Below are 55,728 nucleotides of genomic sequence, written 5' to 3' on the forward strand. Positions count from 1 at the left end.
GGACTGATCGCCATGGAGGATGTCGATGTTCTGGCGACGCCGCCGCACAAGATCGTCAGTCTCGGCATCGCGCATGTGCCCGAGAACCGGCGCCTGTTTCCGCAGCTCTCGGTCGATGACAATCTGAAGATGGGCGCCTTCATGAAGCAGGCTCGCGCCCATTATGCCGAGCGGCTCGAGGTCGTGTTCGACCTGTTTCCACGCCTGAAGGAGCGCCGCCAGCAGATGGCCGGCACCATGTCTGGCGGCGAGCAGCAGATGTGCGCGATCGGCCGTGCGCTGATGTCGAACCCAAGGCTCCTGCTGCTCGACGAGCCCTCGGCGGGGCTGGCACCGGTCGTGGTGCAGCAGGTGTTCGAGCTCGTGAAGCGAATCCGCGCCAGCGGGCTGACGGTGCTGATCGTCGAGCAGAACGTGCAGCAGGTGCTGCGCGTGGTCGACCGGGCCTATCTGATCGAGGCCGGCACGATCCGCGCCTCTGGCACCTCGGCCGAGATGCTGGCGAGCAGCACGGTCAAGGAAGCGTATCTCGGGGTATGAGGCAGTTATGCAGGCGTTCCTGGACATTTTCGACATCTACCTGCTCGAGGCGGTCATCAACGGCATCCTGCTCGGGGGCGTACTGGCGCTGCTCGCACTCGGGCTGAACCTGATTTTCGGCGTCATCGACGTGACCTGGATCTGCTACGCCGAACTCGTGATGATCGGCATGTACGCAATGTATTTCCTGGTCCAGTACTACGGCATCAGCTATTTCATCGCCGCGCCGCTGACCATCCTGCTGGTCGCGATCCTCGGCGCATTGCTGCACTACCTCGTGATCGCGCCGCTGCTCACCGCGCCGCCGATCAACCAGCTGCTCGCAACCGGCGGTGTGCTGTTCGTGCTGCAAAGCTTTGCCACCATTGCCTTCGGTATCGACTTCCGCAATCTCGGCATCCGCCTGCCGGTGCTTGCTTTCGGCGACATGAATTTCAGCTACGCACGCCTTCTGTCGTTCCTGGCGGCGCTGGTCGGCATGGTCGCGGTCTATCTGTTCATGACGCGCACCTTCACCGGCACCGCGATCCGCGCCATTTCGCAGGACCGGCAGATCATGGCGCTGATGGGCGTCGACACCAGGCGCATCTATCTCATCACCTCCGCGATCGGCGGCGGGCTGGCCGGGCTCGCGGCCTGTCTGCTGGTGCTGCAATATGACGTGCACCCCTTCGTCGGCCTGTCATTTGGGCCGATCACCTTCCTGATCTGCGTGCTCGGAGGCTTGGGCAATTTCATCGGCGGCTTCATCGCCGCCTTCGTATTCGCCGAGATCATCTCGCTCGGCGGCCTGTTTTCGGATCTGGAATGGGGCTACGTGCTCGCCTTCGCCTTCTTCATCGTGATGATGTTCATCCGGCCCGCGGGCCTGCTCGCGAGGCGACGATGACGGGCCGGCTTGTCGCGTGGGGGACAGGACTGATCGCTCTAGTCGCGCTGCCTTTCGTCTACCGCGATCCCTACCACCTGCACATTCTGGTGCTGATCCTGATCTGGTCGTTCGCCTATACGTCGTGGTCGATGATGGGACGGTTCGGTCTGGTCTCGCTTGGCCATGGCGGCTTCATGGGAATCGGCGCCTATGTCACCGCGCTGTCGTGGAATCATCTGGGCTGGTCGCCCTGGATCGGAATTCCCCTCAGCATGATCGCGGCCGGCGTGCTGGCGCTCATCATCGGCTATCCCTGTTTCCGCTTCCGCATCACGGGGCACTATTTCGTGCTGGTGACGCTCGCGCTGTCAGGCATCGTGCTCCAGGTCATCACTGCGACGCGCGACTATACCGGCGGCTCGCTCGGCTACACGCCGAACCGCGCCTCCGGCAACAAGCTCCTGGCGCTGCAATTCGACGACAAGACCAGCTGGTATCTGGTCGCGCTTGCGGTGTGGTTCAGCGGCATCATCGTCTGGCATGTGATCGACCGCAGCATGAGCCGCTATGCGCTCGAGGCGATCTCGGAGGACGAGGATGCCGCGGCGGCCGCCGGTGTCAATGTCAGCGCGGAGAAACTCAAGATCACGCTGATCAGCGCTGTCATGACGGCGCTGGCGGGGGCCGTCTATTGCCAGTACCAGATGTTCATCACGCCCGACACCGTCTCCGGCATCGCGGTGTCGCTCCAGATGGTGTTCGCGGCGATCGTCGGCGGCTTGTTCGTCTCGCTCGGTCCGACGGTCGGAGCGGTCATCACCATCCTGCTCGCGGAAACCTTGCGCATCGGCTTCGGCACCAAGGCGGTGGGCTGGGACAACCTCGTCTATGGCGTGGTGCTGGTGCTTTTCATCATATTCCTTCCGAAGGGCATCCTTGGTAGCGTGCTTGACCGATTGAAGCCGCAACGCAAGGTGCCCCGCGCTCATGAGCAAAAAGCCGTCCAAATCGCTCGCCCAGGAACTTGATCGCTACATCACGCCATTCCGGCATGACGGGTCTGGCAAGTTCCACCTCAAGGACTACAAGACCGACGAGAAGGGCGATCTGGACAAGGAGCAGGGGCAGGAGATTCTGGATGCCAACAAGAAGCGGCTGATCGCGTTTCAGGAGAAGCTCTATGCCCAGGACCGCTGGTCGGTGCTGATCGTGCTCCAGGCCATGGACGCAGGCGGCAAGGATTCCGCCATCAAGGCGATCTTCGAGGGCATCAATCCACAGGGTTGCGAGGTTACCGCTTTCAAGCAGCCGAGCAAGAATGAGCTCGACCACGATTTCCTCTGGCGTCACGTCGTGGCGCTGCCCGAGCGCGGTCATATCGGCATCTTCAACCGCTCGCACTACGAGGAATGCCTGGTGACGCGCGTTCACCCGGAGATCCTCGCCAATGAGAAGCTGCCCTCGAAGCTCGTGACCAAGAACATCTGGAAGGAGCGGTTCGAGGACATCTCCGCCTGGGAGCGCTACCTGGCGCGCAATGGCACCCTGGTGCTGAAATTCTTCCTCAATCTCTCCAAGGACGAACAGCGCGAGCGCTTCCTCGACCGGCTGGAGGAGCCGGCCAAGCAATGGAAATTCTCGATGGACGACATCAAGGAGCGCGCCCTATGGCCGCGCTACCAGGCCGTCTATCAGGATATCGTGCGCCACACGGCGACGCCCCATGCGCCCTGGTATGTCGTCCCCGCCGACCACAAATGGTTCGCCCGCGTCGTGATCGGCTCGGTCATCGTGGCGGAGCTGGAAGGGCTCGACCTGCGCTTTCCCCGCGCCGACAAGGCTTCGCGGGCGGAGTTCGACAACGTGCGCAAGGCGCTGGAGCAGGAGGAGAAGGGGGCCAAGAAGCGGACGAAACGAAAACTGCGAAAACAACCTCATGCACAGTAGGGCACGGCGCTAACGCGCGCCTTTGCCCACGCCGCGAGTTCGACGCGATCAATACCCCCGGCCCCACCAATAGCAGAAGCGCTCGACATTGGCGGGCAGGCTCGCCTCGTAGTTCGCCCACTTCTCGTATTTCGGCAGCTTCACCTCCTTCATCGCGGTGTCGATGCATTTGCCGGCATCGGCCGCTTTCTTCACCTCGGCTGAGAGATCCTCCATGTAGGCGATGTCGTCCTCGACATCCTTCTTGGTGCCGAGCCGGCCGCCGGCATTGGGATGGCCGGGGATCATGCGCTCCCAGTCGAGCGACGCCAATTTCTTCAGCGAGGCGATGTATTCCAGCGGCGAGGCATTGTCGGGAATGTTGCGGAACTGGACGGATTCGATCGGCGCGAAGTCGACCACGAAGACGAGTTTCTCCTTCGGCAGCCGCATCACCAGCGAATTGTCGGAATGGTTGCGGCCGACATAGTCGAGCTCCAGCGTGGTGCCGCCGAGCGTGAGGGTCTTCTTATCGTCGACCACCTGGTCAGGCATCACGATGTCTGCCAGCAGCGCGTTCTGCTTCTTGAGCTCGAGCAGCCGCTCTCTGGTGCGGCGATGCGCGATGAAGGTTGCGCCAAGGTCCTTGAACGGCTGGCCGCCGGCAATGTGATCGTAATGGTGGTGGCTGTAGATGACGTATTTGATCGGCTTGTCGGTGACGGCCTTGATCGCATCGATATAGGGCTTTGCCGGACGCAAATAGGAGATCGGATCGGTTGCGATCACGCCCTTTGGTGTCACCACGAACATCGACTGATGACCGCCGTAGCGGAAGATGTAGACGTTGTCGGTGCCGTCGACTTTCGTTGTGGAAGTCTGCGGCGCGGTCTGCGCGAACGCGTAGCCGCTGACGAGGGCTGCGAGCAAGGCGATGCAAGATAATGATTTCATCTGCGGCTTTCCGAAAAGGGATGGGCAATGCGGCGGATATGTCTCTCACACAAACGCTGCGAAGAGGGATTTATTCCGCTCCCTTCGCTCGACCGCTCCGATCGCGGAACAGGCCCGCAAATGTGATCCTGACCGCCCCCAATCCCGCTTGACAGTTTTATGTCACGGGAGGAGCATGTCGGCGGTCGCAAGCAAGCGACGCGTAAAGTCCACACCATGAGCAAGGGGAGGTCTATGACGCCACCTCCGCAAATCCAGCCGCGTTAAGTGCGATGGAGCTCGTTCGGACTATCGCATAGCGGCGTAAACCGCGAACGGCACGCCGGGTACAGGTTTAGTGGGCTGCATCAGTAAGGCAAAGCCCCTACCTGCCCGGCGCTGTGCGTTTCAAGCTTCCTGCAATGCAGCAAATGCCAAGACATTGTCGTCTCCTTGACCTACTTCCGACACACGACGGAGGCGAATAGCGCCGTTCCGACATGACGCAGTGCTTCGCGCGGTCACGATTCCGCCGGCGCGTTTCATTCACTTTGGGGAATCCGCGTGTCGCAGAAGCTTGCCTCGGCGCTTTTCGTCGCCTTCTTTCTCTCCATCACATCGCTGTCTCCAAGCCGCGCAGAGCCGCCTGCTCCGGTCGCCAGCGGCGCGCCTGCGCTGTCGCCCGACGAGGCCAGGCGGGCGCTGGACACGCTCCAGGACGACAAGAAGCGCGCGCAAATGATCGATACGCTGCGCGCGATCGCCAATGCATCGGGCCAGCAGCAGGCAGCGGCGCCGGAGTCGAAATCACCGATCCCGCTGTCGGCCGACGGTCTCGGCGCGCAGCTTCTGCTCACGGTGTCCGAAGAGATCGGCGAGATCTCGCGCGATGTCGCCGATATGGCGCGGACGCTCACGCATTTCTGGGCTTTCTATTACTGGATTGTGCGGACTGCCAATGATCCTGATGCCTATAATCTCCTGATCGAAATCGCCTGGAAGCTGGCGCTGGTGTTCAGTGGCGCGCTTGCGGCCGAATGGGTCGGTGTCCGCCTGATCCGGCGTCCGGTCGCCTTCCTCGAAGCGCGCGTGCCGCAGACCGCGCGCCTGCCGGCGCAGGCGCTGCCCATTGCCGATCCGCCGTCGTCGGTCGCAGATGTCACTCCGGCGCCCGATCTGCACAGGCGCCGGCACAGTCTCGCGCGTGTCTGGCAGGTGTTGCTGCGGCTGCCCTTCGTGGTGGGACGATTGGTGCTCGAATTGCTCCCGGTGGTCGTTTTCGTGAGCCTTGCGACCGCACTGCTCGGAACGGAGATCGGCGAGCCCGCCACCGTGCGCCTTGTGATCCTCGCCGTCGTCAACGCCTACGCGTTTTCGCGCGGGCTCATCTGTCTCGTCCGCGCGCTGGCTGGGCCGTTCGGTCTGTTTCCGGCGCGCGCCGAAACCGCGGCCTATATCGAGATCTGGGCGCGCCGCATCGTCGGCGTCGCGGTATCGGGCATCGCCTTTGCCAATGTGGCGCTGCTGCTCGGCCTGCATCGCGCCGGCTACGCCGCGCTCATCCGCATGGTGATGCTGGTCGTTCATCTGTTCATCGTGGTCATCATCCTGCAATGCCGCCGCCAGGTCGCCGACGCCATCCGTGCGCCGGCGGACCGGCAGGGGATCGCGGCGCGGCTGCGCAATCGCATCGCCGGCGGCTGGCATTATCTCGCCATTGCGCTCGACCTGGCGCTGTGGGCGGTCTGGGCGCTGAACATCCGCAATGGCTATTCGCTGCTGCTGCAATATTTCGTCGGCACCGTCGCGGTGGTGCTGATCACGCGAGTCGCCACCGTGGTGACGCTGAGCCTGATCGACCGCGGCTTTCGCATCCAGCCTGAGATACTCCAGCGGTTTCCGGGGCTGGAGATCCGCGCCAACCGCTATCTGCCGCTGTTGCGCAAGATCGTCTCCGGCGTGATCGCCTTCATCGGCTTGGTTGCCGTGCTCGAAGTCTGGGGCGTCGATGCCATCGTCTGGTTCTATGGCGGCCAGATCGGTAGCCGGCTGATTTCGGCGGTGGCGACGATCGGCATCGCCGTCGCCATCGCGGCGGCGATCTGGGAGGCCAGCAATGCGCTGCTGGACCGGCAGATCAATACGCTGTCGCGCGATGGACATTATGCTCGTGCGGCGCGTCTGCGCACCTTCCAGCCGATGTTGCGCACGGCGCTGTTGTGCCTGATCGCCACCGTCGTCGGCCTGACGGCGCTGAGCGAAATCGGCGTCAATGTCGCGCCGCTGCTCGCAGGCGCCGGCATCGTCGGCATTGCCATCGGTTTCGGCTCGCAGAAGCTGGTGCAGGATCTCATCACCGGCCTGTTCCTGCTGCTGGAGAACACGGTCCAGGTCGGCGACACCGTCAGCGTGTCGGGGCTATCGGGGGTGGTCGAGAACGTTTCGATCCGTACCATTCGCTTGCGCGCCGGCGATGGCGCCGTGCACATCGTGCCGTTCAGCGCGGTGACGACCATCACCAACGCCAGCCGTGGCGCCGGCAATGCCTCGGTCAGCGTCAATGTCGCCTACAAGGAGGACACCGATCGCGCCGGCCAGATCCTCAAGGACATCGTCGAGGAGATGCGCCGCGAGCCGGACTTCCGCCCGCTGATCCGCGGCGATCTCGAGCTCTGGGGCATCGACAAGGTCGACGGCGCGATGGTGTCGATCGTCGGACAGATCCGCTGCACCGAGGCCGGGCGCTGGCCCGTCCAGCGCGAGTTCAACCGCCGCATGAAGCAGCGTTTCCAGCAGAACGGCATCGAGGTGGCTTCGGCCACCCAGACCATTCTGATGCACGTCGGGTCGCCCGCCGAAATGGCCACGAACCTGACGCCGCGGCGGGCCGCGGGATAGTTTCCGGCTTGCCTTCGCGCTTTCGCGGCGGCGGCCCCGCCATGATCGATCTCGTGGCAGACCAGATCGACATCACGTTCGACGAGGCTTCGAACTCGCTCGCGGTAACCTTTGCGTCGTGCGCAACCGGGATTATCAGCGAAAATCTCGCTGCGGTGCGAGATCACAATCGATGCAAGGCTCGGACGGTCCTTGATCTCGCTTGAGCACTGGCCGACAATGATCCCCCTTCAATAAGAAACTCCCTGGGGGATTTCGTGAATAGACCTGATCGGGTCAGCGCCCAACCGACATCATCCGAAGCCATGCAAGGCATGGCGCTGCTGCGCGATCCCTTGCTCAACAAGGGCACGGCCTTCACCGAGGCGGAGCGCACCGCGCTCGGTCTGCGCGGCCTGCTGCCGCCGTGCGTGCTGACGATGGAGACGCAGGCGGAGCGGGTGCTGACCAATCTGCGCACGCTGCCGACCGATCTGGAAAAATACGTCGCGCTGAATGCGCTGCATGACCGCAACGAATCGCTGTTCTTCCGCGTGGTCGTCGACAACATCGACGAGATCCAGCCGATCATCTACACGCCGACGGTCGGGCTTGCCTGCCAGAAATACGGCCTGATCTTCCAGCGGCCGCGCGGGATGTTCATCTCCTCGCGCGATCGCGGCCAGATTGCCGAGATTCTGAAGAACTGGCCCTATCCAGCCAAGCTGATCGTCGTCACCGACGGCGAGCGCATCCTCGGCCTCGGCGATCTCGGCGCCAACGGCATGGGCATTCCGGTCGGAAAGCTGTCGCTCTATTCGGCCTGCGCAGGCGTGCATCCCGAGCAATGCCTGCCTGTCGTGCTCGACGTCGGCACCAACAACGAAGAGCTTCTCAACGATCCCTATTATCTCGGCCTGCGCGAGCGGCGGCTCACCGGCGAAGCCTATGACAGCTTCGTCGACGAGTTCATGACAGCCGCGCAAAAAACCTTTCCGGGCGTGCTGATCCAGTTCGAGGATTTCGCCAATCATTCCGCGTTCAAGCTGCTGCACAAATACCGGGACGAAGCCTGCGTCTTCAATGACGACATCCAGGGCACCGCGGCAGTCGCGCTCGCCGGCCTGTTCTCGGCGCTGAAGGTGAGCGGCGGCAAGCTCCGGGATCAGCGTATCCTGTTCCTCGGGGCGGGCGAGGCGGCGACCGGCATTGCCGATCTGGTCGTCTCCGCCATGATGGCGGAGGGCGCAACCGAAGCGGAGGCGCTGCGGCGCAACTGGCTGGTGGATTCCCGCGGCCTCGTCGTCAGCGGCCGCGCCGGCCTCTCCGGCCACAAGCTCCGCTATGCCCATACCGACCAGGCGCCGATCGCCGACTTCCTCACCGCGATCAAGACGCTCAAGCCGACGGCGATCATCGGCGTCGCTGCGGTCGGCGGCGCGTTCACCCCTGATGTGCTGAAGGCGATGGCCGAGCTCAACGCGCAGCCGATCGTGTTCGCACTGTCGAATCCGACCTCGAAGGCGGAGTGCTCGGCGGAGGATGCCTACCGCTACACGGAAGGGCGTGCGCTGTTTGCCTGCGGCAGTCCCTATGATTCGGTCAAGCTCAATGGCCGCACCTTCGTGCCGCGCCAGGGCAACAACTCCTACATCTTCCCCGGCGTCGGCCTCGGCGTTATCGCCAGCCGCTCGCGGCTCGTGACCGACGAGATGTTCATGGCGGCCGCCCATACGCTTGCGAATTGCGTCGGCAAGGAGGATCTGGATCAAGGCAGCCTCTATCCGGCGCTGCCGCGCATCCGCGAGGTCTCGGCCCGCATTGCGGTTGCCGTCGCGGACGTCGCCTTTCAGCGCGGGCTTGCCGACGGACCCCCGCCCAACGACGTGAAGGGCCTGGTCCAGTCGCAGATGTACGAGCCGAAATACTGAGGCTCACAATTCAAGTCGAGCCTGCGGAGGTGGCCCCTCATCCCTCCCTCTCCCCGTGAGAACGGGGAGAGGGAGCGAGCGAGAGTACCTCCTTAACCTCTCCCCAAGCTTCAGCGGGAAGAGGTCGGAATGCATCGGGAGATGCAATGCGGGCTGATCTTGCGCGCTTCTGTGTCTAAACGGGACATGTGACTGTGGTGAATTCGTCACAGCTGGCGCGAAACGGCCCCTGGCCTCAGGCCTGCTTTTCTTCAGACAAGGTTCTGCCCTCATTGCCCGCCGAAACTTGGGCGTGTTCGGAGGGCGCAATATGTCTCGCTTTGCACGTGCCGAAACGACCCTGACTTCGCTGGCAATGTCGCCCCGCTTGCTGCTCGGCATCGTGGGTGCCGCATCGCTCGCCGCATGCGCGCAATCACCGGTTGGTCGCCAGAAGGCCGACCTTGCCACGACCAGCAGACAGGCGGCGATCGAGCATCCGCACCGTCTCGCAGCGCTGCATCCGCACCCGGTCAGCCGGCTGCGTGTCCACGATGAGACCGCGGACGCCAAGTCCACCGCTTCGCACGGTCTCGCCAGTTTCTATTCGGATACCGAGACCGCAAGCGGCGAGAGGTTCGACAAGAACGAGATGACCGCGGCTCATCCGACGCTGCCGTTCGGCACCAGGCTGCGCGTCACCGATGTCTCCTCGGGCCGCTTCGTCACCGTCAGGGTCAACGATCGCGGGCCGTTTGTCCGTGGACGCGTGGTCGACATCTCGCCGTCCGCGGCCGAGGCGCTCGGCATGGTCGACAAGGGCCTCGCCAATGTCCGGCTCGACGTGGTGCAATAGAGCATGATCCGGACCTTGCTTAACCGGCTGTTAGTCGCTCTCCCGCACGATGGATGTCCGGCAATTCGGGGCTTTGGGGGGAGACGGCGCTTGAACACGATCCAGTATCTCGAAGATCAGGCTGCGCGCGCCGAGCGACTTGCCAAACGGATCACGGATGCGCTGACGATCGAAAAGCTCCTGACCTTCGCCGGCGACCGCCGCCGCGAGATCGAGGTCATCGCCGGCCGGCGGCGCGGCTGACGCTATAACTCCCGCGATCCATGCTCTGCACGCATTCGTCCTCACCGCGGGCCGCGGAACTTCCTCCCGTCTCCGACGTCATGTCTGCATGACCATGGAGGAGGAAATCATGGGCTTTGGACGAGGTGCTTTGCTCTGGTTGCTTGGCGTACCGCTGCCGATCATCCTGCTGCTGGCAATATTCTGGCACCACTAGGATTGTGATATCGACACACGAAAAGCGCCGCGGAAGCGGCGCTTTTTTGTTGCCTGCGATTTGAGGCGGGTATCGCGAAGAGCTCAGCTGTGGCTCTCGACGAAATCACTGAGATAATCCGGCAGCGTCACGCCATCGATATCGCACCGCGCCTGGATCTCGTCGGCGACGTCGGTCGAGATGTCCTTCATCCAGTGCTCGAGCGTGTTGAACGAGATCACCTTGACGGGATCGTTGAAGCAGCCGGCGACGAGCTCGCTGATCGCTGCATCGAGATCGTTTCGTTCGACGCCGATTTCAGTGGTCTTGTCGAGGCGATCGATCACCACGAAGATGGTCTGGTCTGCGCCGTAGGGCACGACCGCGGATGGCACGCCAGCTTCAAGCATCGGAGATACTCACGTCTTGGCCTGGTTTCTTGGCTTCCGATGCGGTTAACGGGAAAAACCGGAAGAAGGTTCCTGGCCGGATGACGGCGGGCGCATGAGACCATTGTCGGTGGTGTGCGGCGGTGTTCGCCTATGGTCAGAGATAGTCCCGCAGCCGCGACAGCTCGATGACGTGCTCGGGCGAGAGAATGTCCGTGACCAGCGGTGGCTGCGCCGCCGTGCGGATCTCATAGAGATGCCTGGATGGCGCAGGCTTCTGCATGAAAGCCGAGATGCAGGCGTCGAGCGTGCCTTCGCTCACCTGATAGGGCGTGCGGTCCGGCCGGCGCTGATTGCCGAGTGAGGGCCATTTCTGCAGCACTGCCCGCGCGCCGAAATCGACCTTTGAATTCGTATCAGATGCATCCCCCATCGTCCCCGCCTCACGCAAAAACAACCCCAGCATGCAATGCCTGCATGCCGGGGCCCACACCATTGCTGCATCTCAATGCCACGCCGCAACAACGCGACGTCAGGGCAAAGGTTCCCGTCGGCCGCCTAACTCGCAGCCGCTGCGATCCTGCGTGCCGGGTCCACTTGGCTTTGGCTGGTCTCGTCGCCGCTTTTGGCCTCCGGCGGAAGCCCGGCGAAGCGCCGCAAGGCTCCAGCCATCTGCACCCGGCCCTGGACGCCAGTGATCACCACGTCGACCATTGGAAAGGACGAGTGGAAATGGCCGTGCGCTTTGAGCTGCTCGACCGGTACGCCGGCGGCCGCCATCGCCTCGGCATAGGCGATGCCCTCGTCGCGCAACGGATCGAATTCGCAGGTGACGACGAAAGCCGGCGGCAGGCCGGCGACGTTGCCGCGCAGCGGCGAGACGCGCGGATCGGTGCGGTCGGCAGGCGAGCAGTAGAGGTCCCAGAACCAGTACATCAGCGACCGCGTCAGGAAGTAGCCGGTCGCATTCTCGTTATAGGAGGGCCGGTCGAAGCTGCAGTCGGTGACCGGGCATACCAGCAGCTGGCCTGCTATGTTGGGGCCGCCGCGGTCGCGCGCGAGCTGGCAGGTGACGGCGGCGATGTTGCCGCCGGCGCTCCATCCCGCAACCAGTACCGGGCCCGAGATGCCGCCGAGCTCGGCCAGATGCTCCGATATCCAGCGCGTCGCCGCATAGCCGTCCTCGGCCGCTGCGGGGAAGCGATGCTCCGGTGCATGGCGATAGCCGACGCTGACGAAGGCCATGCCCGTCCGCCGCACCATGTCGCGGCAGAACGGCTCGTCCGACTGCTCGTCGCCGAGCACCCAGCCGCCGCCGTGGAAATAGACCACGATTTGATGCGGGCCCGGCGTCGCCGGCTTGTAGAGGCGATAAGGCAGCGGGCCGTCGGCGCCGGGTAAAGTGCCGTCGACGATGTCGCCGATCGGCCGTCCCGCCGGCCGGCCCTTGTTGAACTCATTGACGAAGGCGCGGGCGCCGATCGCGCCCATCGACTCGATCGGCGGCAGGTTCAGCGAGGTCAGCAGGTTCAGCACCAGGCGGACGTCAGGCTGAAGCCGCACCACCTCGCCGTCATTGCATTGCGCGGCGACGTTGGGGCCCGACAGCCTGAAGCCGAGCATGCCGCGCCTCGTGACTTCGTCGCAGATGCTGCGATAGGGCCCGACGCCGCCGGTATAGGGCATCAGGCCCTGCACCTTGCCGGGCACGTTGGCGCCCGTGTACCAAGTGTTGGCGAGCCGGTGCAGCGTCAGCATCGCGCAGTCCGCCATGTGCCTGTTCCAGCCGGCCTGCGCCGTCTCGGTCGGCTCGATCGTGGTGAAACCCGCATCGCGAAGCGCGGCGAGGCGATCGACGACCCACTCGACATGCTGCTCGATCGAGACTGCCATGTTCGACAGCACCGACGGGCTGCCGGGCCCGGTGATCATGAAGAAGTTCGGAAAGCCTTCGACGGTGAGCCCGAGATAGCTCTGCGGCCCCTGTGCCCAGACATCCGTCAGCGACTTGCCGCCGCGCCCCGTGATCGGATGCACGGCCCGGATCGCGCCGGTCATGGCGTCGAATCCGGTCGCGAACACGATGATGTCGACATCGAAGCTGCGGCCGCTCGTCGAGATGCCGCTTGCCGTGATCGCCTTGATCGGCTCCTGGCGCAGATTGACCAGCGTGACATCAGGCCGGTTGAAGGTCGCGTAATAATTGGTCTCGAGGCAGGGCCGCTTGGCGCCGAACGGATGATCGTGCGGCATCAGCGCCGCCGCCGTCTCCGGGTCGTTCACGGCCGCCGAGATCTTTTCGCGGATCAGGTCCTGGACGATCTTGTTGCCGTCGACATCGACGGCCTGATCGGCCCAGAGCTGGCTCAGGATGTGGACGAGGTCGCCGGCCGCCCAGGCGCGTTCGAAGCGCTCGCGACGCTCGGCATCGCTGAGCTGCCAGCTCACGACGGTTTGCTGCGGATAGGGCACACCGGCCATCGACTGCCGCGCCTGCTCGCGATAGGCCGCGCGGTCGCTCTGGAACAGATCCCTGCGATCGGCCGGCGAGGGGCCGTTATGCGCGGGTAGCGCGAAATTCGGCGTGCGCTGGAACACGGTGAGATGCGCGGCCTGCTCGGCAATCAGCGGAATCGACTGGATGCCTGATGAGCCCGTGCCGATCACGGCGACGCGCTTTCCCGCGAGATCGACGCCGTCATGCGGCCAGCGTCCGGTGAAATAGATTTCGCCCTTGAAATCCTTGACGCCGTCGATTTCCGGCGGCTTTGGCGCGGAGAGGCAGCCGGTGGCCATGATGTAATGGCGGCAGGAGACCGGCGCGCCGTTGTTGGTGGTCAGCTGCCAGCGCTCGGCATGCTCGTCCCATCTGGCTTCGGTGACCTTGGTCTTGAAGCGGATGTCGCGGCGCAGATCGTAGCGGTCGGCAACGAAGCCGAGATAGCGCAGGATTTCCGGCTGCGTCGCGTATTTCTCCGACCAGGTCCAGAGACTGTCGAGTTCCGGATCGAACGTGTAGCCGTAATCGATGGTCTGGATGTCGCAGCGCGCGCCGGGATAGCGGTTCCAGTACCAGGTGCCCCCCACATCGCCGGCTTCGTCGAGACCGACGGCCGAAAAGCCCGCCTTGCGAAGGCGATGGAGAAGATAGAGCCCGGCAAATCCGGCTCCGACCACCGCAACGTCGACCTGTTTGACGGTTCCGTCAGCCGTGTTGGAGTCACGCGCGGCGACCATTGCGTCAGGCATGGTGTTCCTCCCGTCTATCTTGTTTTGCCGGCAGGCTAGCCCTGCAGGTTCGGCTTGTCATCAGAACAGATGCAATCCCCGGTAGCCGTTTGCGGCGTCATCGTGGCGGCGCGAACGGTTGGTTCGATGCACGCATCGCGACGCACAATGGCCGTGATTGCCCGGGCTAATCATGGACGATCCGTCTGTGTATGCTTGCGGCTACAAGCCACGCATACCCCAGATCGTCATGACAGAGCTGAGTGAACGAACCAAAGCCAACATGGACGTCGTCCTGGAGGAGACGTGCCGTCAATTGCCGCATGGCGGCGATCACGACAGCCGCAGGTTCATCGCCGAACGCCTGATCGAGGCGGCTCGGTCCGGCCATTCAACGCTGGGCGAGCTCGGCATCATCGCGCGACGTGCGCTCGCGGAGATCATTGCCAAGGGCCACTAGAGGCGGGTCGCAGCGCTTGCCTCGCTCCGGGCCGCGGACGTAACCTGCAGGGGAACATTTTCGCGCATCGAGATTCCCGGAAGATGCGATTCCTGCTTGCGCTCATTGCGGTCCTTGCATTGCTCTGCACCGGCGCGGCCAGGGCCCAACCGGTTGGACAATTTCCATTTGCGTTGACGCGCGAAGGCCAGATGCTCGGGGCCGTCGCCGGCGAGGTGGCCTCCTTCAAGGGCCTCGCCTATGCAGCCCCGCCGGTCGGTCACCTGCGCTGGCGTCCGCCGCAGAGTTTGCCGGAGAGTTCGGAGATGAGCACGGCCTACGATTATGGCGCGCCATGTCTGCAGCCGTCGATGCCCGCGGCGCGTGAGGATTGCCTCACGCTGAACGTGTTTCGCCCCTTCGGCATCGACGGGCCGCTGCCGGTGATGGTGTTCGTCCACGGCGGCGGCTTCGTTTTGGGCACCGCCAACGATCCGTTGTTCGACGGCTCGAGGATTGCACAGGCCGGCCTCATCGTGGTGACCGTGAACTATCGTCTCGGCGCCTTCGGCTGGCTCACCCATCCCGCGCTGTCGGACGGCGGCTCCGGCAATTTTGGCCTGATGGACCAGATCGCGGCGTTGCGTTGGGTGCACGACAACATCGCGGCCTTCGGCGGCGATGCGAACAACGTCACGCTGTTCGGCAACGGCGCCGGCGCGACATCGATCGCGCTGCTGATGCTGTGCACCCAATCACGCGATCTGTTCCAGAAAGCCATTCTGCAATCGGTGCCCGGCCGCGCGCTCCTGCCGTCGTCGCAGCAGGCCGAGGCCGTGGGCCGGCAGCTTGTCGCCGCGCTCGGGCCGGCCGCGGATTTGCGTGCAGCCGCGCCGGCGCGCCTGCTTGCTGCCGAACAGCGCCTGCTGGAGAAAGCGCCGCGCAGTTTTGCGCCGGCAATGGATGGAAACCTGGTGACGGAAGACATCGCCGCCGGATTTGCGTCAGGACATGAGAGCCGCATTCCCCTGATCGTCGGCTCGAATGACGACGAGACCCGCTTCGACAGCGAGCTCGAGGTCAAGGAGGCGTTGTCATCGTCGGGCGGGAGCCCGGACGCGCTGCGCGAGCTCTATCCGAACGCTGCGAAACCGTCAGAGGTGGCGGCGAGCTTCTACACCGACAAGGTTTTTGCCGAACCGGCGCGACGGCTCGCCCGGCTGCATGCCGCGACGGGCGCGCCGACCTTCCGCTATCGCTTTGCCTATGTGCCGGAAGCCCGGCGCAGCAATCCAGACGAAGGCCACGGGCGCGAGCTGCAATTCATCTTCGGCGCGGAGGGGGTCCCGGGCGCCGGCATTTTCTCGCGGCGTGATCGCGAGGTCGCAAGCCGCATCCGGGCCTACTGGATCAATTTCGCCCGGAGCGGCGATCCCAACGGCGCGGAGCTGCCGCACTGGGATGCCGCTGCGGACGGTGACCATCTGCTGCTGATTGCGAATGACCGTATCGCCAGCGGCGACGACCCGTCTGCGGAGCGTCTGGACCGGCTTGCGCGTGAGAGCGAGAAATGAGTTGGGCTTAGGCCGCGAGCTCGACGCGCGGCGCCGGCGTTAGCCGGTCTTCTTCCAGATAGTCCATCGCGCCGTCCTTCTCGACGGCGTAGAACTGCTGGCCTTCCTTTGATCGGTAGGCGGCGCGAACGACGCCGCGGCGGCCCTTGTCACTGTTGACGACATCCCCCAGCGCAAACTTCCTCATCTCAACCGTCTCGCTTGTCTTCTGGCCCGTTCCTTCGGCCACGGCTGGATTGTGGGCGGCAAATCGTTAACGACTTGCTAACCATACCGGTTTGCCTATGCTCGCCGCCGAGCGCGCGGGCAGATACACGCGCATGATGTCGTTGAGACGAGCCGCCACAAATGACGCGATTTCCGACCCTCTTCCTGTCCCACGGCGGTGGCCCCTGGCCGTTCATGGAGGACAGGCGGGTGCAATATGCCAAGACCGCCGCGGAGTTCGGCCGGCTGCCGCAGCTTCTGCCCGCAAGGCCGAAGGCGGTGCTCGTCATCACCGGTCATTGGGAGGCCGAGGCCTTTACGGTGTCGACCTCGGCGCATCCGCCGATGGTGTACGACTATTACGGTTTCCCCGAGCATACCTACCACATCAAATATCCCGCGCCGGGCCAGCCCGAACTCGCTGCAGAGGTGAGGGCGCTGCTCAAGCATGCGGGCCTCGATTGCCGGGAAGATCCCGATCAGGGCTTTGATCACGGCACCTTCGTGCCGCTCGGCCTGATGTACCCGAACGCCGACATGCCGATCGTGCTGCTGTCGCTGAAGTCGAGCTATGACGCGGCCGAGCACATCAAGGTCGGGCAGGCGATCGCCTCGCTCCGGGACGAGGGCATCCTGATCGTCGGTAGCGGGCTCACCTATCACAACATGCGCGGTTTTGGCCGCGCCGAGTCAAAGCCGGTTTCCTACGATTTCGAGGCCTATCTGAACGAGGCGATCGGCAATCCGGATGCGGCGCGTCGCAATGCCATGCTGGTCGACTGGGAGAAGGCGCCGAGTGCGCGTCTTGCCCATCCGCGCGAGGATCACCTGTTGCCGCTGATGGTTGCGGCAGGTGCCGCCGGCGACGACGTCGGCAAGCGCGTCTTCGTCGACGAGGTCGCGAACGTCGCGATGGCGTCGTACAAGTTTGGATGAGATCTCTCCCGCTTGCGGGAGAGGGAGAGCAAACCCGCAGACAAAGAAACCATACGCGATTGCCTCTGCCGCATGAGGGGGAGGCGAAGAAGGCCTCACGCGCCGCGGGACGCCGCAAGGCTGCGATAGAGCGCGGCGTACTCGCCGGCGCGATTGCGCCAGGAGACGTCGGTCGCAAGGCCGTTCAATTGCAGCCGTCGCCAGGTCGCCTTGTCGTGGAAGGCAGCCTTTGCCTTGCGCAGCGTGCCGGCGAGGGCATCGGCCGTGACGGGGCCGAATTTGAAACCGGTGGCGCCACGCCCCGCTTCGCCGATATCGACGATCGTATCCGCGAGGCCTCCCACGTGCGAGACGATGGGCACGGCAGCGTAGCGCAGCGCGCAGAGCTGGGTGAGCCCACATGGCTCGAACCGCGAGGGCACGAGCAGCGCGTCGGAGCCGGCCTGGATCAGATGGGCGAGAATCTCGTCATAGCCGATCAGGACCCCGATGCGCCCGGGATTGGCGCGTGCTGCGGCCTGAAAGCGGTCCTGAAGATCGCGGTCGCCGCTGCCGAGCAGCGCAAGTTGCATGCCCTGCTCGAGGATTGTCGGGATCGCCTCGAGCATGAGGTCGAGCCCTTTTTGCCAGGATAGCCGGCTGATGACCCCGAGCAGCGGCGCTTCGTCGGAGGAATCGAGATTGAATTGTTGCTGAAGCACCGCCTTGTTCGCGGCGCGGAACGTGAGGTCCTGTGCGCCGAAGCGATAGGCGATATGTGGATCGGTCTGCGGATTCCAGACCTCGATGTCGATGCCGTTGAGGATGCCGCTGAGCACGCTTGCGCGTTCACGCAGCAGGCCGCCGAGCCCCATGCCGCCTTCATCGCTCTGGATTTCACGCGCGTAGGTCGGCGACACCGTGGTGATGCGATCGGCGAGTTGCAAGCCGGCCTTCAAAAAACTGATGCCGCCGAAATATTCGAGGCCGTGGACGTCGAACGAGGCGTTCCAGGGCAGGCCGACCGCATTGGCCAGAGTGCGGTCGAACTTGCCCTGATAGGCCATGTTGTGGATGGTCATCACCGTGCCGGGCCGCCGCCCACCGTCGTAGTGCAGATAGGCCGGCGCAAGTCCGGCCTGCCAGTCATGGGCGTGAACGACATCAGGGAGGAAGCTGGCGACGAGCCCGTGGCCGATATCGGCCGCGACGCGCGACAGCGCCGCGAAACGCACGCCGTTGTCAGGCCAGTCCACGCCCTCGGAAGTGACGTAGGGATTGCCGGGCCGTGCATAGAGATGCGGCACGTCGAGCACGAACAGATCGAGCCCGTCACGCGAGCCTGCGAGCAGCCGGCCCGGGCCGCCGAAATAATCCGGCCAGCTGCGGATCTCATCCGCGCCCGACAGCAGCCGCATCACGTCAGGATAGCCCGGCATCAAGGTCCGCATCTCGACGCCGTGCGCCTTCAGCGCAATCGGCAGCGCGCCGGCGACGTCAGCGAGGCCGCCGGTCTTGATGATGGGATAGACTTCAGAAGCGACCGAGAGGACGCGAACAGGCATCATGTATTGAGCCTGTCGATCATCGGCTGGGTGACGAGCGAGATGCCCTGTTCGGTGGTGCGGAAACGTTTGGCGTCGAATTCCGGGTCCTCGCCGATGACGAGCCCCTCCGGAATCTCCACGCCGCGGTCGATCACGACGTTCTTCAGCCGCGCGCCGCGGCCGACATTGACGTAGGGCATGATCACGGCGTTCTCGACATTGGCATAGGAATTGATGCGCACCCCGGTAAACAGCAGCGAACGGCGCAGCGACGCGCCGGAAATGATGCAGCCGCCCGAGACCAGCGAGCTCACGGCCTGGCCGCGCCGGCTCTCCTCGTCGTGGACGAACTTGGCCGGCGGCGTGATCTCCGCATAGGACCAGATCGGCCAGGCCCGGTCGAACAGATCGAGCTCCGGCACCACGTCGGTGAGGTCGATATTGGCGGCCCAATAGGCATCCACCGTGCCGGCATCGCGCCAGTAGGCGCGGGGATCGCTGCCCGAACGCACGCACGAGGTCGAGAACTGATGCGCGATGGCGCGGCCGTTCTTGACGATGTACGGGATGATGTCCTTGCCGAAATCGTGGTTCGAGTTCGGGTCCTCGGCGTCGCGCTTGAGCTCGTCGAACAGGAATTTGGTGTTGAAGACGTAGATGCCCATGCTGGCGAGCGAGACGTCCGGCTTGCCCGGCATCGGCGGCGGATCCTTGGGCTTCTCGAGGAACTGCTGGATCCAGCCGTTCTCATCGATATGCATGATGCCGAAGCCGGAGGATTCCTCACGCGGCATTTCGAGACAGCCCACCGTGACGTCGGCGCCACTGTCGACGTGCTGCCGCAACATCACCTCGTAGTCCATCTTGTAGATGTGGTCGCCGGCGAGCACGACGATGAAGCGGGCATTGTGCGATTCGATGATGTCGATGTTCTGGTAGATCGCATCCGCCGTGCCGACATACCACATGCTCTCCGAGACGCGCTGGCTTGCCGGCAGGATGTCGAAGCTCTCGTTGCGCTCGGGGCGGAAGAAGTTCCAGCCCATCTGGAGATGCCGGATCAGGCTGTGCGCCTTGTACTGGGTGGCGACCGCGATGCGGCGGATGCCCGAGTTCACGGCGTTCGACAGCGCGAAATCGATGATGCGGGACTTGCCGCCGAAATAGACCGCGGGCTTGGCGCGCCGGTCGGTCAACTCCAGCAGCCGACTGCCACGTCCGCCCGCAAGGACAAACGCCAAGGCCTGGCGGGCAAGCGGCTCATTTCCGGCGGCACTCATGTCATCCTCCCACTCGTCAGGCGCAAGCCAAATTCTGGCGCAAACCAAGGCCTTCGCGAAGTGCCTTCCGGCCGCGCGCCATCGGAACCGATAGTAACGGTACGAATAGGTAATCGGGAAGGTGCTTGTTGGTTGCGAACGCATGGGAAGCTTAACGCTTTGCCGGGGTGCGTACCCCTTCTGGCCCATTTCCAGGGCACGCCAGCGCCTTGTGCGCTGCACGCGAATTCGAGACTTTGATTTCGCGCTTTGATCTGGCGCAAAGATGCCAGATCATGGCTTGCGATCCCTTCCGAACGAAACGTCAGACAGGGAGTGAGACGATGAGTAACTGGAAGACGACAATTGCCTGCTCGCTGACCGCCGCGGTCTTGGCAGGCCAAATCGGGCAGGCGGCGGCGGCGCCGCTGCCGACCAATGTCGCGACCATGAAGGCCACGGTCGGCGATGACGTCACGCAGGTCTATTGGCGTGGTCGTGGCTTCGGATGGGGCTTTGGCGGCTTCGCGGCCGGCGCGCTCATCGGCAGCGCCATCGCCGGCGCGCCTTACGGCTACTATGGCGGTTACGGGTACCCCGGCTATGGCTATGGTTATGCGCCGGCCTATTACGGTTACGGTTACGGGCCGGCCTATCCCGGATATTATCGGCCTTACCGTCCGTATTACGGTTATCGCTATGGCTACTACCGGCCCTATTACCGACCGTACTACCGCCATTATTGGTGAGCGCTAGAGCGACGGAAACACGGTCAGGGCTGAGTGCGCGTTTCCCCGCCTTTTCCCGCAAGGGGAGAAGGTGATCAACGCGCACCTGCCTCCCGCGAAACGTTCCTTCTGCATTTCCGGCTCGCCACGACACCCGCATTGCTATTTGCACCGCCTCCCTTGCGGCCTGCTCCATCCCGTCAAAAATCCTTCAGACGACCACATCGGGAGACCGGCCATGGGCCTGCAAGAAACAAAAATCGAATCGCTTCCCTTCGTCACCGCTGAACTCAACTACCTCGCGCCAGTCTCGGGAAAGCCGCGCACCTACGCTTTCGATCCGCCGCCGGGCGAGCCCAAGAGCACATCTCTTCCGGAGCCGCATCTGGTGCCCATCTTCGATGCGCGCTTGATCGCCGGGAGCTTCTCGCTCGATCGCGAAGGTTTTGCGCTGGTGCGCCATCCGACCCACGTCAAGGACTTTTACAACGACGAGGAAATCCGCGCGGTCTACTATCCCGCCGTCGAGGCATTCCTGCGCGCGACCCTGAAGGCCGATCGCGTTGTCATCTTCGATCATACCGTGCGCAAGCGCGTCGAGGGCGCTCCTGATATTCGCGATGGCGGCCCGCGTCAGCCGGCAACCCGGGTCCATGTCGATCAGACCATCGTGTCCGGCGCCAATCGCGTGCGCGAGCATCTGCCTGAGGAGGCCGATGAGTTGCTCAAGGGCCGCGTCCAGGTGATCAATTTGTGGCGGCCGATCCGCGGCCCATTGCGGGACTCACCGCTCGCGGTAGCCGACGGCACGACTGTTGCGCCCGAGGATCTCGTCGCCTCCGACTTGATCTATCCCAATCGCCGCGGCGAGACTTATTCGGTGAAATACAATCCCAACCACCGCTGGTTCTATTTCCCCGAGATGACGGCCGACGAAGCGCTGCTGCTGAAATGCTATGATTCCGCAACGGACGGCCGCACGCGCTTTGGGCCGCACACGGCCTTCGTCGATCCGACCACGCCCCGGGATGCTGCGCCGCGCGAGAGCATCGAGGTGCGGACGCTGGTTTTTCACAAGCAGTAACAATGTGTGATGGACCCGCCGGGCAATGCCCGGCGGGGTTCCCGGAACCATCTGGAACCGGAGGACGTTGCTGCGCCGGGCAAGGCCAACCGGGAGCGGTGCCGTGCGAGCGCATCCGAGCTTATTGTTTTGTCTGACCAGTTTCTCGCTTTCTGCATTTTCCGTCGCCCACGCTGAAAGCGGACTTGCCTCATATTATGGATACGGCAAAGCCGCGAAAAACGGCGAGCTGACCTGTGCGCATAGGACGCGTCCATTCGGCAGCATTCTCAGGGTTTCCTACAGCGGGCGGACGATTCAATGCCGCGTCAATGATCGCGGTCCCTTCATCCGCGGCCGCATCGTCGATCTCTCGGTGCCCGCCGCCCGCGCGCTCGGCATGATGAGCGCAGGCGTGGTGCGCGTCTCGGTGCAATAGCTCTGCCTTGGCGCTATAGTGCCGCCCAAAGCAAGGGGGCACCATGGCCAGGATCAGGGTCGGACTCGTCGGCTGCGGCTTCGTGTCGGAGCTGCACATGTATGCGTTGCGGCGCGTCTATGGCGTGGACGTCGAGGTTGCTGCGGTCGCCGCGCGCGGCGACCACGTCATTGCATTTGCCGCCCGTCACGGCATCGCGCGCGTCTACCGCAGCTTTGCGGAGCTGATTGCGGACCGCGCACTCGATGTCGTTGACATCTGCACGCCGCCAAATCTGCATGCCGAGATGATCGTCGCGGCCATGCAGGCCGGCAAGCATGTCATCTGTGAAAAGCCTTTCGCCGGCTATTTCGGCCGGGACGGCGACAAGCAGCCGATCGGCAAGCGCGTGCCGAAGGCGCTGATGTATGAACGCCTGATGGAGGAGATGAACGCAACGCGCGCCGCGATCGAGCGTACCGGAAAACTGTTCATGTATGCCGAGGACTGGATCTATGCGCCGGCGGTCACCAAGACAGCTGAAATCATCAAGGCGACGAAGGACAAAGTCCTGTTCATGAAGGGTGAGGAGAGCCATTCCGGCTCGCACGCCGCGCATGCCGCGCAATGGGCGATGACTGGCGGCGGCTCGCTGATCCGCATGGGCTGCCATCCGCTCTCTGCCGTGCTCTATCTCAAGCAGGTCGAGGCGCGCGCGCGAGGGGAGAAAATTCATGTCGCCAGCGTCACCGGCGATGTCGGCAACGTCACGGCCATCCTCAAGCCGGAGGAGCGCACCTACATCAAGGCCAATCCTGTTGATGTCGAGGATTGGGGCACGTTGACGGCGACATTCTCCGACGGCACCAAGGCCACCGTGTTCTCCGGCGATATGATCATGGGCGGGGTACGCAACCTGATCGAGACCTATACGTCCGGCGGCTCGTTGTTCGCCAACATCACCCCGAACAATCATCTGATGAGCTACCAGACGTCGGAGGAGAAGCTCGCCTCGGTCTACATCACCGAAAAAGTCGACCGCAAGACCGGATGGCAATATGTCTGCCTCGAGGAGGAATGGACGCGCGGCTATCTCCAGGAGATCCAGGATTTCATGGAATGCGCCGCGACCGGCCGCCAGCCGCTGTCGGATCTCGCGCTTGCCTATGACACCATCAAGGTCAACTATGCCGGCTATTGGGCCGCAGAAGAGGGGCGGCGCGTGGTGTTGTAGAAGAAGCCAAATTGCTTCGAACTCGCCGCGAACCCTTGCGGCGTGAGCCACCCTCTCCGTCAAGGGGGCGAGGAAAGTGCGAGCACTACCAGACTCCGACAGCCATCATCACCGCTATGGTCAAGCAAGACAGACAGGCAATCGACGCAGCATAGACTTCTGGCGTATTCAACGTTGCCTCCTAAAAATGGAGTGCCTCGACGTGACTATTCCCGCGTGCGCTTCAATTCGGCTTCGTGTTGCGGATCGACCCCATCCGAGTCGGCGGCCTCGTCGTCCGGCAGAAAAAGTTTGGGATGTTTGCCCGTGAGCAAAAGCTGCTTGCGCATTTCGGAAAGGCGGGCGCGGCAAAATTCCTTGTAGAGTAATTCGAATATGGCGGGCATCGTCACCCCCAGCTGTGGAATTCGCGTTTCTGAAGATGTCTGATCCGCGCTGGACGGCTTCGAAATGCGGAGCCAGTGTGCCGTTTGTGCCAAAACCAGGCGCGATTGGCTGATAGGCTTGTACGTACGAAACGAAGCGGGTGCTAGTTATCCAGTTCACACTCTGCGAAGCATTTGTTTGAAAAAGACTTTTTGTCGCACCGAGCGTGAGTTGCCAGATGGTCGAAGATCCCGCTCCAGCGCGAAAAGAATGACCCCTGGATGCAAGTGTCGCGGTCTGCAATGGCGAATAGCGGAGGGGCGGCGGATAGTGATTGGGGGCGCCACGTTGCCGGCGAGACAGGCGCTGCTTTCCGTTCCCCTTGCGGGAGAAGGTGGCGCGAAGCGCCGGATGAGCGGTACGTTGCCGCGAATTCAAATCACGAGAGATCCACGCGCGGAGAGCGACCCCGCACCGGGCGTCGCTTCGCGAAGCCATCCTTCGCCACGGCGGAAAGAGCGGGAAGTGCCGCGCCGCGTGCTCTACGCCCCGTAGGTCGATCCCTTCGGCAGCGGAAACACCGGGTCTTGCGTGCGGATGTTGGTCGGCCACACCACGGAGATGTGCTCGCCGGCATTCTGCATCACCACCGGCGTCGAGCGTTCGTTCTGGCCAGAGAGCGGCGTCCCCGGCGGAAAGAATTTCACACCGTAGCCCTGGATGGTTCCGCCGGGCGGGATGTCGACGTCAAGCGCAGCCTTGCGAATGGCTTCCGGCTCGAAGCTGCCATACTTCTCCTTGGCGACAGGCAGCACGTTGTTCAGCAGCACCCAGGTCTGGTTGAAACCCATCGAACAGTGCGGCGGGACGTCGGTCGCGCCGGTCTTGGCCTGGTAGCGCGTCACCATGGTCTTGATCAGCTCGCCCATGCCCGGCGCAAGCTTCGAGGGATCCAGCAGCTGTGCCGGTACCGGATCGATATTGCAGAAATTATCGATGTCGGGACCAAAGGTCGCGCGCAGCTTGTCGAGCTGGCTGTAGCCGGCGCCGGCGCCGAACAGCATCTTGAACCGAAGCCCGCTTTCGCGCGCCTGGCGCAGGAAGAGCGTGATGTCCGGGTTGTAGCCGGCGTGCGAGATCACGTCGACCTTGGCGCGCTTGAGCTTGGTCACGAGCACCGAAAGATCGGGCGCTGAGGCCGAATAGCCTTCGCGCAGCACAACCTGGATGCCGGCCTCCTTGGCATAGGCCTCGTCGGCGGCGGCGACACCGACTCCATAGGGGCCGTCCTCATGGATCAGTGCGACCTTGACGTCCTTCGGCTCCATGCCGAGCTTGCCCTTGGCGTGCTCGGAAAGAAACCCTGCAAACGCCTGGCCGTACTGGTCGGAGTGGATCTGCGCGCGAAAGACATATTGCAGGTTCTTGTCCTTGAACACGGCGGTCGACACGGCGGTGGTGATCCAGAGGATCTTCTTCTGCTGCTCGACCTTCGCCGCCATCGGCACGGCATGCGCGCTGGAATAGACGCCGTTGATGATGTCGATCTTCTCCTGGCTGATCAGGCGCTCGGCCTCGTTGATGGCGACGTCGGCCTTGCTCTGGGAGTCGGCGGGAACGGGCACGATCTTGGTCTTGCCGCCAATGCCGCCCTTCTCGTTGACGAGATCGATGGCGATCTGCGCGCCGACCGAGGAGGCGACCGAGCCGCCCGCGGCGAATGGTCCGGTGAGGTCGTAGATCAGTCCGATGCGCAAATTCTCGGCCTGCGCCTGGGCCCGGGTCCAATCGATGCTGAGTGTGGCGGCGGCAGCCGCCGTACCCTTCAGCAGCTGCCTGCGTGAAGTCGGCATCCCATCCCTCCCTCCGGTCAGTCGTTTGCGACTGTTTTTTGTGAGTATTTGAAGGGCCTGCATGAAAGTCAACATGCGCCGCACCAGGCAATTCGGACGCGCGGCCGACCACGATCGCGTCGGCATTTTTCCCTGAGTATCATTCTTTTTGCACTGCGCCAGCCTTTGGTTCGCAATCATTCGATTGCGCTGCATCGAGCCGGACGCGAGCATCTGCTTGTCGCGCGTATATTTCGGCCTCGCCGCGGCGACATATCGTCTCCCGCAATTGTGATGATCCTGCTTCACGCATTCGCGGCGGGACAGGACCCGTGGCCCGCATCCGGCTTGTGCGCATCCGACGTGGCGTGCCATCCTAGTGCGGTAAATCGCACGGGAAGCCCAATTCCCGGCTTGGCCATCGTGCCACGTTAAGGGTGGAAAACAAAAGCTCAGGAGAAGTGATATGGTATGGACGCTTCGTTTGACGGGGCTCGCTTGCGTTGGCCTGTTGCTGTCCTCGGTCAGCGCCCTCGCAGGGCCCAAGGTCGTTTCCGGTCCGGGTGCCGATCCCGCGTGCTTCAAGCCCTGGTCGTCCCAAACCAAGTTCTTCCAGTGGGACAAGAAGCCCGGTCCCTACAAGATCGCGCTCGTCAACGGCTTCGTCGGCAACACCTGGCGCATCCAGATGGTGAAGACCGCAAAGGCCTTTGCCGAGCAGCCGGGCATCAAGGAGAACATCAAGGAGTTCAAGGTCGTCTCGACCGGCACCGATGTTGCAGCGCAACTCGGCGCGATGGAGGACTTCATCAATCAGGGCTTTGACGCCATCGTCACCATCGCGGTCGCGCCTGACGGCTTCGACCGCATCATCCGCCTCGCCGACAAGAACAACGTCGTCGTGGTGCCCTTCGACAACGTCCTCGACACCGACAAGGTGATGATGGTCAACGAGGACCAGAAGGAGATGGGCCGCATGTCGGCGAAGTGGCTGATGGATGAGAGCGGCAAGAAGAGCGGCGACATCCTCGAGGTCCGCGGCCTGCCGGGCAACTCGGTCGACCGTGACCGCCATCTCGGCTTCCGCGAAGTCATGGAAGCGCCGGGCAACAGCTTCAAGATCACGGAAGTGGTCGGCAATTGGGACACCGGCACGTCCCAGAAAGTGACGGCGGACGCGCTCGCGGTTCATGGCCATTTCGACGGCGTGTTCACGCAAGGCGGCTCCGATGGCACGGTCCAGGCGATGATGGCGGCCAAGCACCCCTTCGTTCCGATGTCGGGTGAGGGCGAGAACGAGTACCGCAAGCAGATCGCCGATCACGCCAAGGACGGGCTCAAGGGCATGTCCTACGGACAGTCCCCGGCGCTGGTCGCCATCGCCACCAAGGCGGCGATCTCCGCATTGCAAGGCAATGTCATGCCGCAGCTGATCTCGATCCCGATCCCGGTCGCGACCTACAAGGACCTGAAGCCCGGGGTCAATTACTGGCCGGACCTCAACGCCAACTTCTTCGCGCCGAACCAGTTCACGCCCTGTGGCGTCAACTTCACGGCGCCGGAGATCATGTCGCAGAGCGAAAAGAACACCCAGTGAGCCGACTTCTGATGTCACGGTCGCGGCCCGGCCTTTGCCGGGCCGCCGCTGCGTGAGCCCCGTCATGCCAGACGCCATCCTGAGTCAATCTGCCTTCCTCACCTTGTCCGGAATTTCCAAGCGTTACGCCGGCGTGCGCGCGCTCGAAGGCGTCGACTTCGCCTGCGAGCGCGGCAAGATCCACGCGGTGCTGGGCGAGAATGGCGCCGGCAAGTCGACGCTGATCAAGATCATCGCCGGCGTGGTCCAGCCCGATAGCGGCACCATGCGGCTGGATGGTCGTGATGTCAGCTTCGCGACGCCGTCGGCGGCCAATGCAGCCGGCGTCGTCTGCATTTTTCAGGAATTGTCGCTGATGCCCGACCTCTCGGTCGCGGACAACATCTCGATCGCGTCGCCGCCGCGCCGCTTCGGTCTCATCGACGCACGGGCGCAGCGCCGACGCGCCGAGCAGCTGCTGGCCGAGATCGGTTGCGAGGACGTCAACCCGCTGATGCGCGTGCGCGACCTGCCGCTGTCGCGGCGCCAGGTGGTGGAGATCGCCAAGGCCCTCGGCAAGAAGCCGCAGCTTTTGATCCTCGACGAAGCCACCTCGGCCCTCACCAGCGCGGATGTCGAGAAGGTGTACGCCATGCTGGCGCGGCTCAAGGCCGAGGGCGTTGCCATCCTCTACATCTCGCACCGGATGCACGAGGTTGAGGCGCTTGCCGACCGCGCCTCCGTGTTCCGCAACGGACGCCATATCGAGACATTCGACAAGGGCAAGCGCTCGACCGCCGATATCGTTCAGCTCATGATCGGGCGCGACATCGCGGCCCAATATCCGCCCAAGCCTGCGCGGGAAGCGCCGAAGCCGGTGCTTGATGTCGAGAATCTGAGCTGGGACCGGCACCTCGACCATATCTCGCTTCGCGTCGGCGCCGGCGAGATCGTCGGCCTCGGCGGGCTCGATGGCCAGGGACAGAAATCGCTGCTGCTGGCGCTGTTCGGCGTGCTGCGCGGCGTCTCCGGGCAGATCACCGTCGAAGGCCGCGAGGTGCGTCCAGCGTCCCCGGCCGCGGCGAAATCGGTCGGCATCGCGCTGGTGCCGGAGGATCGCAAGACCGAAGGCCTGATGCTGCCGATGTCGATCGCCGACAATCTGGTGATCGCCTCGCTCGACGCGATCTCGAAGGGACCTCTGGTCGACCGCGCCCGCGAGAACGAGGCGATCAAGCGCGCCATCGCACGGCTGCAAATCAAGATCGGGGCGCCGGGCGATGCGGTATCCACGCTGTCAGGCGGCAACCAGCAGAAGGTCGTTCTCGCCAAATGGCTGATGACCGACCCCAAGATCATCCTGCTCAACGACCCCACCCGCGGCATCGACGTCGGCACCAAGCAGGAGCTTTACCGCCTGATGCGCGAGCTCGCCGACCAGGGCGCCGCCATCCTGTTCTACTCGACCGACTACGATGAACTCATTGGCTGCTGCAACCGGGTGGCGATCATGTATGACGGGCGCATCGTGCGCGAGCTCGAAGGCGACGACCTCACCGAGACTAATATCATCGCGAGCGCGCTGAACATCGACGGCGCGACGCCGGAGAGTTCCGGAGCCGCCCATGCTTGACGATGTCGCCATCCGGATTCGCCAGAACATCGGCATCGTCACCGCCGTCCTGTTGTTCGCGGTCCTCTATCTGCTCTACAATTTCGCTCACCCCAAGGGTTTCTCGTCGGCGGTTCTGGTGCAGAATGGGGACGAGATCTTTGCGCTTGCCATGCTGGCGATGGCCCAGACCGTGCCGGTGCTGGCATCGGGGCTGGACCTTTCCGTGGGCGCCGTCATGACCATGGTGGGCTGTTTCGCGAGCTATCTGCTCACGGGCGTGGCGGACGGCACCCCGCTGCATCTCGAGATCTTCGGCCTGCATCTCGGTCTTGGGACGTTTCCCGGTGGCGTCAGCGGTATCCTGCTCGGCATCGTTGTGTGTCTTGCCACCGGCGCGCTGGCCGGTTTCATCAATGGCTGCATCGTCGTCTATGGACGCATCCAGCCGATCATCGCGACGCTCGCGACCGGCGCTGTTTATATCGGCATCGCGCTGTTCCTGCGGCCGACGCCGGGCGGCAAGATCGACGAGGATCTCAACTGGGCGCTGACCAATTCGCTCGGAGATTTCGCGGCGACGGTTCACATCTTCGATGACGGCGCGGCAAGCTGGTTTGCGCCGGTCGCCTGGATTCCGGTGCCCTTCGTGCTGCTGATCCTGATCGCGCTGCTGGTCTGGGTGCCGTTCCGCCGCTCCGTGCTTGGCCGCGCCGTCTATGCGGTCGGCTCGGCCGAAGGCGCCGCCTACATGTCGGGCCTGCCGATCGACCGCGCCAAGATCGCGGCCTTCACGCTCGCCGGCTTCTTCGCCGGCTGCGGCGGCCTGTTCCTCGCCATCCAGACCTCCTCGGGCAATGCCGACATCCCGCAGGCCGGCGCCTACACGCTCAACTCGATCGCCTCCGTCGTGATCGGCGGCACGTCGCTGCTGGGCGGGACCGGCAGCGCGATCGGCTCGATCTTCGGCGCCATGGTGCTGCGCGTCATTTCGTTCTTCTTCCGGATCTTCGACATCGCGCCGCTGCTGCAGCCGCTGTTCGAGGGCCTGATCCTGCTGGCGGCGGTCAGCATCGGCGCGCTGGGGGTCCTGCGCGTCAAGAATACGCTGGAGCTGTTTCGATGAGTTCGGCCTCTCTCAGTCTCTCGCGCGACGACCGCCCGATCCTGATCGCGGCCCTGTTCATCCTCGTCATCCTGGTGGCCGGCACGGTCTATACCTTTGCCCGCTTCGGCAGCGCACCGTTGCTGTCGCCGACCTATTTGCTGCAACAGCTTCAGATCGGCGCCTTCCTCGGCATCGTCGCCGCCGGGATGATGATGGTGATCCTGATCGCCCAGATCGATCTGTCGGTGCCCTGGACGCTCGCCGCCGCCGCCATGATGGCGACGTCGATCGGCGGACCGCTCGCCATTCCGGTCGGGCTCGGCATCGGGCTTTTGGTCGGCCTCATCAACGGCATCGGTGTTGCGTATCTGCGCGTGCCCTCGATGATCTTCACCCTCGGCGTCAACGCGGTGATGCGCGGCCTGATGGTGGCCCATACGGGCGGTTATGCGCCGCAGACCGCCGCCACCGATCTGATGCGGATGCTCGCCGGCGACCGCACGTTCGGCATCCCCAATGCCTTGTTTGTCTGGGCCGGAGTGTCTGTCATCGTTGCCGTCATCCTCCAGCGCACAGCGCTCGGACGTTACGTGTACGCCATCGGCAACAAGGAGGCAGCCGCGTATCTCGCTGGCGTCGATACCCGGCGCATCACCGTGATCTGCTTCGTGCTTTGCGGTCTCGCCGCCGCGCTCGCCGGCGTGCTACTCGCCGGCTACTCCACCAAGGCCTATCAGGGCATGGGAGATGCCTATCTGCTGCCATCGATCGCGGCGGTCGTGATCGGCGGCACGAACATCCTCGGTGGCCGCGGCCGCTATCTGGGCACGCTGATCGGCGTCGTGCTGATCGTGCTGCTCAACAGCGTGCTGTCGATCATGGACATGCCCGAGGCCGGCCGCCAGGTCATTTACGGCCTCGTGATCATCTTCATGCTGCTGGTCTACGGCCGCGGCGAACGCGTCACGAGTTGACGCGACGCCGCGAGCACGTCCTTAAACCGCCGCGCGCGTGTTGAGATAGATCGAATACAGCGAGGTCTGTCCGCAGATGTAGAGGCGGTTGCGGCGCGGGCCGCCGAAGCAGACGTTGGCGACGATCTCGCCGATCGGGACCGTGCCGAGATGGGTGCCGTCGGGCGCATAGCAGAACACGCTGCGGCCCGCGGAGGTCCAGATATTGCCGTGGATGTCGACGCGAAAGCCGTCATAGAGCCCGTCCGGGCAGGTGGCGAACAGCGAGGCTTCCCCGACGGTCTGTCCTTTCACCTCATAAGACCAGATCGTCGGCGGCAGCCCGCGCACATGCGTGGCGCCGGTGTCGGCGACGTAGAGCCTGGTTTCATCGGGCGAGAAAGCGAGTCCATTGGGCTGCACTCGGTCGGACACGACGCGCGTGATGGCGCCGGAGCTGGCATCGATCCGGTAGACGTTGGAGGCGCCGATCTCGGACGGGCTTTGCTGCCCTTCATAGTCGCTGTCGATGCCGTAGGTCGGATCGGAGAACCAGATCGAATTGTCCGATTTGACAACGGCATCATTGGGCGAATTCAGCCGGCGGCCCTCGAAGGCGTCGGCCAGCACGGTGATCGAGCCGTCGTGCTCGGTCCGGCTGACGCGCCGCATGAAGTGCTCGCAACTGACCAGCCGTCCTTGTCGATCGGTGGTGTTGCCGTTGGAGTTGAAGCTCGGCGCGCGGAACACCGACACGGAGCCGTCGGTTTCGTCGAAGCGCATCATCCGGTTGTTCGGAATGTCGGACCAGATCAAGTAGCGCCCGGCCGGAAAGTAGGCGGGGCCCTCGGCCCAGCGGCAACCGGTGAAAAGCTTTTCGAGATTGACATGGCCGATGACCAGCCGCTCGAAGCGAGGATCGTGGGCGACATAGGGGAGCATGCGTCCTCCTTGGTGAGCCGCAGATTCTTGAAAGCTGCCTGCGTGCCGGTCCTTACTTTGATCGACCTTGCCGAATTTGCAAGAGTGCCTGGCAGCAAGGGCAAAAACGAAATGCCCGGGCTCGGCCCGGGCATCGCGCGCTTGCGGAGCCGCCCTTCCGCTTACTGCGACAGCTTCACGAAGTTCGGAAACTTCAGCTTGCCATCCGCGATCTTCTCGGGCCAGACCACGACCTGCTTCTCGTCCTGCCATTGGAAGACCAGGCCGGTCACCGCGCCCGGACCGGACTTGATGCCATGGGTGAACTCGTCGTCCTTGCCGTAGAACTGGATCTGGCCGATCGTGCCCTCGAAATTGGTCTTCTCCATCTCCGCGACCATCTTGTCCGGATCGGTCGAGCCGGCGCGCTTGATGGCGTCGGTGATGATGTAGACGTCGTCATAGGCGGTGTAGCCGGTATAGGCCGGCGGCGTGCCGAACTTGGCCTTGAAGGCGGCGGCGAACGGCTTTGTCTTGGAGGTGACGGCAACATCGGGCGTCGCGACTGCGAGCGACGGCACGCCGTCGGCCGCGCCATTGGTGTCCTTCCAGAAGGTCGGGCTCAGCGCCTGCGCGCTGATGCCGAACATCGGGATCGGCACCTGCTGGTTCTTCCACTGCACCGTCGGCTGCACGCCGACATGCGAGATGCCTGTCACGATCACGTCGGGCTTCTTGGCCTCCATGTTGTTGAAGATCGGCGTGAAGTCGGTGGTGTCGGGCGAGAAGCGCACGTGCTCGACAACCTTCAAGCCCGCCTTGGGCAGGCAGGCCTCGTAGCCGATATCGAGCGGCTTGGTCCAGGCGGCGTCCTCGCTCATGATCGCGACCGTCTTCATGTGCATCTTGTCGACGAGCAGGTCCTTCGCCGCGTCGCAAACGAGCTGCGCTTGCGCGGCCGAGGTCAGATAGCCGTGGAAGGTGTACTTGTTCTTCTCGTAGTCGCTGTGAACAGCCTTGGTGATCTCGTTCGAGGCGGCGCCCGGCGTGATCAGCGGCATCTTCAGCCGCGCCGCCCAGGGCTCCAGGGCCAGCACGACTTCGGAAATGTAGCTCGCGATCACCGCCGAGACCTTGTCCTCGCTCACCGCGCGCTGGAACGCGCGGACCGAGTCGGCCGAGGAGCTCTTGTTGTCATAGGTGACGATCTCGACCTTGCGGCCGAGGATGCCGCCCTTGGCGTTGATCTCGTCGGCGGCGATCTGTGCGCCGCCCGGCGTCGCAGCCCCCGCGATCGACTGCACCTCGGCGATGACGCCGATCTTGATCGGATCGTTCGCCTGCGCGTAGGCGGGGGCGGCGAGGCACAGCGCCAGCGCCGAGGTGAGGAGGGCAGAACCCAGAGCCGTCGATGATCCCATGGTCGTTTCCCTTTCTTTTGTTTCCTGCGTTTTTCCGTTGTTGATACGTGATTAGAGAAAATCGGCGCCGGCCTCCGCGGCGAAGCGGCCGGGATCGCCCTCCCAGACGATCCGTGCGTGCTCCAGCACATAGACGCGGTCGGCGTGCGGCAGCGCGAAGGTGACGTTTTGCTCGCCGAGCAGCACGGTGATCGACGTGGTCTGCCGCAGCCTCGTGAGCGCCTTGGAGAGCAGCTCGAGGATGACGGGCGCGAGGCCCAGCGTCGGCTCGTCCAGGATCAGGATCTGGGGCTGCATCATCAAGGCGCGGCCGATTGCAAGCATCTGCTGCTCGCCGCCGGACAGTGTCTGCGCCATCTGGCCCTGGCGTTCTCTGAGGATCGGGAACAGCTCGAACAACCAGGCGAGCTGCTTCGCCCTTGCGTCGTCATCGAGATGCTGGCCGCCGAGATCGAGATTTTCGCGCACGCTCATCTCGCCGAACAGCTCTCGCGATTCAGGGCACTGCACGAGGCCGCTGCGCGCGATCCTGGCGGGGCTCGTGCCGCGCAGCTTCTCGCCGCCGCGCACGATTTCACCGGTGTAGGGCAGGAACCCGGAGATGGTGTTGAACAGCGTGGTCTTGCCCGCGCCGTTGAGGCCGACGATGGAGACGAACTCGCCCTCGTGAATATGGATCGAGACATTCTCCAGCGCCTGCGCCTTGCCGTAATGGACGCTGACATTCTCGACCTGCAGCAGCGGCACCTTGTCCTTGAAGCTGGTCTCCGGCCGGGCATGGGTCTCGATGGCGCCGCCGAGATAGACCCGCCGCACCGTCTCGTTCTTCATGACCTCGTCGGCCCTGCCGGTGACGATCTCCTCGCCGAGATACATCGCCAGCACGCGATCGACGAGTGCCGCGACGCTCTTGACGTTGTGATCGACCAGCATCACCGCACGGCCCTCGTCGCGAAAACTGCGGATCAGGTCGGAGAACACGTCGACCTCGGCACGGGTCAGGCCGGCGAAGGGCTCGTCGACCAGCACCACCTTCGGATCGCGCGCGATGGCTTTCGCGAGCTCGAGTCTTCGCAAATCGGCAAAGGGCAGCGTCGGCGGGCGGCGATTCATCACGGCTCCCAGGCCAACGCGGTCGGCGATCCATTTGGCGCGCTCGACCAGCGCCTTGTCCGGGAATAGCATGAACAGGCTGTCCGGCAGCAGCGCCACCATGATGTTCTCCAGCACCGTCTGCCGGTTCAGCGGCCGCGAGTGCTGGAACACCATGCCGAAGCCTTTGCGCGCGATCTTGTGCGCGGGCAGGCCGGCGACATTCTCCCCTTCGAAGATCACGTCACCTGATGTCGGGCGCTCGATGCCCATCACGCTCTTCATCGCGGTGGACTTGCCCGAGCCGTTCGGCCCGATCAGGCCAAAGATCTCGCCCGCATTGACGTCGAAGCCGAGATTCTTCACCGCGGTCAATCCACCGAAGCGTTTGGTCAGGCCGCGGACTTCGAGCACGGGCCGGTTGGAAAGCCTCTGATCCATTACGAGCGAGCCTCGCGCGAGAGGGCCGCTCCGAGAAAGCCGCCGGGGAAGAACAGGACGACGAGCAAGGCGACCGCCGAGACGATGAAGGTCGCGAGCTCGCCGGTCGGCCGCAGAAATTCGCCGGCCACGATCAGGAAGATCGCGCCGAGCGCGGCGCCGAGCACGGTGCGTCGGCCGCCGAGCACGGCGGAGACGATCACGTTGACGCCGACCGCGACGTCAACCACGGTGCCGACCGAGGCGGTGCCGAAATAGAACACCAGCAGCGCGCCCGACAATCCAGAGAAGAACGCGCTGACGACGAAGGCGGCGAGCTTGTGCTTGACGATGTTGAAGCCGAGCGCGCCTGCTTGCACCGGATCCTGGCCGCTGGCTTGCAGCACGAGGCCGACAGGCGATTGCGACAGGCCGTACAGGATCGCCGCCGAGATCGTCATGAAGCCGAGCGCGATCCAGTAGTTGGCGCCGGCATTGATGGTGATGACGTCGGGGATGGTGAGCCCGATCTCGCCGCCGGTGAGATCGGCGAACACGACGACGAAGTTCTGCAGCATCAGGACCGCGACCAGCGTGGTCAGGCCGAAATACGGCCCGCGCACGCGCAAGGCCGGCAGCGCCAGCACGAGACCGGCGATGACGGAAGCGAGCGCGCCGAGCACGATGCAGACGTACACCGACCAGCCGAACTGGGCATTCAGGATGCCGGCGGTGTACGCGCCGACGCCGATCAGGAACGTCGGGCCGAAATTGACTTCGCCCGCGAAGCCGAACAGCAGGTCCCAGGCCATCGCGAACACGCCGAAATAGAACGCGACGGTGAGGAGGCCGAGCACATAGCCGGAGACATAAAGCGGCAGCGTCGCCGCGACGATGACGAGCGCCAGCGAGACGAAGAACAGGCGCGAGGTAAAGAAGCCAGCCATCTCAGCGCCTCCCCAGAAGGCCCTGGGGCCGGATGTACATCACGAACACGAGCAGCAGCAGCGCCGGAATGGTGCGGTAGGCGGGCGAGACCAGATAAGCGGTCAACGTTTCGAGATAGCCGACAACGAAGGCTGCGATCAGCGAGCCGGAGACGCTGCCGAGGCCGCCGAGCACGACGATCGAGAACGCGCTCGCGGTCAATGGCCCCACGCTGTAGGAGCTGACCCCCAAGAACATGCCGAGCAGCACGCCGGCAATGCCGGCGAGGATGCCGTAGATCGTCCAGACCACGATGTAGATGTTGGTGAGCTCGAGGCCCAGCAGCGTCACGCCGCGGGGATTCATGGAGGCCGCCAGCACGGCCTTGCCGGTGCGGGTGCGGTTCACCAGCAGCCACAGCAGTCCGATCACGAGGCAGCACACGATCGCGGTGAAGATCTCGTTTGTCGGCGTGCGGACGCCGAGGATGTCGACGACGCCTTCGACGATCGGCAGCACCGTCTTGGCGTTGTTGGTGAAGAAATAGGCGATCAGCTCCTGGATCATGATGCCCCAGAGCAGGGTGCCCGTGAGGACGAAGATCTCCTTTTCCTCATTCGGAATGCGCCGGGAGTCCTGAATGGGCTTCACCACCGCGAAGTAAGTGGCGAACGCCGTGAGGAGCGCGACACCGACCCCGATCAGCGCGCCGGCATAGGTGCCGACGCCGAGGATGCTGGCGGCGGCCCAGGCCGCCACCGCTGCCGCCACCATGATCGCGCCGTGGGAGAGGTTGAGCACGCCTGAGACGCCGAAGATCAGCGTGAAGCCGGTGGCACCGAGAGCGTAGAGAGCGCTGATGGCAAAGCCATCGATCAGGATCTGGAAAGCTCGCATCTATGATTGGCCGGGTGGCAGCCTAGCTGCCGCTTTGAGGAAAGGTGCTGCGGGAGGGGCCGCAAGTGGAAGCTCCCGGGAGGTCGTCCCGGGAGCGTCTCCGATCAGTTGCTGAGCTTGATGAAGCTCGGGAACTTGATCTCGGTCTTGGCGACGTCCTTGGGCCAGACCGCGATCTGCTTGCCGTCCTGCCATTGCAGCATCAACCCGGTGATCAGGCCCTTGCCGTATTTGATCGAGTGAGTGAACGGATCGTCCTTGCCGTAGAATTGGACGCGGCCGATCGTGCCTTCCCAGTCGGTCTTCTCCAGCGCATCGACCAGCTTGTCGGCGTCGGTCGAGCCGGCGCGCTTCACGGCGTCGGCGAGGTAATAGACCTCGTCGTAGGCGGTGTAGCCGGCATAGGAGGGATAGTTGCCGAACTTCTTCTTGAAGTTTTCCGCGAACGGCACCGACTTCGGCGTCACGGCCACGCCGGGCCCGGAGACGCCCTGGTAGAGCACGCCTTCGGCCGCCTGGTTGGTGTCCTTGGCGAAGGTCTCGTTGGTCGCCTGCGACGAGATGCCGAACATCGGGATCGGCACCTGCTGGTTCTTCCACTGCACCGTCGGCTGCACGCCGACATGGGAGATGCCGGTGATGATCACATCGGGCTTCGAGCCTTCGATCTTGTTGAAGATCGGGGTGAAGTCGGTGGTGTCAGGCGAGAAGCGGATGTGGTCGAGCACCTTCAGCCCGATCTTGGGCAGGCACTCCTCGTAGCCGATATCGAGCGGCTTGGTCCAGGCGGCGTCCTCGCTCATGATGACGGCGGTCTTCATGTGCAGCTTGTCGACGAGCAGATCCTTGGCGCCGTCGCAGACCGAGAGCGCCAGCGCCGCCGAGGTCAGATAGCCGTGGAATGTGTACTTGTTCTTCTCGTAATCGGCGTGGACGCTCTTGCTGATCTCGTTGGAGGCCGCACCCGGCGTGACGAACGGCGTCTTCAGCCGCGCCGCCCACGGTTCCAGCGCCAGCACCACTTCGCTGATATAGCTGGCGATGACGGCATTGACCTTGTCCTCGTTCACCGCGCGCTGAAACGCGCGAACGGAATCTGCCGAGGAGGAGTGATTGTCGTAGCCGATGATCTCGATCTTGCGGCCGTCCACGCCGCCCGCGGCGTTGATCTCTTCGGCGGCGAGCTGCGCCGCCTGCGGGATCGATGCGCCGGCAATCGCCTGCGCTTCCGCGATCACGCCGATCTTGATCGGATCGGCCGCAAAGGCCGCACCTGAGGCCGCCAACAATGCGCCCGCCGCGGCCGCACCAAACGCACTTCGCAATGCACCAGAGAGTGCTTTATTCATGTTGTTATCTCCCTTCACTCAAGCTTCTTTGAGCAATTGGGGCGGACTATAACGGCGAGAGCATCCTCGGCAAGTAAAACTGTATTCAGGATTGTACGATGGGGACTAAAGTCTAGCTGCGCAAATATCGGGCACGGCAGACCCGGTATTCCGCACCCAGGCATGCAGATTTCGTCGGCGGGCATGCGAGTGTATCGCGGGTGTGCAAGGCAGCCGTCGCGCAGGCTCAGCGCGCTTGCAGCAACGATGGGTCGAGCGGTTGAAGCCGGCCCGGGTCGAATGGCGCGAGGCTCACGTCTCGTGTCACGCCATCCATGATCAGCTGCGCCAAGGCTTCGCCGGTGGCGGGCGCATTCAGGATGCCCCACACATTATGCCCGGTCGCGACATAGAGCCCTTCGCTTTCCGGTATCCGGCCGATCAGCGGCAGGCCGTCTTCGGTCACGGGGCGGAAGCAGGCCTGCTGCGCCATGATCATCTCCGGGCGAAACAGCGGCGACAGCCGTTCGGACATGGCTTGCAGGCGCACGATCGCCTCGCTGTCAGGCGTCACGGTCGCCGGATCGAGGGGCAGCGGCGCGATGTCGGAGAGCGCGGTGATATGCGCGCTTCCATCGGCGCGTGGAAACACCTCGATCGACGCCGCGTCGCCATCGATCTCGGTTTCCAGGAACAACGCATCGGCGGGTGCGTTGGGGCCGAGGTCGTACACGATGCTCGGGCTGCGCTGTCCATAGACAGCGGGCAGGCTCATCCATTGCGCCGCGAGCAGCGACCACGGTCCCATCGCGATCACAACGGCATCGGCTTCGATGATGCCGCCGTCGATCTCGACACCCTTCGCGCGCCTCCCATCCGCATCGCGGACGATGCCGGTGACGCGGTCATGGCGAAGCTCGGCGCCATCTGCGATCGCCGCATTCATCATCGCCAAGGTGAATTTCCTGGGATGAACGATCGCGGTCGTCTCGGTCGTTCCGATGCGCCGTGCGATGACGATGCCCTCGCTCAGCCAGTCGAGCACGGACGGCGCATTCCGGCGCGGGTCGCGATCGGGCGCAACATAGCCGCTATACGTGCTCATCGGCCGATGGCCCCAATCGCCTGCAATCTCTTCCGGCAATTGCGCGTGAAGCGCGAAGCTGCGACGTGCCAGCGCATCGAGCGGCGTGCCGGCGCACCAGTCCCGCGCGAGGAAGCCGCCAGCCTTGCCAGATGCCGCGGCTGCGATGTCGGTTCGCTCAACCACGATTACGTCGACCCCGCGACGACGCAGGAAGTAGGCCGTGCAAGCCCCGATCACGCCGCCGCCGCAAATCACAACGCGCATGGATTCGACATCGATGATTCTTCTCTCAACGACGATGCTATCCGGACAATACGGCGCCGGCGAGGTCCGGCGGCGCCGCTGACTGTTGTCACGGACGATGCCGCATCATTTGCGCATGGCTGTTCCGCTCGTGCAGGAGGCGACCCATTCGTGTCGTGCTCGACCGGGCCCCAGTTTGGGCCCCGTCAAGCCTTGACCTCGCCCCTATTGCTGCGCAGAAGTTTTTGCACGAAAGGTCGCAGCCAATGGTGCAAGGTGTCATCACATTGATCGTGTTGCTCGGGACCGCGTATGCGGCCGGCTATGTCACGCGCGATTTCAAGTCCCGCAAACGGCGTGCCGCGGCTCGCCGCTCGGGCGGCTACACGCAGCCGGACTGGCTGAGCCCGACCGTGCCTGCGAACACCAACGACACTCCGCTCCCCGCCCTCGGTGAACTCGGCCAGATGCTGGATCGCTGGGAGACCAGGGCCCGCACCCGCCGCGTGGGATAACCCGACCTACCAGGAATTGCACGGGCCGACTGGCAAACAGCCAAGCCTTGGTCAACCACCTCGCGTCAAAATATTCCGCTTTACCGAAATTCGGATTTGGCGTATGTGTCGCCGATCCTGATCCGGCGAAAAGGGGCGGTCGTACGTCGTCACGAGCCGCGGATCGGGCTGCGGTGGACGTGGGCGGCGCCGTCGCGGATGTGAGTGGCAGGGCGGGGCAGTGGATTGAGCCGAGCCTCGTGAGCACCTCGCAAGCCGCGTCGGACGAACGGCGCCGTGTCCGGCCAAGCCCTTTGGGCGAAGCGGGATCTGCCTGCGTACGGCAAAACCGTGTGGTCCTGGCCGCAAGCACAATTTTAATGGCGCCTAAACTGCGGAAATCATCTCACGTTCAAGGACTTACGGTTGCTCTCTAGCGAAGGGCGGTGCCTCCCTCAAATTCGCCAGGCCCCAATAGGCCCTAGTTTCAGAGACGCCGGGCGCGACTAGCTTGCAATCCCGCCACCGCAACGCTGCACTTCGGCACCCGTGGCTGAATAGGTCCGTTGGGAACGCGGCCCAGTCTGATCAGTTTTGCAACTGCACCGTCGCTATAGGGACGAGACGCCTTAGGAAATGCCCCGAGCTAAAGCGCACGCCGCTGCCTTCCTGCGGGAATATCACAAAGCCGAGGCGGAATTGATCGGCAAGGCAGTCGTGCTCACTGACGGCAAGGCCGGGACCGTCGAAGGATTACACTTGGACGAGGCGCACGGGTTGCGTCTTTCCATAGCTGGCCATCCCGGCAAATGGCCTGTCTCAACAATCAAGCTGGCGCAGAAGTAACGGACCTCGCTTTCGCGAACCTCCGGCGCTGGCCTCTATAAGAGCAATGATCAAGATCACCGCTGCTAAAATGCCGATGTAAGAAGGCCGGTGGTGGGTCGAGACGATAGGCATTCGTTCCGGCCTGATTTAATTCTCGGCGGATCTGGTCGCGGTGCGCGACAAACTGCGCTTGCGTGCAGAGGAATGTTTCCAACAGAGCGCGAGCCAGATCTGTGTCATGCCCGTGACGTTCAAGGGCCTCGATACACTGCTCCTGGCTCGCAACATTCTGCTCGCCACTCAGCAGGTGGCGCTCAGCTTGCTCTAAGTGTTGAAGTTGGCGAGACCGATCCATCCTTGGCTCCTCGCTATAGGCGGGAGCGCAAGAGGTCTCTCAGCCACCGACGCCTACGGCAGAGCCTTGGTCGGTGATGGCCGGAGATTAGCACAAACGCCCCTCTCTGGAGCACATTAATTCATGGGGGCGAAGGAACGGACAGAACCTATCCCGGTTCTTCCTGATTATGCACGCGCCAGCCAAACGAGACATCCTGCTCAAACAGGCAGATGACGCCATCGCCACCGCGCGTCGCCTCCAAAACGAGTTGTGCGAAACCATGGCTGCGGCGCGCGCTCAATGCCGACGCATGGAGCATTGGGAGACACTGCAATTGGGCTTGTCTCCTGTCGTGGCGATCTCGCTCCGGGTTCGCGCCCGCGTAAGCGAGCAAGGCGTCAGATAGAACGAGCCGACGCCCCCTTTCGTGACCGGTGATTCCTGCTGTGGGAAGGGACCTGAATTCTTCGGCCCACGAGGATTATCCTGTGCTGCGGCACAACTAAACCTGTCCCGAAAACGGCAACCAACCCTTGCGAGAATGCTCCCGGGTTGTACTATCAAGGGAAGTTCCGGGCGGCGGGCGTGGCGGGGAAAACGGCGAAATCAAAGGAGCCGGTGGTCGAGCGACGTTGGGCTGAAATAGCCGCAGCGCGCAAGACGCTTGTGTCATGGCCCTCGTGGTCCGATCCGGAGCCACCTCCGCCGAGCACGAACTCCATGTCGAAATCGGAGCTGCATACTGTGGCCGCCGAGACGACAGAGGTTATCATTCCGCTGGCCGACGAAAACGGGGTCGGTTTGGAAGGCGTCCGACTTCGGTTGAGTGCTTGGGCCTATCGCCGTCAGCATGACGTAACGGCGACGCTGGAGGTCGCGGGTGGCCGACGTTCGTTTGTGAACATCTCCCGCATTGACGCTTGGCCCGCTGACCCACACTTCAATACTATCGCCCGCAAAACCGCCGGTCTCGGACACGTGCCCCCCGTTGTGGAGCATTGTCACATTCACCGCTTCGAGGATAACGCGAAGGTCGGCGGCATAGCCTTTCTGCCCCCTCACAATCTGCCCATTGCCGTGCCATTCTCCGAACCGTTAACGAGTTTTCGGAGTTTTTTGCGTATGGTGGCGCAAGAGTTTAATATTCAGGGGCTGGACGATTTCCCCGCCCCGCCGTGGCAGGAGTACTTGCTCTGATCGAACTTCAAAAATCCATCACCCAAATAGCGGATGAAGTTGCGCGGGCTCTGATCCGAATTACCCCCGGGGCGGACGCCGCGCGACTGTCGTTGCCGCTGCTTTACCCTGGTGGGTCGATGGTCGGCGTCGAAATTTCTCGCCTGCGGGATGGCTTTCTTGTCAGTGACATGGGAGGTGCCCGACGAGAGGCAGGTCTAATGGGTGGCGAGAAAACGTTTGTGCGACTTGCTGGTGATATTGCCGCGCGCTTCGGCGTCCGCTTCGACCGAAACATGATTTTCGAGATGGAAGTTGGGGTCGAGGAACTGGTTGTCGTTGTCGCATCGGTTGCTAATGCCGCAAAGACTGCTGTCGAGAATACCGCGACCATTCTTGCCACGACTGAACACGCGGACGCCCGGGCGGTGCTTTGGGAGAAGCTGGATCACGTTTACGGCCAAAGAAGAATTAAGCAAAAGGCGAAGATCAAGGGTAAATCGGACACGTGGGAATTCGATGCTGCGGTACAAGCTGATGACCATGTTGCCCTGTTTGAAGTGATTGGCCCGAATGCGAATGCTGTGAATAGCGCCGTGACAAAGTTTTTGGACGTGCAAGACATTGGGTCGGGGGCGCCAACGCGCATCGCAGTTCTGACGCGTAAGAATCAAACCCCACATCTTCCCGTTCTAGGACGGACCGCGACTTTGCTCCCGATTGATGCGCCGAACGAAGCGTTTTTGCGTGCCGCATAATCGAGCGACAGATCAACTCTCTAGGCCTCTGCATAGAGCCGGCGAGCGCGAAGGCGCTTCGACGGAGGATAGGCCGACAATTGAGGATCCGCCAGCCTCGCACTGCAATTGTCATTGAATCGAATGCACTGCAATCCGCCCGCTCATCTAGACGTCAATAGGCCTCAGCCCAAGTTCGGCAGGAACTTTCGCTCCGAGAGCGGTCAGCGCTTCTCTCCGGTGCTTCAAGAGCCATAGTCACCGGCATCTAGGCGACGCGTTGGCGACTACGTCCCTTGCCACGACCTCGCTCGGGGTTGCGCTCGTCATTCTGATAGATGGCAGTCTGCCACGCGATGACTTCATCGCGAAACCAAAGCCGCCTGTTCGGGCTGACGTAGACCGAACGCGGAAACTTTCCGGAACGCTCCAGCCTGTACAGCGTGGTGCGAGAGATAGGGACGAGGTCAAGCACCATCTGCTCGGTCAACATCGCGCGGAGCCCGGATGGATCGCGAATGTCGTCATTATTGCGCATGCGTCACCTCGATATGATTTGAAACAGCACGATGCACACAATAGCGTGACGCACCCGATCAGTGCATCTACAGCCTGATCACATTTTCGGGTCTAACTAAAAGTAAACTTTCGAACGATCGATCACGTGCGCCTGAAAATCTCGTTCTTGGCTCACCAAAAGAAAGCTCGGATTGAGAGGTTGTGATGGGGTGGCCTGATCTGCACTGGAAACACGGCAAGCGGACACATAAGGCGTACTCGCTGAGCTGGAAAAATGGTCGCGAGCCAGTTGCGATCATACGGCGGCGGCCTGAATGCTCAGACCGAACACGCCTCGTGGGTAGGCCAGTTGCCGATTTTGCTAGGATGTTCCCGTACATCAAGCTTCGCGCGTGCGTCATGATGCTTTTGGATAAGGGCATGAGTGAGCGCGAGGCGATACTGTCTGCGATGATCGACGCGCGTTGGGCCCCTAACAGCGTAGAAGAAGTCGACCGCGTTCGAATGGTTCTTCGCCGAATGAAGAAGCGAAGGACGTAGTTTTGTTCCAGGCTAGTTGCTGACAATCGCATCCAAGAGAATATTGATGACGTTCTCTCATTTCCGGAGAACGTTATGTCGAAAATGTCAGCGCTCGGTATCCTGTGGCAAGCTGTTCCTTATCAGCCTATCGCGCGAGCGGCGGTAATCACCGGTCAGTCAGAAGCAGTTGTAAGCGACCTCATTAAAGCAGGGGCGCTTCGCGCTGTGCAATTGGCGGGAAAGACACTGATCACAACTGACAGCATCGTGCAATTCCTCGCTCGTGCGCGTCCATGGTCTCCCACGTACAGCGGCGCGTTGCCGACACGGAAAGCGCGTCTCGCGAAAGGACGGGCTGTTTGACGATTCCTGACCGAAGTTCACGCCGTGGGTGCGTGAGCGCGGCTTTGTTCGGGGAGAAGCGTCCATGAGCGGCATAATCTACGACCACCATTCGGCCCACTCTCTCAACCTGTTTTGCGCTAGTCCGGCAATGTGGGTGCTCGAGAAGGTAATTGGCGTCAAACAGCCAGTAGGCTCGTCGGCCCATCGCGGAGTGGCTGTTGAGGTCGGTGTTGCGCATGGTCTTTGCGAGCCTGTTGCCCCATTAGCTCAATGCGTCAAGAAAGCCGTCGTCACGTATGACACGCTCACGGCGTTGTCGTCCGATGTTCGGCGAGATCGGCATCGAAATACGATTGAGCGAATGGTCGGTTTTGCGCTTGATCAACTTCGCCCCTATGGGATCCCGTCGCGTACCCAGGGCCTTGTCGAATGGAGGCCAAACGGACTGCGCTTACCAATCATAGGATACTTTGATTTCGAGTGGTCCAGGCACGGTGTGATCGTTGAATTGAAGACCACTGACAAAATGCCGTCGCAAATCAGGATCTCGCACGCGAGACAAGCGGCATTTTATGCTGCATCCGATAATATGACTGCACGGATCACCTATATCACGCCAAAGAAGGGCGAGACATATCAGCTGGAAAATATCTGCGAGCACCGCGAGGCGTTGCGTCAAATTGCTTTGCGGGTCGAAAAGCTCCTCGCGCTCTCGGATGATCCCGAGTTCTTCAAGAGTATCACAGCTCCAGACTTAGAGAGCTTTTATTGGGGTGGTCCTGCAAGACAGCTCGCATACGAACATTGGGGGATTTGAAATTCCCGGATAAATCGGGAGTGGCGATCGCTTCGGGCCAAGTCGGAGCGACCAAGTGAGAGTGTAAGATGACAAACGTTTTTGGATTCTCTACCGCCCCCTCAAACGGCGGCGACTTCACGCCAATCGTGAAATATGACGCTCGCGCAGGTCGGATCTATCGACTGGATCGCGTCGAGTCTGCCAACGGCTTCGAAAGCAGGGCGGTTGAGATTACTGCCCATTTTAAGGCAATCATCGATCTTGAAAACGGGGAAACCGGCTGGATCAGTCTTACGCCCGGCTCTGCTCCTGACTTCAGGTTGGTGCCAATCGGCAATGAGCTCCCAGAGAAGCCGAGCGCTAACCACAAGCATGGTGTCAGGTTCATGCTGAAGTTATCGAAAGAGTCTGCAGGCGGTTCCGTAGCCATCCGGGAGTTGACTGGCACAAGTAAGGCATTCACTTCCGGGATGGAGGAGCTCTATACGGCCTACAAAGCGGAAAAAGCGGCCAACCCGGGCAAGTTGCCTGTAGTCGTGCTTGACCATGTGACGACCGTCAGGTCGGGTAGTGGCGCCAAGAGCAGCACTAATTTCCATCCGACGTTTCGCATCGTTGGGTGGACAGCGCGCGGCGATTTGACCTTCGTCCCAAAGGCAATCGCATCGACGTCTCGGCCGGAAGCGTCTTTGCCCAACGGTGCTACGCCCCCGTCCACCGGAGCGACCCGTGCCGAGGCTCCGCCCGAGCAAGATGGGACAACAGGAGACTTCGGTTAGCGAACTGCATCGGGTCAGGAAGGCGGTAACCGACCTGACCCTTGCACCGTACTAGCAAGTCCGCTTCGAGATCCTGCTACATAACAGGTGCGTCTTGGACATACCTGATAAAGCTCGGCTTGAAAAACTTTTGGGCATGCTGGGCTCGTCGTTCGACGGCGAGCGCGCGAACGCGGCGCGTTTGATTTCCGCCATGGCAATGAAGCGAGGTCTGACCGTCGTCGAACTTATCTACAGTGCTTACGCGCGGCTTGATTGGCGCCGCTCGCAGTCCGGGTGGTGGCAGGAGGATCCGCGCGCCGAGGCGATGTCCACCCTGCTTAAAGGACTGGCCGAAATCGCCGATGACCCCGATCGCTATGAAGTAGTGCTGACCGAGTGGGAATTCCAATTCGCCATCGATGTCTCCGCGCGCTACTCGCGTGATTACGAATTGAGCGCCAAGCAGCATGCCGTCGTTGAAAAGATCCTTCGCAAAGCCACGCTCGCGAGGAGACAAGAATGATGGGCACAGCTCTTGCCGGAGAGTTCGATCCTGACTTCGCCAATCCGGCAGAATGGGCGGCGATGTATCGCGCTTACGGTTTACAGGTGATTCCTTGTTATACGCCGTTCGAGGTAGCGAAGGGAGCCTCATGGAAGCGCCCGAAGCTATCGGAATGGACTGAGTTTCAAGAAAGTCTCGTTTCAGATGCGGTATTTGCGCGCTGGTATGGTGTCGCCGGCGAGCACGCAGGCCGCGACAACATAGGCATCTTGACCGGGCGCGCCAGCGGGAATGTCTTCGTCATCGACCTGGATGATCAGAAGGGCCGGGCTGCCGGTGATTGGTGGTGCGGCATTCTCGCTATACATAACAACGGCATCGAGCCCGAAACCTGGCGGCAGCATACTGGCGGCGGAGGTCGTCAAATCCTGTTTCGGGCTCCGCCGGACTGGCAAGTCCCGACTAACAGGACGTCCATCGGGGTGGATATCCGCGGGCAGGGCGGCTTTGCCGTGCTCCCGGCGTCTATGCACGAGAGCGGGCGACGATACGCTTGGGCTCCTGGGTGTGCGCCCTATGAGATCGAGGTTGCGACGGCGCCGGCGTGGCTGCTGGCGGCCGTGGAGGAGCTGGTAGAGCGGCATGGTGGCGATCAAGGTGGTGGTCGCCGCGAGCGCACAGCAGCCCCCGGCGGCGACTATGATGCCTTCGGCAACCGGATAGACGGTCGCGAGGAGGAGATGCGCGACGTGGTCTGGCGCGCCGTGCTGGAATGGTATCGGGAGTGTCCCATCAAGCCCCCGGAGACGGAGTCGAAGGCGCACGGCGAAGCTGCCTATCTGGTCTATGAGCGCAGGGTCAAAAGCCGCCTTGAAGGAGCCGACAAAGCAGAATTGCTTGAGCGCGAGGGACGCGGATCGACCGCATTCATGGAGAAATGGCGGCGGGAAATGGCAAAGTGGGGCAACCCCAAGATGGTGGCTGAGGCAGCCAAGCCGAACCCTAACTTTGATCAGCGGCCGCCGGAGCCCAACGTCGACCCCGAGACCAGTGAGCCGCTGCCGCTGCTGCTGAGTGCGGAGCAATTCGTGGCGGGCTTCACCCCGCCTGCTTATCTGGTCGATGGTGTGTTGCAACGTGGCTACCTCTACGCGCTCACGGCGCGCACAGGGCACGGTAAGACGGCCGTGACCATGTACATTGCTCAGGCTGTTGATCGAGGCGTGCCTATGCATGGCCGGGAGGTCAAGGCAGGGACAGTCCTTCTGCTAGCTGGAGAGAACCCTGACGACATCAGGGCTCGGTTCTTGGTGCTGGCAGATGTCTACGGCTTCAAGGCTGAAGACCTCAAGATGCGGTTCGTCTCGGGGGTGATCGACATTGCCGCCAAGATGGCGGAGATCCAGGCGGAAGCGGAAAAGATCAGCGATCTTGTCTTGGTCATCGTGGACACGGCGGCGGCCTACTTCCCGGGCGATGAAAGCAACAGCAATTCTCAGCAAGGAGCTTATGCCCGGCTGCTGCGGCAGTTGACCTTCCTGCCGGGGAAGCCCGCCGTGCTGGTCAATTGTCACCCAGTCAAGAACGCTTCGCGTGACAATCTTCTCCCGATGGGGGGCAGTGCCTTCCTGAATGAGGTCGATGGCAATCTGACGCTTTGGGCGACCGCTGAGCGGCAGACGACCCTGCACTGGCTGGGCAAGTTCCGCGGTCCCGAGTTTGAGCCCATGACGTTTGAGCTTGAGGTGGCCGACAGTGCAAGAGTCATCGACGCCGAGGGGCGCCTGATGCCCTCCGTCGTCGCGAAGCCGGTCTCCGAAATCAAGCTGCAAATGCATGAGGGTCAGCAGGAGAGTGAAGAAAACATGCTCATGCGCGCCATCGCCGCCAACCGGAACAGTTCGATCGCAAACCTTGCCATCATGTGCGGCTTTGTTGGCGCGACTGGCCAGCCGCAAAAATCGAAGGTGTATGCCATGTGCGGCCGGTTGATCGATGAGAAGCTGCTAGAGCGCCGCGGCAACAAGTACCGGATCACGCCCAAAGGCAAACGGGAAATTGGCTGGAAGGACGATGATGATTGAGCTCTTCACATACAGGAGGCCTGAACGATCTTTTGAACGGCGATCGGTCGAAAAACAGGTCGTTCGTTCAGTTTGAACGATGGTGCGGACGAGGCGCACGAATTGGATCTAACCCATTGAAATATAATCGTTCGCGCCTGAACGGCTCACCGACGAACGCTCCACGCCAGTGGAGGAGCGTTCGTTCGGAGCGTTAGCGTAGCGTTAGCGTCCTTGCTTCTGATGATCGGATCGGGCGCGATAGCACTCGAAGATCTCAGCAGCAGGCTCGCGGTTGAGAAAGCAACCCGTCATGGGCAAGGTTAAGGAGCTGGACCCGCGCCGCCTCAAGGCCCCAATTTCTTGGGCACGGACTCATGCGTCCTGGCTCGCTGGCCGTTCTTACATCGATGAAGCCGACCTGATGGCGGCGCGAATGGAAGCCCGGTGGGGCGCTGGGCGATTGCGCCTCCTTGTATCTAACGACCTTCGCCAGAGATTTGATAGGCAGCGATTCCTCTTCATTGCCGCCACGCTTCATGGTGATCTCGATGCCGTCCGCAAAGAAGCCTTACGTATGGTCACTGCATGGCAAGCTCTCGACAGAGCCGCTACCGAAGCAGGGAAGGCTGAGATCTCAGCATTGGTTTGGGAAGTGACCCTTGCGGATGGGACCGTCGCCGCCATTGTTCCGGATGATGACCATGCCCATAGTGTGATTGCTGAGGGACGTGCGGTGGCAGTGTACACGTTGGATGAAATTGGCCGCTTGCTATCCGCTTATCCCGATATTGCCAAAGCAAAGCTCGTGTTTCCGGGGGCCGAGGTCATAAAGGTGAACAAAAGTCTGAGTGACCCGCTTGACGCCATCCACGATCCCACGAGCCTCAATGATCCGCTTTGATTACGTCGGGTAGAGCCTGTGCAGAAAATAGGTGACGGAGCTAAACTGCATCCATGTTCAGCACATGGAGGCCGAAGATGGGTCGGACTTCTGGATCAGGCAATGCGGAGTGGCATGGAGCAGTTGCCAAGTACCGGTTCAGGCGAGGTAGGCCGGGATTTCGCAAGTGCATGGCTCTAAAGAGGAACGGAGGACCTTGCGGCAACTTAGCGATGCGATGGGTTAGCGTTTGCCAATGCCACGGCGGCCGGATGCTGACCGCTCGGCTTCGCCGAAGGGAGAAGGCATATCGCGAAGGCTTACTTTAAGTAACTTCCACATCAATTGCAGGATTCGCCGGGTAGCGCCTTGAACAAGCCTCTGCCACTACATGTTTTGGTTCGGCGTGCTGCAGCAACGCAGGCCGACAGGACATAACCCCGAAGACTCTGCGGAGGCGCCAGAGAGAGCCTTGTGCGACGACGCCGGATGTTCAGGCGTGACTCTCACGACTCATCACGGGGCAGCGCTGCGGCTTCGAGAGGCTGTCCGCTCCTTGCTCGGCAAGCCGTTCTCGACGGGGTAGCCAAAAGCTACTGAAGCGCTCGCCAAATAGTTGCTTCGCCGCAAGCGTATTCTTTGGCAAGTTCCGACAGAGTCTCGCCGCCGGCATAGCGTTCGGCGACGCGCCTGCGCTGGCTGGGATCGAGTGCCGCTGGCCGGCCGAACTTTGTGCCCTTGCGTCGGGCTCGCTGGATGCCTTCCTCACACCGCTTGCGGATTAGGCTGCGCTCAAATTCAGCGATGCCGCCCATGATGGTCATGACCAGCCGCCCCACATCCGTCGTGGTGTCGCACCAACTCTCACCGAGGGAGACGAAGCCGCAGCCCAATTCCTGAAGTTCATGCAGGATATTCTGCAGATCGCGACTGGACCGGGCCAGGCGATCCAATTTCGAGACGACCAGCACGTCTCCTTGGGCGATGGTCTTCATCAGTCTGGTGAATTCGGGCCGGCCGTTTACCGACTTACCTGAGACCTTTTCACTGAAAACGCGTTCGCATCCGGCGGCCTTCAATGCCTCGATCTGTGCAGCGTGGTCCTGCGTACTCGAGCTCACTCGCGCATATCCAATTTTCATTTCTGCCCTCATTTTGAAAGACACACTTTTGGAATCTAAAATGCGCGATAATGCAAGAGCCATTTCGATCTTTCAGAAAGTAGAGTTTTTGAAAGATGTAAAGCAGTCGTTTGTGCCCTCTAAGGGCGACAGCAGCCAGTCGCGAAGCGCGGATGGTGATTGATTGCGGTCCTTGCCCGAGCGCGCCGTAACCGGGGCTATCGGTGCTGGCGCCTGCCAGCGGTCAGAGACCGGCAAATCTCACAACCGCCCCCTGCCAACCCCCAAACGTCGAATCCCAAGCGTTCGCAAAGCGCCGCGACAAAATTTCTCGCGCGCGAACTCTCGAATCTTACATTCGGCAAGGTCCGATAAAGTTACTGGCGACGATCACAAACATAGCCAAGGGGCATAGTGGTGTCCTCTTTGCAATCTTCACCGTCCTATATCGATTTCAATCCCTCGTTCTGCCTGCGCTGATCTGGTAACTTCCCCTGTCGGGAGGTAAGCATGCGGCGGAGGGAGTTCATTGCGGGAACGGCGGCCACGGCAGCGATCAGCCTTGCCGACTCATGCACTGAGACCAACGCTGGGTCAGCGGTCTCGAAACGCATCGCAATTGTTCACCCCAGCGAAACCCCCGAGGGGCTGACGCTCAGCGGACGTCGTGCATACAAGGCGTACTTTCGTGAGTTGAATAGGCTCGGCTATTTCGAAGGCCAAAATCTCAAGGTGGAGCGGTATTCGGCGCTGGGCCGGCTCGAACACTACGAAAGCGTGGCGCGCGCAGCCGTCGAAAGCCAACCCGACCTGATCGTCTGCATCGGCAGCCCGCTTGCCTTGCGACTTAGGCCACTGACATCTACCATTCCAATTGTTGCCACCACCGCTGATCCGGTTGCAGCCGGACTAGTGAGCAGTTTGGCTAGACCCGGTGCAAATGTCACAGGTGTAACCGTTGACGCGGGTATCGAGGTGTGGGGCAAGCGCTTGCAGCTGCTCGGCGAAGTCGCTAGGCCACCCATAACAAGCGCGCGGTTTCTTTTCACGAGCCCGGCCAACTCCGCCAATTTGTGGCAGGCAATCGCTCCCCACGTCCGCGAAGCCGCACAGGCAGCGGGCACATCGGTCGCGGCCGCCTTCTTGGGCAAGAGCGTCGACCAGGTCGCATACGAGCAGGTGTTCGATGCAATGGAAAGGGGTGGTGTCGACGGCCTCGTAATTTTTGACGCAGCTGAACATCTCACTAACCGTCAGTTGATCGCCAATCTTGCAATCCAGCATCGGCTGCCGACAATTTACCCCTTTCGAGACTTTGTCGAGGTCGGCGGACTGCTCTCTTACGGCATCGATACTGTGGACATGATGCAACGCCTCGCGGACATGACGGCTGACGTACTAAACGGTAAGAAACCGGAGGAAATTCCCCTTTACCAGCAAACCAAGTTTGAGCTGGTGCTCAATCGAGCTGCCGCGAGATCGCTCGGGATCGATTTCCCGACTACCGTGCTGGCCGTGGCCGACGAGTTGATCGAATAAGAGCCACTATCGCAAGGCGCCTACTTGCCGTTCCCATCCCGTTCGCTTTTAGAAAAATCTTCTCGCGACCGACGCTCGTTTTTGCGGGGTGGACCGCGAACAATTTGTGGCGGTGGGGAAAAATTGTCTACGGTTGGCTTTCTAGCCTTGGCCTAGCTAGAGCGGCAAGCCGGAGCGTTAGCGCGACTGCACGCCCATCTTGTCACCCGACACGTAGAATTCGGGTCGAGCAAATCGGTCCGCTGTGTCTCGATGAGCAGACCTCCGTCGGCCGTGCCGCAACTTCGCAATTGGGCTAACAAGAGACTCATGCAATGCAACCGGGCGCGGCCCGGCTCGCGAAGGAAGGTTTTTCAAACTTCGATTTCGTTTTTTCGAACACAAGGAGGCTCCTCTGCATCCCCTTGTCTGCCCAATTGGGCATGATTCGCCACGTCGAGGTGACCTGAAGGCGATCACCGTCTAATTTGAAGAAGCGTGTTTGCTCGGTGCCCACCCATTCAGGATTCCAGGCAACATCGACCTTGGTAATCCATTTGTCGCCTTCGAGACGATAGATGCCGGTGTAGGCGGCCATGCTGTTCAGCAAATCGGCGCGATCTTCGACCGTTTGTGGCGGCTTGCGCCCCTCTCCGGTCAGGACAAACATGACCCGGCCCTCGGCCGTGAAAATCGCGTATCCGTCGGAGAATGTCCGAAGACGGGTTCTTTCTGCCCGGTGGCTTGAATTTCAATCTCTTGAGAAACCAGTTTCCAGATGCCGATCACCTTTTCACGGTCGTCGGCGAGGCTCGGATACGCTGGAATAAGCCACCCAGCGAAGGCAACAAGGCACTTCAACCTGGACATAGGAAGTCCCCTCCAATGCTCTGCCCTTCTTGACACTCAGTAGCCTGATACTAGCGCTGAAATTGAGAAGCTGGAATGTCCATCAGTTTGTCCGCCGACATATCCGCGGCCGTGGATGCGATAGCGATGGGCCAGCGGACGCGGCCTTCGATGGTCACTTTGGTCGCTTCCAGGTCACGTCGACATTCTCGCCGCTCGGAGGGCGAATGGTCAGTGTGAGTTGATCCCCGGTGATCGTAACGAAGCGCTTCTGATCTGAGCCGTTCCAATTGGGAAAGGAGCTACCTTCAACATGTATTGCGATGCTACGGTCCGCCTCGTTCGCCGTATACGTCCCGAAGTAAGTCTGGGTCCCATTGGCCGTTGCTTCGTTTTCTTCTGCAGTACCCTGCCACAGCGAATTGCTTTTGTATTTGGCGCGGTCCGAGCGCATGACCGTGATGATGTACCGCCCGCCGACGTCGAAAATGGCTATCCCCGCTGGGTTCTCACCGAACTGCCGTAAGGTGGTGCCGTCGTTTTTCTTCTGCTCCCAGGAAACCACGATCCATGTTCCAACGAGGCCTTCCTTCATCGATGGCTGCTGACCGGTGGCGCTATTTGCATGCAAAGACAGCCCGAAAGCCGCGGCCATGCACGTTCCAAGAACTTTACGGCGCTTTCTCATTTTTCCTCCGGCCTGTTGAGCCGCCAGATTACAGGAAATACTAGGCTCATGAGTGACTGATTTCCGCTGAGGTCAAAGGCTGCCCTCAGCAGCCGGCATGCCCTTGGTCGGGTCATCTCCCGGAAGCAGACAACGCCGCGCTCTGATTGTGAGTCACGGACGAAGTACGGATGCCTGCACACGTTGGGTTCTGAAGCGCAGTCCTGTAGCGTCTTCATACTAAGCCATCGGGCACCGCAAAGCGTAAGCCCGCACCTCTCAGATTTCGCAGCCGGCTAAATTCAGCGCCTTGCGCAAGCCGCCAAACGCCGCGAGCCTACAGGACACGGTCTCGCTGGCGAGCTTTGAACGCTCGGCAATAGCAGTTTGCTTGATAACGGTTACCTTCTTTGGTTTGGGACGCGCGGCGCCCGCGGCCGTCGTCGAATTGTGACGTTGGCGGGCGATCGGCTTTGAAGGCTCGAGCGAAGCGATACGGGCATCGTTTGGGAGAGCAACAGGCGCTTCGGCCAAAGCAACCTGTGTCGGTGTCACGCTGCTCACCGGGGCGACGTCGAGGCGATCGCCTTTCGCCATTGTGTCAGGCGAGGCAGATGAGCCAGCGTCTGGTGCGGCAGGCGACTGGACGTTCGCGACCGTGCCGCGCGGGGGAGCTCGCAGCTCCATGGCTGACAGGACTCCTACACCTAATACGATGAGGAGACCCAGGAAGCTCGGTCTCAGCATGATGCGCCTCTAACCAAGGTTAGTGCTGCTGAAAAGTCTCCGCTCCAATGAGGCAATCTGTCGGCAGGGGACGTACCGCGCGCGGATCATTTGCCGATAGGGTTAACGCCGGTGTAGGATGTTACTGCTCTTCACACCTACGACTGTCAGCAGCTCCACGTCGCCGGCGCGGTCGAGAAGTGGTACTATTGCTGTGAAGGGTCTTAGTATCCCGTATTGTTTGAACTCATCCTGCACGACCGCGGAGTTGTCACGCTGCGCAAGCTTAATGGAAGATTCAAATGATCACAGTTCCGGAACTAGTATCGCAAGCTTTGGGCTCATTTCTGACCGCGGAAACTAAGGATCGGTTTGGAGCTTCACATGCCAGTTTAACCGAGTTGCTTCCGTTTGCGGCCAAGCTCACTTTGGAATGCATTGGTAACAGCGACGCCCTGTACCACAATATTGAGCACACATTGCTCGTTACGCTTGCGGGACATGACATTTTAACCGGACGCGCCCTGCTGAGACCAACGACAGCAAACGATTATGCCAATTTCATTTTGGCATGCCTTGCACATGACATCGGATACGTTCGCGGCGTTGTTCAAGGAGATGAAGACGACTGTTACATTGCAGATGTAACTGGTGGCACAATTCGTCTGCCTCGAGGATCATCTGATGCCGCCCTTGCTCCCTATCATGTGGACCGCTCGAAATTGTTCGTCCTCGAACGCCTGGACTCCGTCGAAGACCTTGATGCGAACCGAATTGCCCAAGCAATTGAATATACCCGCTTTCCTTATACGATATCATCGAATGACAGTCTGATCGAAGAGGAGGGGTTGTTACTGCGGGCTGCGGATCTTATCGGCCAGCTCGGCGATCCCAATTACCTAAGGAAGTCGAACGCCCTGTTTTACGAATTTGAAGAGATTGGGCTCAACAAGGCACTGGGCTACGCTACGCCGGCAGATATTGTTTACAAGTATCCCCAGTTCTATTGGCAGAACGTAGCCCCCCAAATTCATACGGCGATACGATATCTCAATGTCACAGCTCGCGGTCGTCAATGGATAGCAAGTCTCTATGGAAACGTGTTCCGGGCCGAGCGTGAGATGAACCTATCAGGACCGCAGCCGTAAACCGGGCATTGGCAGAACTACACGCCGATCTTCTCACCGACGAGTTGGCTTCGAGCCAAAAGCACAAGAACTCGGATTAAGCAAATCGGGTCCGCTCAGGCACGATGAGCGGACCTGCGTCAGGCGTGGCCCAACTTCGCAGACGGACTACAAGCGAACTATTCCTTCGAGGGTAGCAAGAGGGCGCTCCGGCCGGGGAGGCGAGCCATCAGTTCGCTCTGTAAGGACATGCTCAAGGGTATCCGTCCGCCGAAATGCTGGATAAGCTTGCGGCGGAGGGCTGAGAAGATGCGTGACGAGACGACAAGATTCCTAAGCGGCGGAGGACGGATGGGCGAGCTCGTCCGCCTTTTCGACTGGAGGACAAATCCACTCGGGCCTCCGGAGTCGTGGCCGCAATCCCTTCGTTCGGCACTGTCCATTTGCCTATATTCGAGCTTTCCAACGGCGATATACTGGGGGCCGGACCTTAGGCTCCTTTATAATGACGCGTGGTCCGTAATCCCGGGCGAGCGCCATCCCTGGGCTCTCGGCCGCCCGGCAAAGGAGGTTTGGTCCGACATCTGGCAAGTCGTCGGCCCGCAGTTCGAGCATGTGATGGCCACGGGTGAAGGC

At 62.0% G+C, this 55,728-nt stretch carries 54 protein-coding genes (2 of these 54 only partly in view); 32 read left to right on the top strand and 22 right to left on the bottom strand.

What is annotated here, in order from left to right; genetic code table 11:
- The 4 genes in view from ACVWZ4_RS21050 to ACVWZ4_RS21065 are tightly spaced (at most 7 nt apart) and all read left to right on the top strand, a layout consistent with a single transcriptional unit that may run on beyond the window.
- Positions 1–540, top strand: the 3' portion of a protein-coding gene (locus tag ACVWZ4_RS21050; protein WP_456742245.1) for an ABC transporter ATP-binding protein. Its footprint begins 165 nt before the window's first position; 540 of the gene's 705 nt are visible here — the last part of the coding sequence; its start codon lies beyond the left edge, outside the window; its stop codon occupies positions 538–540.
- Between the two features lie 7 nt (positions 541–547).
- Positions 548–1,429, top strand: coding sequence for a branched-chain amino acid ABC transporter permease (locus ACVWZ4_RS21055; protein ID WP_456698944.1), 882 nt, complete (start codon positions 548–550; stop codon positions 1,427–1,429).
- Positions 1,426–2,439, top strand: coding sequence for a branched-chain amino acid ABC transporter permease (locus ACVWZ4_RS21060; RefSeq protein ID WP_456698943.1), 1,014 nt, complete (start codon positions 1,426–1,428; stop codon positions 2,437–2,439). The genes ACVWZ4_RS21055 and ACVWZ4_RS21060 overlap by 4 nt, the downstream gene beginning before the upstream one ends.
- Positions 2,399–3,358, top strand: coding sequence for a polyphosphate kinase 2 family protein (locus ACVWZ4_RS21065; protein ID WP_456741088.1), 960 nt, complete (start codon positions 2,399–2,401; stop codon positions 3,356–3,358). The genes ACVWZ4_RS21060 and ACVWZ4_RS21065 overlap by 41 nt, the downstream gene beginning before the upstream one ends.
- A 48-nt stretch (positions 3,359–3,406) precedes the next feature.
- Here ACVWZ4_RS21065 and ACVWZ4_RS21070 read toward each other — a convergent pair whose 3' ends face one another.
- Complete coding sequence (locus tag ACVWZ4_RS21070) at positions 3,407–4,291, bottom strand: MBL fold metallo-hydrolase (RefSeq protein ID WP_456741089.1); 885 nt, start codon at positions 4,289–4,291, stop codon at positions 3,407–3,409.
- Between the two features lie 543 nt (positions 4,292–4,834).
- Here ACVWZ4_RS21070 and ACVWZ4_RS21075 point away from each other — a divergent pair.
- The 5 genes from ACVWZ4_RS21075 to ACVWZ4_RS21095 all read left to right on the top strand — a co-directional run bounded on the left by ACVWZ4_RS21075 (position 4,835) and on the right by ACVWZ4_RS21095 (position 10,156).
- Positions 4,835–7,168, top strand: a complete 2,334-nt coding sequence (locus ACVWZ4_RS21075; RefSeq protein WP_456763339.1) for a mechanosensitive ion channel domain-containing protein — start codon at positions 4,835–4,837, stop codon at positions 7,166–7,168.
- Between the two features lie 41 nt (positions 7,169–7,209).
- Positions 7,210–7,374: a hypothetical protein gene (locus ACVWZ4_RS21080; RefSeq protein ID WP_456742323.1), complete on the top strand. Its 165-nt coding sequence runs from the start codon at positions 7,210–7,212 to the stop codon at positions 7,372–7,374.
- Between the two features lie 51 nt (positions 7,375–7,425).
- Positions 7,426–9,078, top strand: coding sequence for an NAD-dependent malic enzyme (locus ACVWZ4_RS21085; RefSeq protein ID WP_456790321.1), 1,653 nt, complete (start codon positions 7,426–7,428; stop codon positions 9,076–9,078).
- A gap of 310 nt (positions 9,079–9,388) precedes the next feature.
- Positions 9,389–9,913, top strand: a complete 525-nt coding sequence (locus tag ACVWZ4_RS21090; RefSeq protein WP_456698938.1) for a septal ring lytic transglycosylase RlpA family protein — start codon at positions 9,389–9,391, stop codon at positions 9,911–9,913.
- A gap of 90 nt (positions 9,914–10,003) precedes the next feature.
- Positions 10,004–10,156 carry a hypothetical protein gene (locus ACVWZ4_RS21095; RefSeq protein WP_456698937.1) on the top strand — a complete coding sequence of 51 codons (153 nt, stop codon included), beginning with the start codon at positions 10,004–10,006 and terminating at the stop codon, positions 10,154–10,156.
- A gap of 279 nt (positions 10,157–10,435) precedes the next feature.
- On the opposite strand, the gene ACVWZ4_RS21100 is transcribed toward ACVWZ4_RS21095, so the two are convergent.
- The 3 genes from ACVWZ4_RS21100 to ACVWZ4_RS21110 all read right to left on the bottom strand — a co-directional run bounded on the left by ACVWZ4_RS21100 (position 10,436) and on the right by ACVWZ4_RS21110 (position 13,969).
- Complete coding sequence (locus tag ACVWZ4_RS21100; protein ID WP_456741092.1) at positions 10,436–10,741, bottom strand: hypothetical protein; 306 nt, start codon at positions 10,739–10,741, stop codon at positions 10,436–10,438.
- 136 nt (positions 10,742–10,877) lie between these two features.
- Entirely contained in the window at positions 10,878–11,186 is a 309-nt protein-coding gene (locus ACVWZ4_RS21105) for a hypothetical protein (protein WP_456698935.1), read from the bottom strand.
- Between the two features lie 92 nt (positions 11,187–11,278).
- Positions 11,279–13,969, bottom strand: coding sequence for a flavin-containing monooxygenase (locus ACVWZ4_RS21110; RefSeq protein ID WP_456790322.1), 2,691 nt, complete (start codon positions 13,967–13,969; stop codon positions 11,279–11,281).
- A gap of 229 nt (positions 13,970–14,198) precedes the next feature.
- On the opposite strand from ACVWZ4_RS21110, the gene ACVWZ4_RS21115 reads away from it, so the two are divergent.
- Together ACVWZ4_RS21115 and ACVWZ4_RS21120 are read left to right on the top strand one after the other, a co-directional pair.
- Positions 14,199–14,408 carry a hypothetical protein gene (locus ACVWZ4_RS21115; protein ID WP_456698933.1) on the top strand — a complete coding sequence of 70 codons (210 nt, stop codon included), beginning with the start codon at positions 14,199–14,201 and terminating at the stop codon, positions 14,406–14,408.
- Between the two features lie 83 nt (positions 14,409–14,491).
- Complete coding sequence (locus tag ACVWZ4_RS21120; protein WP_456741094.1) at positions 14,492–15,961, top strand: carboxylesterase/lipase family protein; 1,470 nt, start codon at positions 14,492–14,494, stop codon at positions 15,959–15,961.
- A 7-nt stretch (positions 15,962–15,968) separates the two neighbouring features.
- On the opposite strand, the gene ACVWZ4_RS21125 is transcribed toward ACVWZ4_RS21120, so the two are convergent.
- Entirely contained in the window at positions 15,969–16,148 is a 180-nt protein-coding gene (locus tag ACVWZ4_RS21125) for a hypothetical protein (RefSeq protein ID WP_456698931.1), read from the bottom strand.
- A 161-nt stretch (positions 16,149–16,309) separates the two neighbouring features.
- On the opposite strand from ACVWZ4_RS21125, the gene ACVWZ4_RS21130 reads away from it, so the two are divergent.
- Complete coding sequence (locus ACVWZ4_RS21130) at positions 16,310–17,104, top strand: DODA-type extradiol aromatic ring-opening family dioxygenase (RefSeq protein WP_456741095.1); 795 nt, start codon at positions 16,310–16,312, stop codon at positions 17,102–17,104.
- 95 nt (positions 17,105–17,199) lie between these two features.
- Here the strand turns inward: ACVWZ4_RS21130 and glgA are convergent, their stop codons facing one another.
- Both glgA and glgC read right to left on the bottom strand, forming a co-directional pair.
- Entirely contained in the window at positions 17,200–18,651 is a 1,452-nt protein-coding gene (gene glgA / locus ACVWZ4_RS21135; protein ID WP_456741096.1) for a glycogen synthase GlgA, read from the bottom strand.
- A complete protein-coding gene (gene glgC / locus ACVWZ4_RS21140; protein WP_456735957.1) occupies positions 18,648–19,910 on the bottom strand; it encodes a glucose-1-phosphate adenylyltransferase in 1,263 nt (420 codons plus the stop codon). The genes glgA and glgC overlap by 4 nt, the downstream gene beginning before the upstream one ends.
- 323 nt (positions 19,911–20,233) lie before the next feature.
- Here glgC and ACVWZ4_RS21145 point away from each other — a divergent pair, with 323 nt between their 5' ends.
- The 4 genes from ACVWZ4_RS21145 to ACVWZ4_RS21160 all read left to right on the top strand — a co-directional run bounded on the left by ACVWZ4_RS21145 (position 20,234) and on the right by ACVWZ4_RS21160 (position 23,332).
- Entirely contained in the window at positions 20,234–20,638 is a 405-nt protein-coding gene (locus tag ACVWZ4_RS21145; RefSeq protein WP_456741097.1) for a hypothetical protein, read from the top strand.
- Between the two features lie 217 nt (positions 20,639–20,855).
- Complete coding sequence (locus tag ACVWZ4_RS21150) at positions 20,856–21,701, top strand: CmcJ/NvfI family oxidoreductase (RefSeq protein WP_456741098.1); 846 nt, start codon at positions 20,856–20,858, stop codon at positions 21,699–21,701.
- A 103-nt stretch (positions 21,702–21,804) separates the two neighbouring features.
- Positions 21,805–22,119, top strand: coding sequence for a septal ring lytic transglycosylase RlpA family protein (locus tag ACVWZ4_RS21155; RefSeq protein WP_456705049.1), 315 nt, complete (start codon positions 21,805–21,807; stop codon positions 22,117–22,119).
- A gap of 43 nt (positions 22,120–22,162) precedes the next feature.
- Positions 22,163–23,332, top strand: coding sequence for a Gfo/Idh/MocA family protein (locus ACVWZ4_RS21160; protein WP_456741099.1), 1,170 nt, complete (start codon positions 22,163–22,165; stop codon positions 23,330–23,332).
- A gap of 206 nt (positions 23,333–23,538) precedes the next feature.
- Here ACVWZ4_RS21160 and ACVWZ4_RS21165 read toward each other — a convergent pair whose 3' ends face one another.
- Complete coding sequence (locus tag ACVWZ4_RS21165; protein WP_456741100.1) at positions 23,539–23,718, bottom strand: hypothetical protein; 180 nt, start codon at positions 23,716–23,718, stop codon at positions 23,539–23,541.
- Positions 23,719–24,240: 522 nt separating this feature from the next.
- Positions 24,241–25,551: an ABC transporter substrate-binding protein gene (locus ACVWZ4_RS21170; RefSeq protein ID WP_456741101.1), complete on the bottom strand. Its 1,311-nt coding sequence runs from the start codon at positions 25,549–25,551 to the stop codon at positions 24,241–24,243.
- Positions 25,552–25,996: 445 nt separating this feature from the next.
- Here ACVWZ4_RS21170 and ACVWZ4_RS21175 point away from each other — a divergent pair, with 445 nt between their 5' ends.
- The 4 genes from ACVWZ4_RS21175 (at position 25,997) to ACVWZ4_RS21190 (ending at position 30,800) form a co-directional block, all read left to right on the top strand.
- The gene (locus ACVWZ4_RS21175) at positions 25,997–27,127 is read left to right on the top strand and encodes a sugar ABC transporter substrate-binding protein (protein WP_456698923.1); all 1,131 of its coding nucleotides are present in this window, start codon (positions 25,997–25,999) and stop codon (positions 27,125–27,127) included.
- Positions 27,128–27,191: 64 nt separating this feature from the next.
- Positions 27,192–28,739, top strand: coding sequence for a sugar ABC transporter ATP-binding protein (locus tag ACVWZ4_RS21180; RefSeq protein WP_456698922.1), 1,548 nt, complete (start codon positions 27,192–27,194; stop codon positions 28,737–28,739).
- Complete coding sequence (locus tag ACVWZ4_RS21185; RefSeq protein WP_456698921.1) at positions 28,732–29,844, top strand: ABC transporter permease; 1,113 nt, start codon at positions 28,732–28,734, stop codon at positions 29,842–29,844. The genes ACVWZ4_RS21180 and ACVWZ4_RS21185 overlap by 8 nt, the downstream gene beginning before the upstream one ends.
- Positions 29,841–30,800 (top strand): ABC transporter permease, encoded by a 960-nt coding sequence (locus ACVWZ4_RS21190; protein ID WP_456698920.1) that lies wholly within the window; start codon positions 29,841–29,843, stop codon positions 30,798–30,800. The genes ACVWZ4_RS21185 and ACVWZ4_RS21190 overlap by 4 nt, the downstream gene beginning before the upstream one ends.
- A 21-nt stretch (positions 30,801–30,821) precedes the next feature.
- Here ACVWZ4_RS21190 and ACVWZ4_RS21195 read toward each other — a convergent pair whose 3' ends face one another.
- The 7 genes from ACVWZ4_RS21195 to ACVWZ4_RS21225 form a co-directional block, all read right to left on the bottom strand.
- Positions 30,822–31,721 carry an SMP-30/gluconolactonase/LRE family protein gene (locus ACVWZ4_RS21195; RefSeq protein WP_456763338.1) on the bottom strand — a complete coding sequence of 300 codons (900 nt, stop codon included), beginning with the start codon at positions 31,719–31,721 and terminating at the stop codon, positions 30,822–30,824.
- Between the two features lie 161 nt (positions 31,722–31,882).
- The gene (locus ACVWZ4_RS21200; protein ID WP_456698918.1) at positions 31,883–33,121 is read right to left on the bottom strand and encodes an ABC transporter substrate-binding protein; all 1,239 of its coding nucleotides are present in this window, start codon (positions 33,119–33,121) and stop codon (positions 31,883–31,885) included.
- Between the two features lie 51 nt (positions 33,122–33,172).
- Complete coding sequence (locus tag ACVWZ4_RS21205; protein WP_456698917.1) at positions 33,173–34,654, bottom strand: ATP-binding cassette domain-containing protein; 1,482 nt, start codon at positions 34,652–34,654, stop codon at positions 33,173–33,175.
- A complete protein-coding gene (locus ACVWZ4_RS21210) occupies positions 34,654–35,580 on the bottom strand; it encodes a branched-chain amino acid ABC transporter permease (protein WP_456741103.1) in 927 nt (308 codons plus the stop codon). The genes ACVWZ4_RS21205 and ACVWZ4_RS21210 overlap by 1 nt, the downstream gene beginning before the upstream one ends.
- Position 35,581: 1 nt before the next feature.
- A complete protein-coding gene (locus ACVWZ4_RS21215; RefSeq protein WP_456698915.1) occupies positions 35,582–36,457 on the bottom strand; it encodes a branched-chain amino acid ABC transporter permease in 876 nt (291 codons plus the stop codon).
- A gap of 104 nt (positions 36,458–36,561) precedes the next feature.
- Positions 36,562–37,806: an ABC transporter substrate-binding protein gene (locus tag ACVWZ4_RS21220; protein WP_456698914.1), complete on the bottom strand. Its 1,245-nt coding sequence runs from the start codon at positions 37,804–37,806 to the stop codon at positions 36,562–36,564.
- Positions 37,807–38,032: 226 nt separating this feature from the next.
- A complete protein-coding gene (locus tag ACVWZ4_RS21225) occupies positions 38,033–39,136 on the bottom strand; it encodes an NAD(P)/FAD-dependent oxidoreductase (RefSeq protein WP_456741104.1) in 1,104 nt (367 codons plus the stop codon).
- A 245-nt stretch (positions 39,137–39,381) separates the two neighbouring features.
- On the opposite strand from ACVWZ4_RS21225, the gene ACVWZ4_RS21230 reads away from it, so the two are divergent.
- A complete protein-coding gene (locus ACVWZ4_RS21230; RefSeq protein WP_456735947.1) occupies positions 39,382–39,630 on the top strand; it encodes a hypothetical protein in 249 nt (82 codons plus the stop codon).
- A gap of 615 nt (positions 39,631–40,245) precedes the next feature.
- Positions 40,246–40,455, top strand: coding sequence for a PRC-barrel domain-containing protein (locus ACVWZ4_RS21235; RefSeq protein WP_456736480.1), 210 nt, complete (start codon positions 40,246–40,248; stop codon positions 40,453–40,455).
- 485 nt (positions 40,456–40,940) lie between these two features.
- On the opposite strand, the gene ACVWZ4_RS21240 is transcribed toward ACVWZ4_RS21235, so the two are convergent.
- Positions 40,941–41,093, bottom strand: a complete 153-nt coding sequence (locus tag ACVWZ4_RS21240) for a hypothetical protein (RefSeq protein ID WP_456736479.1) — start codon at positions 41,091–41,093, stop codon at positions 40,941–40,943.
- Between the two features lie 401 nt (positions 41,094–41,494).
- Here ACVWZ4_RS21240 and ACVWZ4_RS21245 point away from each other — a divergent pair, with 401 nt between their 5' ends.
- The gene (locus ACVWZ4_RS21245) at positions 41,495–41,971 is read left to right on the top strand and encodes a hypothetical protein (protein WP_456736478.1); all 477 of its coding nucleotides are present in this window, start codon (positions 41,495–41,497) and stop codon (positions 41,969–41,971) included.
- Positions 41,950–42,708: a hypothetical protein gene (locus ACVWZ4_RS21250; protein ID WP_456736477.1), complete on the top strand. Its 759-nt coding sequence runs from the start codon at positions 41,950–41,952 to the stop codon at positions 42,706–42,708. The genes ACVWZ4_RS21245 and ACVWZ4_RS21250 overlap by 22 nt, the downstream gene beginning before the upstream one ends.
- A gap of 247 nt (positions 42,709–42,955) precedes the next feature.
- On the opposite strand, the gene ACVWZ4_RS21255 is transcribed toward ACVWZ4_RS21250, so the two are convergent.
- The gene (locus tag ACVWZ4_RS21255; protein WP_456736476.1) at positions 42,956–43,225 is read right to left on the bottom strand and encodes a helix-turn-helix transcriptional regulator; all 270 of its coding nucleotides are present in this window, start codon (positions 43,223–43,225) and stop codon (positions 42,956–42,958) included.
- Positions 43,226–44,155: 930 nt separating this feature from the next.
- Here ACVWZ4_RS21255 and ACVWZ4_RS21260 point away from each other — a divergent pair.
- The 5 genes from ACVWZ4_RS21260 (at position 44,156) to ACVWZ4_RS21280 (ending at position 49,105) form a co-directional block, all read left to right on the top strand.
- Positions 44,156–44,890: a hypothetical protein gene (locus ACVWZ4_RS21260; protein WP_456736475.1), complete on the top strand. Its 735-nt coding sequence runs from the start codon at positions 44,156–44,158 to the stop codon at positions 44,888–44,890.
- 68 nt (positions 44,891–44,958) lie between these two features.
- On the top strand, positions 44,959–45,651 hold the full coding sequence (locus tag ACVWZ4_RS21265) for a hypothetical protein (protein WP_456736474.1): 693 nt from the start codon (positions 44,959–44,961) through the stop codon (positions 45,649–45,651).
- Positions 45,652–45,745: 94 nt separating this feature from the next.
- Positions 45,746–46,156 carry a hypothetical protein gene (locus ACVWZ4_RS21270; RefSeq protein ID WP_456736473.1) on the top strand — a complete coding sequence of 137 codons (411 nt, stop codon included), beginning with the start codon at positions 45,746–45,748 and terminating at the stop codon, positions 46,154–46,156.
- Positions 46,153–48,222 carry a bifunctional DNA primase/polymerase gene (locus ACVWZ4_RS21275; protein WP_456736472.1) on the top strand — a complete coding sequence of 690 codons (2,070 nt, stop codon included), beginning with the start codon at positions 46,153–46,155 and terminating at the stop codon, positions 48,220–48,222. The genes ACVWZ4_RS21270 and ACVWZ4_RS21275 overlap by 4 nt, the downstream gene beginning before the upstream one ends.
- 292 nt (positions 48,223–48,514) lie before the next feature.
- Positions 48,515–49,105: a hypothetical protein gene (locus ACVWZ4_RS21280; RefSeq protein WP_456741107.1), complete on the top strand. Its 591-nt coding sequence runs from the start codon at positions 48,515–48,517 to the stop codon at positions 49,103–49,105.
- A 572-nt stretch (positions 49,106–49,677) separates the two neighbouring features.
- Here ACVWZ4_RS21280 and ACVWZ4_RS21285 read toward each other — a convergent pair.
- The gene (locus ACVWZ4_RS21285; RefSeq protein ID WP_456742246.1) at positions 49,678–50,238 is read right to left on the bottom strand and encodes a recombinase family protein; all 561 of its coding nucleotides are present in this window, start codon (positions 50,236–50,238) and stop codon (positions 49,678–49,680) included.
- A gap of 477 nt (positions 50,239–50,715) precedes the next feature.
- On the opposite strand from ACVWZ4_RS21285, the gene ACVWZ4_RS21290 reads away from it, so the two are divergent.
- A complete protein-coding gene (locus ACVWZ4_RS21290; protein ID WP_456736469.1) occupies positions 50,716–51,744 on the top strand; it encodes an ABC transporter substrate-binding protein in 1,029 nt (342 codons plus the stop codon).
- A 307-nt stretch (positions 51,745–52,051) separates the two neighbouring features.
- Here the strand turns inward: ACVWZ4_RS21290 and ACVWZ4_RS21295 are convergent, their stop codons facing one another.
- From ACVWZ4_RS21295 to ACVWZ4_RS21305, 3 genes are all read right to left on the bottom strand, one after another.
- The gene (locus tag ACVWZ4_RS21295) at positions 52,052–52,393 is read right to left on the bottom strand and encodes a lipocalin-like domain-containing protein (RefSeq protein WP_456790323.1); all 342 of its coding nucleotides are present in this window, start codon (positions 52,391–52,393) and stop codon (positions 52,052–52,054) included.
- Positions 52,394–52,747: 354 nt separating this feature from the next.
- Entirely contained in the window at positions 52,748–53,227 is a 480-nt protein-coding gene (locus ACVWZ4_RS21300; protein ID WP_456736467.1) for a lipocalin-like domain-containing protein, read from the bottom strand.
- Between the two features lie 291 nt (positions 53,228–53,518).
- Positions 53,519–53,836 carry a hypothetical protein gene (locus ACVWZ4_RS21305; RefSeq protein WP_456736466.1) on the bottom strand — a complete coding sequence of 106 codons (318 nt, stop codon included), beginning with the start codon at positions 53,834–53,836 and terminating at the stop codon, positions 53,519–53,521.
- Between the two features lie 431 nt (positions 53,837–54,267).
- Here ACVWZ4_RS21305 and ACVWZ4_RS21310 point away from each other — a divergent pair, with 431 nt between their 5' ends.
- Both ACVWZ4_RS21310 and ACVWZ4_RS21315 read left to right on the top strand, forming a co-directional pair.
- Positions 54,268–55,113 (top strand): metal-dependent phosphohydrolase, encoded by an 846-nt coding sequence (locus ACVWZ4_RS21310; RefSeq protein WP_456736465.1) that lies wholly within the window; start codon positions 54,268–54,270, stop codon positions 55,111–55,113.
- 597 nt (positions 55,114–55,710) lie between these two features.
- A protein-coding gene (locus ACVWZ4_RS21315; RefSeq protein WP_456736464.1) for a sensor histidine kinase crosses the window boundary here: on the top strand, positions 55,711–55,728 show its 5' portion. 1,533 nt of this gene lie beyond the right edge of the window; 18 of the gene's 1,551 nt are visible here — the first part of the coding sequence; it begins with the start codon at positions 55,711–55,713; the stop codon falls past the right edge of the window.

The sequence above is a fragment of the Bradyrhizobium sp. USDA 4472 genome, from assembly GCF_054058595.1.

Bases quoted from the DNA above. Each gene is read 5' to 3' on its own strand.
- ACVWZ4_RS21090 (WP_456698938.1), top strand. From the start codon at position 9,389: ATGTCTCGCTTTGCACGTGCCGAAACGACCCTGACTTCGCTGGCAATG.
- ACVWZ4_RS21275 (WP_456736472.1), top strand. From the start codon at position 46,153: ATGATGGGCACAGCTCTTGCCGGAGAGTTCGATCCTGACTTCGCCAAT.
- ACVWZ4_RS21180 (WP_456698922.1), top strand. From the start codon at position 27,192: ATGCCAGACGCCATCCTGAGTCAATCTGCCTTCCTCACCTTGTCCGGA.
- ACVWZ4_RS21105 (WP_456698935.1), bottom strand. From the start codon at position 11,186: ATGCTGGGGTTGTTTTTGCGTGAGGCGGGGACGATGGGGGATGCATCT.
- ACVWZ4_RS21170 (WP_456741101.1), bottom strand. From the start codon at position 25,551: ATGCCGACTTCACGCAGGCAGCTGCTGAAGGGTACGGCGGCTGCCGCC.
- ACVWZ4_RS21125 (WP_456698931.1), bottom strand. From the start codon at position 16,148: ATGAGGAAGTTTGCGCTGGGGGATGTCGTCAACAGTGACAAGGGCCGC.
- ACVWZ4_RS21195 (WP_456763338.1), bottom strand. From the start codon at position 31,721: ATGCTCCCCTATGTCGCCCACGATCCTCGCTTCGAGCGGCTGGTCATC.
- ACVWZ4_RS21080 (WP_456742323.1), top strand. From the start codon at position 7,210: ATGATCGATCTCGTGGCAGACCAGATCGACATCACGTTCGACGAGGCT.
- ACVWZ4_RS21235 (WP_456736480.1), top strand. From the start codon at position 40,246: ATGCCCCGAGCTAAAGCGCACGCCGCTGCCTTCCTGCGGGAATATCAC.
- glgC (WP_456735957.1), bottom strand. From the start codon at position 19,910: ATGAGTGCCGCCGGAAATGAGCCGCTTGCCCGCCAGGCCTTGGCGTTT.
- ACVWZ4_RS21120 (WP_456741094.1), top strand. From the start codon at position 14,492: ATGCGATTCCTGCTTGCGCTCATTGCGGTCCTTGCATTGCTCTGCACC.
- ACVWZ4_RS21210 (WP_456741103.1), bottom strand. From the start codon at position 35,580: ATGGCTGGCTTCTTTACCTCGCGCCTGTTCTTCGTCTCGCTGGCGCTC.
- glgA (WP_456741096.1), bottom strand. From the start codon at position 18,651: ATGATGCCTGTTCGCGTCCTCTCGGTCGCTTCTGAAGTCTATCCCATC.
- ACVWZ4_RS21130 (WP_456741095.1), top strand. From the start codon at position 16,310: ATGACGCGATTTCCGACCCTCTTCCTGTCCCACGGCGGTGGCCCCTGG.
- ACVWZ4_RS21300 (WP_456736467.1), bottom strand. From the start codon at position 53,227: ATGGCCGCGGCTTTCGGGCTGTCTTTGCATGCAAATAGCGCCACCGGT.
- ACVWZ4_RS21220 (WP_456698914.1), bottom strand. From the start codon at position 37,806: ATGAATAAAGCACTCTCTGGTGCATTGCGAAGTGCGTTTGGTGCGGCC.
- ACVWZ4_RS21260 (WP_456736475.1), top strand. From the start codon at position 44,156: ATGAGCGGCATAATCTACGACCACCATTCGGCCCACTCTCTCAACCTG.
- ACVWZ4_RS21310 (WP_456736465.1), top strand. From the start codon at position 54,268: ATGATCACAGTTCCGGAACTAGTATCGCAAGCTTTGGGCTCATTTCTG.
- ACVWZ4_RS21290 (WP_456736469.1), top strand. From the start codon at position 50,716: ATGCGGCGGAGGGAGTTCATTGCGGGAACGGCGGCCACGGCAGCGATC.
- ACVWZ4_RS21255 (WP_456736476.1), bottom strand. From the start codon at position 43,225: ATGCGCAATAATGACGACATTCGCGATCCATCCGGGCTCCGCGCGATG.
- ACVWZ4_RS21190 (WP_456698920.1), top strand. From the start codon at position 29,841: ATGAGTTCGGCCTCTCTCAGTCTCTCGCGCGACGACCGCCCGATCCTG.
- ACVWZ4_RS21215 (WP_456698915.1), bottom strand. From the start codon at position 36,457: ATGCGAGCTTTCCAGATCCTGATCGATGGCTTTGCCATCAGCGCTCTC.
- ACVWZ4_RS21110 (WP_456790322.1), bottom strand. From the start codon at position 13,969: ATGCCTGACGCAATGGTCGCCGCGCGTGACTCCAACACGGCTGACGGA.
- ACVWZ4_RS21185 (WP_456698921.1), top strand. From the start codon at position 28,732: ATGCTTGACGATGTCGCCATCCGGATTCGCCAGAACATCGGCATCGTC.
- ACVWZ4_RS21225 (WP_456741104.1), bottom strand. From the start codon at position 39,136: ATGCGCGTTGTGATTTGCGGCGGCGGCGTGATCGGGGCTTGCACGGCC.
- ACVWZ4_RS21100 (WP_456741092.1), bottom strand. From the start codon at position 10,741: ATGCTTGAAGCTGGCGTGCCATCCGCGGTCGTGCCCTACGGCGCAGAC.
- ACVWZ4_RS21060 (WP_456698943.1), top strand. From the start codon at position 1,426: ATGACGGGCCGGCTTGTCGCGTGGGGGACAGGACTGATCGCTCTAGTC.
- ACVWZ4_RS21070 (WP_456741089.1), bottom strand. From the start codon at position 4,291: ATGAAATCATTATCTTGCATCGCCTTGCTCGCAGCCCTCGTCAGCGGC.
- ACVWZ4_RS21150 (WP_456741098.1), top strand. From the start codon at position 20,856: ATGGGCCTGCAAGAAACAAAAATCGAATCGCTTCCCTTCGTCACCGCT.
- ACVWZ4_RS21265 (WP_456736474.1), top strand. From the start codon at position 44,959: ATGACAAACGTTTTTGGATTCTCTACCGCCCCCTCAAACGGCGGCGAC.
- ACVWZ4_RS21165 (WP_456741100.1), bottom strand. From the start codon at position 23,718: ATGCCCGCCATATTCGAATTACTCTACAAGGAATTTTGCCGCGCCCGC.
- ACVWZ4_RS21175 (WP_456698923.1), top strand. From the start codon at position 25,997: ATGGTATGGACGCTTCGTTTGACGGGGCTCGCTTGCGTTGGCCTGTTG.
- ACVWZ4_RS21200 (WP_456698918.1), bottom strand. From the start codon at position 33,121: ATGGGATCATCGACGGCTCTGGGTTCTGCCCTCCTCACCTCGGCGCTG.
- ACVWZ4_RS21205 (WP_456698917.1), bottom strand. From the start codon at position 34,654: ATGGATCAGAGGCTTTCCAACCGGCCCGTGCTCGAAGTCCGCGGCCTG.
- ACVWZ4_RS21280 (WP_456741107.1), top strand. From the start codon at position 48,515: ATGGGCAAGGTTAAGGAGCTGGACCCGCGCCGCCTCAAGGCCCCAATT.
- ACVWZ4_RS21240 (WP_456736479.1), bottom strand. From the start codon at position 41,093: ATGCTCCATGCGTCGGCATTGAGCGCGCGCCGCAGCCATGGTTTCGCA.
- ACVWZ4_RS21145 (WP_456741097.1), top strand. From the start codon at position 20,234: ATGAGTAACTGGAAGACGACAATTGCCTGCTCGCTGACCGCCGCGGTC.
- ACVWZ4_RS21065 (WP_456741088.1), top strand. From the start codon at position 2,399: ATGAGCAAAAAGCCGTCCAAATCGCTCGCCCAGGAACTTGATCGCTAC.
- ACVWZ4_RS21285 (WP_456742246.1), bottom strand. From the start codon at position 50,238: ATGAGGGCAGAAATGAAAATTGGATATGCGCGAGTGAGCTCGAGTACG.
- ACVWZ4_RS21115 (WP_456698933.1), top strand. From the start codon at position 14,199: ATGACAGAGCTGAGTGAACGAACCAAAGCCAACATGGACGTCGTCCTG.
- ACVWZ4_RS21055 (WP_456698944.1), top strand. From the start codon at position 548: ATGCAGGCGTTCCTGGACATTTTCGACATCTACCTGCTCGAGGCGGTC.
- ACVWZ4_RS21160 (WP_456741099.1), top strand. From the start codon at position 22,163: ATGGCCAGGATCAGGGTCGGACTCGTCGGCTGCGGCTTCGTGTCGGAG.
- ACVWZ4_RS21245 (WP_456736478.1), top strand. From the start codon at position 41,495: ATGTCGAAATCGGAGCTGCATACTGTGGCCGCCGAGACGACAGAGGTT.
- ACVWZ4_RS21295 (WP_456790323.1), bottom strand. From the start codon at position 52,393: ATGTTTGTCCTGACCGGAGAGGGGCGCAAGCCGCCACAAACGGTCGAA.
- ACVWZ4_RS21305 (WP_456736466.1), bottom strand. From the start codon at position 53,836: ATGGCGAAAGGCGATCGCCTCGACGTCGCCCCGGTGAGCAGCGTGACA.
- ACVWZ4_RS21230 (WP_456735947.1), top strand. From the start codon at position 39,382: ATGGTGCAAGGTGTCATCACATTGATCGTGTTGCTCGGGACCGCGTAT.